The sequence below is a fragment of the Halomonas sp. GXIMD04776 genome, from assembly GCF_049808615.1.
GTDB lineage: Bacteria > Pseudomonadota > Gammaproteobacteria > Pseudomonadales > Halomonadaceae > Modicisalibacter.
The window spans coordinates 1-55,835 of sequence record NZ_JBNCAN010000017.1 but is presented as its reverse complement, the minus strand read 5'-3'; the positions used below and the strand labels follow the sequence as shown (position 1 = coordinate 55,835).

General features: G+C 59.8%; 57 protein-coding genes (1 of these 57 running past the window's edge). 33 read left to right on the top strand and 24 right to left on the bottom strand.

Annotated elements, in window-relative coordinates:
- Positions 1-80, bottom strand: the beginning of a protein-coding gene (locus ACPF7Z_RS12560; protein WP_425193592.1) for a nucleobase:cation symporter-2 family protein. It extends 1,447 nt beyond the left edge of the window; only the first 80 of its 1,527 coding nucleotides appear in the window; it begins with the start codon at positions 78-80; the stop codon falls past the left edge of the window.
- Positions 81-332: 252 nt separating this feature from the next.
- Here ACPF7Z_RS12560 and ACPF7Z_RS12555 point away from each other — a divergent pair, with 252 nt between their 5' ends.
- A complete protein-coding gene (locus tag ACPF7Z_RS12555) occupies positions 333-1,562 on the top strand; it encodes a UbiH/UbiF/VisC/COQ6 family ubiquinone biosynthesis hydroxylase (protein WP_425193591.1) in 1,230 nt (409 codons plus the stop codon).
- A 1-nt stretch (position 1,563) separates the two neighbouring features.
- Here ACPF7Z_RS12555 and ACPF7Z_RS12550 read toward each other — a convergent pair whose 3' ends face one another.
- From ACPF7Z_RS12550 to gpmI, 5 genes are all read right to left on the bottom strand, one after another.
- A complete protein-coding gene (locus ACPF7Z_RS12550; protein WP_425193590.1) occupies positions 1,564-1,899 on the bottom strand; it encodes a hypothetical protein in 336 nt (111 codons plus the stop codon).
- A gap of 11 nt (positions 1,900-1,910) precedes the next feature.
- Positions 1,911-2,243: a hypothetical protein gene (locus ACPF7Z_RS12545; protein ID WP_425193589.1), complete on the bottom strand. Its 333-nt coding sequence runs from the start codon at positions 2,241-2,243 to the stop codon at positions 1,911-1,913.
- A 281-nt stretch (positions 2,244-2,524) separates the two neighbouring features.
- A complete protein-coding gene (locus ACPF7Z_RS12540) occupies positions 2,525-3,811 on the bottom strand; it encodes a S41 family peptidase (protein WP_425193588.1) in 1,287 nt (428 codons plus the stop codon).
- 107 nt (positions 3,812-3,918) lie between these two features.
- Positions 3,919-5,070, bottom strand: coding sequence for a murein hydrolase activator EnvC family protein (locus tag ACPF7Z_RS12535; RefSeq protein WP_425193587.1), 1,152 nt, complete (start codon positions 5,068-5,070; stop codon positions 3,919-3,921).
- Between the two features lie 8 nt (positions 5,071-5,078).
- Positions 5,079-6,653: a 2,3-bisphosphoglycerate-independent phosphoglycerate mutase gene (gene gpmI, locus ACPF7Z_RS12530; RefSeq protein ID WP_425193586.1), complete on the bottom strand. Its 1,575-nt coding sequence runs from the start codon at positions 6,651-6,653 to the stop codon at positions 5,079-5,081.
- A 224-nt stretch (positions 6,654-6,877) separates the two neighbouring features.
- Between gpmI and ACPF7Z_RS12525 the strand changes: the two genes are divergently transcribed.
- From ACPF7Z_RS12525 to ACPF7Z_RS12475, 11 genes are all read left to right on the top strand, one after another.
- Positions 6,878-7,297, top strand: a complete 420-nt coding sequence (locus ACPF7Z_RS12525) for a rhodanese-like domain-containing protein (RefSeq protein WP_425193585.1) — start codon at positions 6,878-6,880, stop codon at positions 7,295-7,297.
- A 65-nt stretch (positions 7,298-7,362) separates the two neighbouring features.
- On the top strand, positions 7,363-7,851 hold the full coding sequence (gene secB, locus ACPF7Z_RS12520) for a protein-export chaperone SecB (RefSeq protein WP_425193584.1): 489 nt from the start codon (positions 7,363-7,365) through the stop codon (positions 7,849-7,851).
- A 5-nt stretch (positions 7,852-7,856) separates the two neighbouring features.
- Positions 7,857-8,582, top strand: coding sequence for a 16S rRNA (uracil(1498)-N(3))-methyltransferase (locus ACPF7Z_RS12515; protein ID WP_425193583.1), 726 nt, complete (start codon positions 7,857-7,859; stop codon positions 8,580-8,582).
- 66 nt (positions 8,583-8,648) lie between these two features.
- Positions 8,649-9,605: a glutathione synthase gene (gshB, locus tag ACPF7Z_RS12510; protein WP_425193582.1), complete on the top strand. Its 957-nt coding sequence runs from the start codon at positions 8,649-8,651 to the stop codon at positions 9,603-9,605.
- A 24-nt stretch (positions 9,606-9,629) separates the two neighbouring features.
- Positions 9,630-10,571: an energy transducer TonB family protein gene (locus ACPF7Z_RS12505; RefSeq protein ID WP_425193581.1), complete on the top strand. Its 942-nt coding sequence runs from the start codon at positions 9,630-9,632 to the stop codon at positions 10,569-10,571.
- Positions 10,572-10,585: 14 nt separating this feature from the next.
- Positions 10,586-11,143: a YqgE/AlgH family protein gene (locus ACPF7Z_RS12500; RefSeq protein ID WP_425193580.1), complete on the top strand. Its 558-nt coding sequence runs from the start codon at positions 10,586-10,588 to the stop codon at positions 11,141-11,143.
- Positions 11,143-11,598, top strand: coding sequence for a Holliday junction resolvase RuvX (gene ruvX, locus ACPF7Z_RS12495; RefSeq protein ID WP_425193579.1), 456 nt, complete (start codon positions 11,143-11,145; stop codon positions 11,596-11,598). The genes ACPF7Z_RS12500 and ruvX overlap by 1 nt, the downstream gene beginning before the upstream one ends.
- A gap of 27 nt (positions 11,599-11,625) precedes the next feature.
- Entirely contained in the window at positions 11,626-12,147 is a 522-nt protein-coding gene (pyrR, locus tag ACPF7Z_RS12490) for a bifunctional pyr operon transcriptional regulator/uracil phosphoribosyltransferase PyrR (protein ID WP_425193578.1), read from the top strand.
- The gene (locus tag ACPF7Z_RS12485; protein WP_425193636.1) at positions 12,147-13,142 is read left to right on the top strand and encodes an aspartate carbamoyltransferase catalytic subunit; all 996 of its coding nucleotides are present in this window, start codon (positions 12,147-12,149) and stop codon (positions 13,140-13,142) included. The genes pyrR and ACPF7Z_RS12485 overlap by 1 nt, the downstream gene beginning before the upstream one ends.
- Positions 13,143-13,277: 135 nt before the next feature.
- Complete coding sequence (locus ACPF7Z_RS12480; protein ID WP_425193577.1) at positions 13,278-14,132, top strand: SDR family oxidoreductase; 855 nt, start codon at positions 13,278-13,280, stop codon at positions 14,130-14,132.
- A 153-nt stretch (positions 14,133-14,285) separates the two neighbouring features.
- Complete coding sequence (locus ACPF7Z_RS12475; protein ID WP_425193576.1) at positions 14,286-14,741, top strand: N-acetyltransferase family protein; 456 nt, start codon at positions 14,286-14,288, stop codon at positions 14,739-14,741.
- 243 nt (positions 14,742-14,984) lie between these two features.
- On the opposite strand, the gene ACPF7Z_RS12470 is transcribed toward ACPF7Z_RS12475, so the two are convergent.
- Entirely contained in the window at positions 14,985-16,124 is a 1,140-nt protein-coding gene (locus tag ACPF7Z_RS12470; RefSeq protein WP_425193575.1) for a DUF3734 domain-containing protein, read from the bottom strand.
- Positions 16,125-16,421: 297 nt separating this feature from the next.
- Here ACPF7Z_RS12470 and ACPF7Z_RS12465 point away from each other — a divergent pair, with 297 nt between their 5' ends.
- On the top strand, positions 16,422-17,723 hold the full coding sequence (locus ACPF7Z_RS12465) for a dihydroorotase (RefSeq protein ID WP_425193574.1): 1,302 nt from the start codon (positions 16,422-16,424) through the stop codon (positions 17,721-17,723).
- Between the two features lie 73 nt (positions 17,724-17,796).
- Positions 17,797-18,240: a hypothetical protein gene (locus ACPF7Z_RS12460; RefSeq protein ID WP_425193573.1), complete on the top strand. Its 444-nt coding sequence runs from the start codon at positions 17,797-17,799 to the stop codon at positions 18,238-18,240.
- Between the two features lie 36 nt (positions 18,241-18,276).
- Here the strand turns inward: ACPF7Z_RS12460 and ACPF7Z_RS12455 are convergent, their stop codons facing one another.
- Together ACPF7Z_RS12455 and uraD are read right to left on the bottom strand one after the other, a co-directional pair.
- Positions 18,277-19,119 carry an IclR family transcriptional regulator domain-containing protein gene (locus tag ACPF7Z_RS12455; RefSeq protein WP_425193572.1) on the bottom strand — a complete coding sequence of 281 codons (843 nt, stop codon included), beginning with the start codon at positions 19,117-19,119 and terminating at the stop codon, positions 18,277-18,279.
- 117 nt (positions 19,120-19,236) lie between these two features.
- On the bottom strand, positions 19,237-19,764 hold the full coding sequence (gene uraD / locus ACPF7Z_RS12450; protein ID WP_425193571.1) for a 2-oxo-4-hydroxy-4-carboxy-5-ureidoimidazoline decarboxylase: 528 nt from the start codon (positions 19,762-19,764) through the stop codon (positions 19,237-19,239).
- Between the two features lie 182 nt (positions 19,765-19,946).
- Here uraD and uraH point away from each other — a divergent pair, with 182 nt between their 5' ends.
- The 3 genes from uraH (at position 19,947) to ACPF7Z_RS12435 (ending at position 22,482) form a co-directional block, all read left to right on the top strand.
- Positions 19,947-20,300, top strand: a complete 354-nt coding sequence (gene uraH / locus ACPF7Z_RS12445; protein WP_425193570.1) for a hydroxyisourate hydrolase — start codon at positions 19,947-19,949, stop codon at positions 20,298-20,300.
- 57 nt (positions 20,301-20,357) lie between these two features.
- A complete protein-coding gene (locus ACPF7Z_RS12440; protein WP_425193569.1) occupies positions 20,358-21,641 on the top strand; it encodes a urate hydroxylase PuuD in 1,284 nt (427 codons plus the stop codon).
- Between the two features lie 97 nt (positions 21,642-21,738).
- Entirely contained in the window at positions 21,739-22,482 is a 744-nt protein-coding gene (locus ACPF7Z_RS12435; RefSeq protein ID WP_425193568.1) for a GntR family transcriptional regulator, read from the top strand.
- Between the two features lie 484 nt (positions 22,483-22,966).
- Here the strand turns inward: ACPF7Z_RS12435 and ACPF7Z_RS12430 are convergent, their stop codons facing one another.
- The 6 genes from ACPF7Z_RS12430 to ACPF7Z_RS12405 form a co-directional block, all read right to left on the bottom strand.
- A complete protein-coding gene (locus ACPF7Z_RS12430; protein ID WP_425193567.1) occupies positions 22,967-23,191 on the bottom strand; it encodes an addiction module protein in 225 nt (74 codons plus the stop codon).
- Positions 23,192-23,351: 160 nt separating this feature from the next.
- Entirely contained in the window at positions 23,352-23,561 is a 210-nt protein-coding gene (locus ACPF7Z_RS12425) for a BrnA antitoxin family protein (protein WP_425193566.1), read from the bottom strand.
- Positions 23,554-23,847, bottom strand: a complete 294-nt coding sequence (locus tag ACPF7Z_RS12420; protein ID WP_425193565.1) for a BrnT family toxin — start codon at positions 23,845-23,847, stop codon at positions 23,554-23,556. The genes ACPF7Z_RS12425 and ACPF7Z_RS12420 overlap by 8 nt, the downstream gene beginning before the upstream one ends.
- A 180-nt stretch (positions 23,848-24,027) precedes the next feature.
- Positions 24,028-25,476 carry an NCS1 family nucleobase:cation symporter-1 gene (locus ACPF7Z_RS12415; RefSeq protein WP_425193564.1) on the bottom strand — a complete coding sequence of 483 codons (1,449 nt, stop codon included), beginning with the start codon at positions 25,474-25,476 and terminating at the stop codon, positions 24,028-24,030.
- Positions 25,477-25,531: 55 nt separating this feature from the next.
- Complete coding sequence (locus tag ACPF7Z_RS12410) at positions 25,532-26,896, bottom strand: NCS1 family transporter (protein WP_425193563.1); 1,365 nt, start codon at positions 26,894-26,896, stop codon at positions 25,532-25,534.
- Between the two features lie 60 nt (positions 26,897-26,956).
- Positions 26,957-27,700, bottom strand: a complete 744-nt coding sequence (locus ACPF7Z_RS12405; RefSeq protein ID WP_425193635.1) for an aspartate/glutamate racemase family protein — start codon at positions 27,698-27,700, stop codon at positions 26,957-26,959.
- A gap of 195 nt (positions 27,701-27,895) precedes the next feature.
- Here ACPF7Z_RS12405 and puuE point away from each other — a divergent pair, with 195 nt between their 5' ends.
- From puuE to pyk, 8 genes are all read left to right on the top strand, one after another.
- Complete coding sequence (puuE, locus tag ACPF7Z_RS12400; protein ID WP_425193562.1) at positions 27,896-28,837, top strand: allantoinase PuuE; 942 nt, start codon at positions 27,896-27,898, stop codon at positions 28,835-28,837.
- Between the two features lie 15 nt (positions 28,838-28,852).
- Positions 28,853-29,341 (top strand): ureidoglycolate lyase, encoded by a 489-nt coding sequence (locus tag ACPF7Z_RS12395; RefSeq protein ID WP_425193561.1) that lies wholly within the window; start codon positions 28,853-28,855, stop codon positions 29,339-29,341.
- Between the two features lie 37 nt (positions 29,342-29,378).
- A complete protein-coding gene (locus tag ACPF7Z_RS12390) occupies positions 29,379-30,224 on the top strand; it encodes a bifunctional allantoicase/(S)-ureidoglycine aminohydrolase (protein WP_425193560.1) in 846 nt (281 codons plus the stop codon).
- 283 nt (positions 30,225-30,507) lie between these two features.
- Entirely contained in the window at positions 30,508-32,295 is a 1,788-nt protein-coding gene (gene gcl, locus ACPF7Z_RS12385) for a glyoxylate carboligase (RefSeq protein WP_425193559.1), read from the top strand.
- Between the two features lie 75 nt (positions 32,296-32,370).
- Positions 32,371-33,147 carry a hydroxypyruvate isomerase gene (gene hyi / locus ACPF7Z_RS12380; RefSeq protein WP_425193558.1) on the top strand — a complete coding sequence of 259 codons (777 nt, stop codon included), beginning with the start codon at positions 32,371-32,373 and terminating at the stop codon, positions 33,145-33,147.
- 52 nt (positions 33,148-33,199) lie between these two features.
- On the top strand, positions 33,200-34,087 hold the full coding sequence (locus tag ACPF7Z_RS12375; protein WP_425193557.1) for a 2-hydroxy-3-oxopropionate reductase: 888 nt from the start codon (positions 33,200-33,202) through the stop codon (positions 34,085-34,087).
- 163 nt (positions 34,088-34,250) lie between these two features.
- Positions 34,251-35,552, top strand: a complete 1,302-nt coding sequence (locus tag ACPF7Z_RS12370; protein ID WP_425193556.1) for a glycerate kinase type-2 family protein — start codon at positions 34,251-34,253, stop codon at positions 35,550-35,552.
- Positions 35,549-37,003 (top strand): pyruvate kinase, encoded by a 1,455-nt coding sequence (gene pyk / locus ACPF7Z_RS12365; protein WP_425193555.1) that lies wholly within the window; start codon positions 35,549-35,551, stop codon positions 37,001-37,003. Before ACPF7Z_RS12370 ends, pyk begins: the two co-directional genes overlap by 4 nt.
- A gap of 47 nt (positions 37,004-37,050) precedes the next feature.
- Here pyk and ACPF7Z_RS12360 read toward each other — a convergent pair whose 3' ends face one another.
- The 6 genes from ACPF7Z_RS12360 to ACPF7Z_RS12335 all read right to left on the bottom strand — a co-directional run bounded on the left by ACPF7Z_RS12360 (position 37,051) and on the right by ACPF7Z_RS12335 (position 42,471).
- Positions 37,051-37,773, bottom strand: a complete 723-nt coding sequence (locus ACPF7Z_RS12360; RefSeq protein ID WP_425193554.1) for a GntR family transcriptional regulator — start codon at positions 37,771-37,773, stop codon at positions 37,051-37,053.
- Positions 37,774-37,855: 82 nt separating this feature from the next.
- Positions 37,856-38,608 carry an aspartate/glutamate racemase family protein gene (locus ACPF7Z_RS12355; RefSeq protein WP_425193553.1) on the bottom strand — a complete coding sequence of 251 codons (753 nt, stop codon included), beginning with the start codon at positions 38,606-38,608 and terminating at the stop codon, positions 37,856-37,858.
- Between the two features lie 98 nt (positions 38,609-38,706).
- The gene (locus tag ACPF7Z_RS12350; RefSeq protein WP_425193552.1) at positions 38,707-39,987 is read right to left on the bottom strand and encodes a TRAP transporter large permease; all 1,281 of its coding nucleotides are present in this window, start codon (positions 39,985-39,987) and stop codon (positions 38,707-38,709) included.
- A complete protein-coding gene (locus tag ACPF7Z_RS12345) occupies positions 39,984-40,541 on the bottom strand; it encodes a TRAP transporter small permease (protein WP_425193551.1) in 558 nt (185 codons plus the stop codon). Before ACPF7Z_RS12345 ends, ACPF7Z_RS12350 begins: the two co-directional genes overlap by 4 nt.
- Positions 40,538-41,533, bottom strand: coding sequence for a TRAP transporter substrate-binding protein (locus ACPF7Z_RS12340; RefSeq protein WP_425193550.1), 996 nt, complete (start codon positions 41,531-41,533; stop codon positions 40,538-40,540). Before ACPF7Z_RS12340 ends, ACPF7Z_RS12345 begins: the two co-directional genes overlap by 4 nt.
- A gap of 227 nt (positions 41,534-41,760) precedes the next feature.
- On the bottom strand, positions 41,761-42,471 hold the full coding sequence (locus ACPF7Z_RS12335; protein WP_425193549.1) for a GntR family transcriptional regulator: 711 nt from the start codon (positions 42,469-42,471) through the stop codon (positions 41,761-41,763).
- A gap of 146 nt (positions 42,472-42,617) precedes the next feature.
- Between ACPF7Z_RS12335 and ACPF7Z_RS12330 the strand changes: the two genes are divergently transcribed.
- The 8 genes from ACPF7Z_RS12330 to ACPF7Z_RS12295 all read left to right on the top strand — a co-directional run bounded on the left by ACPF7Z_RS12330 (position 42,618) and on the right by ACPF7Z_RS12295 (position 51,163).
- The gene (locus ACPF7Z_RS12330) at positions 42,618-43,355 is read left to right on the top strand and encodes a maleate cis-trans isomerase family protein (protein WP_425193548.1); all 738 of its coding nucleotides are present in this window, start codon (positions 42,618-42,620) and stop codon (positions 43,353-43,355) included.
- A 64-nt stretch (positions 43,356-43,419) separates the two neighbouring features.
- Positions 43,420-44,475 (top strand): TRAP transporter substrate-binding protein, encoded by a 1,056-nt coding sequence (locus tag ACPF7Z_RS12325; RefSeq protein WP_425193547.1) that lies wholly within the window; start codon positions 43,420-43,422, stop codon positions 44,473-44,475.
- Between the two features lie 60 nt (positions 44,476-44,535).
- Positions 44,536-45,150, top strand: coding sequence for a TRAP transporter small permease subunit (locus tag ACPF7Z_RS12320; RefSeq protein ID WP_425193546.1), 615 nt, complete (start codon positions 44,536-44,538; stop codon positions 45,148-45,150).
- Positions 45,147-46,448, top strand: a complete 1,302-nt coding sequence (locus ACPF7Z_RS12315; protein WP_425193545.1) for a TRAP transporter large permease — start codon at positions 45,147-45,149, stop codon at positions 46,446-46,448. Before ACPF7Z_RS12320 ends, ACPF7Z_RS12315 begins: the two co-directional genes overlap by 4 nt.
- Before the next feature lie 44 nt (positions 46,449-46,492).
- A complete protein-coding gene (gene hydA / locus ACPF7Z_RS12310) occupies positions 46,493-47,923 on the top strand; it encodes a dihydropyrimidinase (protein WP_425193544.1) in 1,431 nt (476 codons plus the stop codon).
- Positions 47,924-47,925: 2 nt separating this feature from the next.
- Positions 47,926-48,687, top strand: coding sequence for a 2-keto-4-pentenoate hydratase (locus ACPF7Z_RS12305; protein WP_425193543.1), 762 nt, complete (start codon positions 47,926-47,928; stop codon positions 48,685-48,687).
- 59 nt (positions 48,688-48,746) lie between these two features.
- Positions 48,747-50,018 (top strand): amino acid deaminase, encoded by a 1,272-nt coding sequence (locus ACPF7Z_RS12300; protein WP_425193542.1) that lies wholly within the window; start codon positions 48,747-48,749, stop codon positions 50,016-50,018.
- Between the two features lie 32 nt (positions 50,019-50,050).
- The gene (locus tag ACPF7Z_RS12295) at positions 50,051-51,163 is read left to right on the top strand and encodes an endonuclease/exonuclease/phosphatase family protein (protein WP_425193541.1); all 1,113 of its coding nucleotides are present in this window, start codon (positions 50,051-50,053) and stop codon (positions 51,161-51,163) included.
- A 3-nt stretch (positions 51,164-51,166) separates the two neighbouring features.
- On the opposite strand, the gene ACPF7Z_RS12290 is transcribed toward ACPF7Z_RS12295, so the two are convergent.
- The 3 genes from ACPF7Z_RS12290 to ACPF7Z_RS12280 are packed head-to-tail and all read right to left on the bottom strand — an operon-like array spanning position 51,167 to position 55,640.
- Positions 51,167-52,660: an N-6 DNA methylase gene (locus ACPF7Z_RS12290; RefSeq protein WP_425193540.1), complete on the bottom strand. Its 1,494-nt coding sequence runs from the start codon at positions 52,658-52,660 to the stop codon at positions 51,167-51,169.
- The gene (locus tag ACPF7Z_RS12285) at positions 52,657-54,609 is read right to left on the bottom strand and encodes an ATP-binding protein (protein WP_425193539.1); all 1,953 of its coding nucleotides are present in this window, start codon (positions 54,607-54,609) and stop codon (positions 52,657-52,659) included. Before ACPF7Z_RS12285 ends, ACPF7Z_RS12290 begins: the two co-directional genes overlap by 4 nt.
- Positions 54,606-55,640: a hypothetical protein gene (locus tag ACPF7Z_RS12280; protein WP_425193538.1), complete on the bottom strand. Its 1,035-nt coding sequence runs from the start codon at positions 55,638-55,640 to the stop codon at positions 54,606-54,608. The genes ACPF7Z_RS12285 and ACPF7Z_RS12280 overlap by 4 nt, the downstream gene beginning before the upstream one ends.
- Positions 55,641-55,835: the final 195 nt, after the last annotated feature.

Here is a 55,835-nt window from a genome sequence, read left to right as displayed (position 1 = left end):
TTGGCACCCAGGCCTAGATTTTCGTCTTCGGGACGTTTGGTCGAAGGCTCATGGGACTTGTCATGGGTCGTTGTGCTCATGTCAATTGCCTCGCAATTGTTTTTATATGCTTGATACACTCATTGAATACAATTTCAACACTGTCGTGTATACAATAAAGCATTCAGTGGAAATTATTTCCATAAAATATTCGTAAGGTAATGTCATCAACATGACGGTGCAGGTGCCAGGCGGTATCACGGTTACCCGTGCGCGGGAGCATGGTATGTTGTCCATCAGGCGGGAATGGCCTTTTTCGTAAGGCCTAAAAGGTTCAAGAGGAGTGACACAAGATGCAGGGAGAGCAAGAACGAGCAGAGGTCCTGATCGTCGGGGGTGGGCTGGTTGGAGCTGTATTAGCCACGTTACTTGGTGAGGCGGGTATAGCCGTCAGCGTACTCGATGCACGATCAAAGGCGCTCGAGACAAGCAGAATCGGCCAAGGTCTTCCCGCACGACGCGTCAGCGCCGTGACGCCGGTCAGCCAACGTCTATTGGAACGACTCAAGGTCTGGCCACAGCTACATCGCATAACACCTTACACGGGCATGCAGGTCTGGGAAGCCGAAGGTAGCGGCGCCATCTCGTTTGACGCAGAGCAGGCGGGAACGCCGGTACTGGGTCATATCGTCGAGAACGAGGTGATGCTGGAAGCACTCGAGGCTCGCCTGGCCGAACTGCCCGCCGTCACCCAGATATTCGATGCAAGAGTCGACGCGCTGCAGACGACCGCGATGGGGCGCCGGCTAATACTTGCCGATGGACGCCGCTTCATGGCGCCCCTGGTCGTTGCCGCGGATGGCGCACGCTCCCAGCTACGTGAACTGGCGGGCATCGACGTGCGTGCTCACGACACCGGACAGACGGCGCTGGTCACCACGGTACGCACCGAGCACTCCCACGGCGGCGTGGCGCGTCAGGTCTTCCTCCCGACCGGGCCTCTGGCGTTCCTGCCGCTGACGCTCGATGGTGATGCCCACTACTGCTCCATCGTCTGGTCGACGACCCCGCAAGAGGCCGAACGGTTAGGCGCTTTGTCTCGTGAAGATCTGGGCAGTGCGCTGGCCAGGGCGTTTGAACATCGCCTGGGCAAGGTCATGGTCATCGACGACGCGATCGGCGTTCCTCTGACCCAGCGCCATGCCCATCATTATGTGGAAGGAGGATTGGCGCTGGTAGGAGACGCAGCCCATAGTATCCATCCCTTGGCGGGTCAGGGCGTCAATCTGGGCTTCATGGATGCCGCGGTGCTTGCTGAAGAGTTGATCGAAGCGCACCGGCGTGGCGCCGAGCTGGGCGATCTACGCATTCTCTCTCGCTATGCCCGGCGGCGGCGTGGTGACAATACGGCCATGCTGGCGCTGATGGACGGCTTTAGGATGCTGTTCGGCGCCGAGCACCCGGCCTTGCGTCTGGCACGCAATGTCGGGTTGTCCGGCGTCGACCGGATGCTGCCCCTCAAGCGCCTGCTGATGCGCCAGGCCATCGGCGAGCGCGGGCGACTGCCGGCGAGCTGTCGTTGATCTACTCGCCGACCCACTCCTTGGTCAGGGTCCGTGCCTCCGGATCATAACGATAGACAGTGATGCCGCCATCGTCACGATGGCCGGTCACCAGTACCTTGGCCTGAGGTGAGGTGGCGATGCTCAGGCTGCGCAGGTAGGACGACGTCGAGGGATGCGGATCGTCGCCGAGGTCGAAGTATTTCTGCGGCCAGGGATTGCCTGCTTCGAACAGCGCAACCCAGTGGGAGCGGTAACCGAAGCGCAGGAATTCCTGGCTGTCGTTGATGAAGGCGAGTGCGGCGGTGGTGTCGGTGGTTAAGTGGCGATCTCCCCAGCGATCCGGCTTATCCGCCATGGGCACAGGTATCAAGCCGCTTTTATCAAGTTTTCTGGGTTCATCAAGATCGTATGGAGAATCCTCGAGAAAAATCCCCGTACTATATCCTGCCATTCGATGCTTTTTTCAGGTTGATTGGTATTCCAGTAAAGTCCGATGGTGTTCTCATCACCGCTTACGACCCATTGGCCATCAGGACTGATAGCCGCATCCACCTTTGAGCTATTTCCATTAAATTGAGCTATTGGCTTAAGAGTCTCCAAACTCCATAGAAACACGCCTCCATAATTACTGAACAGTTGATCTTTCACTACTGGAGGGTGTTTCTCAAAGGGCTGGAAGGGAAGGGAGACATCATTCATGAGTGTATTTCTTCTTCTGTAGCAAGGCTCGATACGCATCGAACTTCGCGTTCATTATTTAACGTAATTTTTTGTACGTGATAGTGATTTTTTGTACGTTATACGACTAGAAGCAGAGAAGAAATAGGGCGTGGGCTCATGTGGTGATTGGCTGACAGGTTTATCGTTAATGTCTTACAAAGAGAGTAAAAATGTGCAAGATGCGATAGAGGGCTGCCCCTCCATCGCAAGTACTCGTAGGTGTGTGGCTTCGAGCGGTCGAGGCGAGTCCCTTGCTTAGCCTAGCCGCCCTGATTACTCGGTCGCCGATCGAGCACGTTGAGCGCCTTGAGCAGATTGAGGGCCTCGCCCAGCTGATAATCCTTGACCGGCTCTTTGCCGGCGGATGAAGAGGGTTCCTGGCCTCCGTTGGGATTGGCCAGACGCCCGCTGAGATCCGATTCTCGAATGCCGAAGTCGTTGCCTTCGGCCACTTCCAGGCGGCCACGAACCACTTCCACGTCCGGGGCGATGCCCTTGGCCTGAATCGAGCGGCCCTCCGGAGTGAAATAGAGTGCGGTGGTCAATTTTACGCCGTCGCCGTTGCCCAGGGGCATGACCTGTTGCACCGAGCCCTTGCCGAAGCTGGTGGTGCCCATGATCACGGCGCGGCGTTGATCCTGCAGGGCGCCGGCAACGATTTCCGCCGCGGAGGCGCTGCCGCCGTTGATGAGCACCACCATCGGTACGTCCGGGGCGGCGGTGCTGGGTGTGGCGCTGAAGCGCATGTCACTGTCCGGGAGTCGGCCTTCGGTGTACACGACCAGACCGCTATCGAGGAAGGCGTCCGCCACTTCGATGGCGCTATCCAGCACACCGCCCGGGTTATTGCGCAAATCGAGGATCAAACCATCCAAAGGCGCTTTCTTTGATAGCTTCGCCAGGGCGTCGCGTACCTGCTTGCCGGTGCTGTTCTGGAACTGGCTGATGCGCAAATAGCCGTAACCGGGCTCGAGGATTTCGCTTTTCACGCTTTCGTTGCGGATGATCTCGCGGGTCAGGGTGACCGTGCGCGGCGTGTTCTCCCCATCACGCAGGATGGTGATCTCGATCTCGGAGCCCGGCTCGCCGCGCATCAGCGTCACCGCTTCTTCGAGAGAGAGACGATCGGTGATCTTGCCATCGATACGCAGTATGGCGTCCCGGGGCTGAAGGCCTGCTTCTGCTGCCGGAGTGTCGTCGATGGGGGCGATGATCGTGAGCTGACCATCCTGCAAGCCCACTTCAATACCGATGCCGCCAAACTCGCCTTCGGTGGATTCGCGCAGCGCCTCGAAATCCTTGCTGGAAAGATAGGTGGAGTGGGGATCGAGCTCGCCGAGCATGCCGCGCATGGCATTGCGCAGCAGGGTCGAGTCGTCCACCTCGTCGACATAGGCCCGCTTGATGCGTTCGAATACCTCGGCGAAGGTTTGGATATCCGCCACTGGCAAGTCGTCGTCGGCCCGCTGCTCCGGGGCGCTGAAAGCAACCGGTGAAAGTCCGATCAGCAGGGCAAAAAGTAGCCAGGTCAGGCGAGGATGGCGCATTCTTTCTCTCACATCGCAGCAAACAAAGGGGATCAGCATAGCGTCACCCCAAGGGCGGCGCTACCGTCATAACTTGGTCATCGCGTCTTGCGGTCGCCTGTCAGCCATCATCGCTGACCCACCCACTGACGCGGATTGATTGGCTTGCCCGCACGACGTACTTCGAAATAGAGCGCTGGACGCGGGCGACCACCGGTATTGCCTACGGCAGCGATGACGTCGTTTTGTTCAACGCGAGCCCCCACACCGACCTCAAAACTCTGAACATGGGCGTAAAGCGACATGATGTCATCACCATGATCGAGAATCAGCAGGTTGCCGAAGCCGCGCATCCAGTCGGCGAACACCACCCGCCCAGGGTGAATGGCCTCGATGGGCGTGCCTTCGGCGGCAGCGATCACCAGCCCATTGCGGTTGACGCCTTCACCATCGCCAAAGGCAGACAGCACCTTTCCCTGCACCGGCCAAGGCAACGTGCCCTTGGTATCGGCAATGGCGGTGGAGGGCGGCGGCTCATCGAGCCGTTTGAGTTCCTCGCGCACCTGCTCGAGCACCCGTTCAGCCTGGGTACGATCCTCGTCGAGCTGCGCCAGGCGGGATTTCTCGTCACTGTAGCGGGCGTCGAGCTTGGCGAGTAGTGCTTCTCGCTCCCGGGTACGTTTGATCAATGCCGCGCTTTGAGTCTCGAGCTCCCCCATCAGATCGTTGAGGCGTTCGCGGCGCTGGGCCAGGGAGGTTCGGTTCTCGGCTAATTGCGTGTCCAGACGTGCCAGGGCATCGATGCGTTCGCTACGCGCCTGGGAAAGGCGATTGAGATAGGTCTGTAGTCGATCGAGGCGCGCCGGTTCGTCCTGGTTGAGGAGTAATTTGAGTTGCGGCGAGCGTCCCAGCCGGTAAAGCGCCTGTATCTGAGTCGCCAGGGCCCGACGCTGTTCGTCGCGCTCGCGATGCAACGCCTTGCGGCGCTGCTCGAGCGTGTCTATTTCCTCATCGAGATCACGCCGTTCCGCCTGGAGTTGATCGAGGCGGTGGTGGGTATCAGCGAGCGCCGTTTCGACCTCTTCGAGCTGGCGGCTGGCATCACTGCGCGCCTCGCGGGTGCTATCCAGGCGCTTGGCCAGTGCCTGGATGTCACGACTGATCGCATCGACTCGTGCCTCGGCCTTGCGCTCACTGGTTTGGCCCAGGGCCAGCGGATGGCCTTGGGCAAGCAGCAGCATGCAGACGAGTGCGAAGGTGCGGTAAAGCCTGCCAGACATCACCGAGATCAGGAATAGTCGACCAGCGCGTTGCCGGTCATCTCATCGGGGATCGCTTCATCCATCATGGTCAACAAAGTCGGTGCAATATCGCACAGGCGCCCGCCTTCCTTGAGAGTGGCCTGGCGCTGCGTCACGTAGATCAGTGGCACCTCGAAGGTCGTGTGGGCGGTCTGGGGCGCACCGGTCTCGGGGTTGACCATCTGTTCGGCGTTGCCGTGATCCGCCGTGATCAGGCATTCGCCGCCCGCGCGTTCGATCGCCTCGACGACCCGGCCGACGCATTTATCGAGCGTCTCCACCGCCTTGACCGCGGCGTCGAGCTTGCCGGTGTGGCCGACCATGTCGCCGTTGGCGTAGTTGCACACGATTAAATCAAAGCTGCCTGCGTCGATGGCCGCCACGAGCCGGTCGGTCACTTCCTCCGCACTCATCTCTGGCTTCTCGTCATAGGTCTTGACGTCCTGAGGCGAAGGAATCAACTCCCGAGTTTCTCCGGGGTACTCTTCTTCACGCCCCCCGGAGAAGAAGAAGGTGACGTGGGCGTACTTCTCGGTTTCCGCGATACGTAGCTGGGTCAGGCCGCGATTGGAGACCACTTCGCCCAGGGTATTGTGCAGTTCACTAGGCGGAAACGCGCAGTCGGCGGGGATGTCCGCGGCGTACTCTGTCAGCATCACCAGTCCTCGACCGGCGAGCTTGGGTCTCGCCTGACGAGTGAAACCGTCGAAGTCGTCCTCGACGAAGGCGCGGGTCAGTTCCCGGGCGCGATCGGCACGGAAATTCATGAAAATGGCGGCATCGCCGTCTGCCATGGTAACGACGTCGCCGGTCGGGCGAATGCTGGTGGCGGTGACGAACTCGTCGGTTTCGCCGCGTTCATAGGCGGCGGAAAGGCCAGCCTCGGCGGAGTCGGCGATATGTTCGCCTTCGCCCTGGGTGATCACCCGGTAGGCCTTTTCGACCCGATCCCAGCGATTGTCGCGATCCATGGCGAAGTAACGGCCGATGATCGAGGCGACGAAGCCATTGTCCCGGCCGACCAGCTCAGCTAGCTTGTCGTTGGTGCGCTCGAGGGAGCCTTGAGCACTTTGCGGCGGTGTGTCGCGACCATCGAGAAAGGCGTGCACGTAAATCTTCTTGGCGCCGCGCTGGGCGGCCAGCTCGGCCATGGCCAGGATATGATCCTCGTGACTGTGCACGCCGCCGGGGGAGAGCAGGCCCAGCAGATGCACGGCACTGCCGGATTCGACGGCGGTATCGATCGGGCCGATCAGAGCGGGGATATCGCCCAGTTCGTTATCTTCGATAGCCTTGGTGATGCGGGTGAAATCTTGATAGACGATGCGTCCCGCCCCGAGATTCATGTGGCCGACCTCGGAGTTGCCCATCTGCCCTTGGGGCAGACCGACGAACTTGCCATCGGTATGCACCAGGCCATTGGGGTAGCGTCTTTTCAGGTCATCCATTACCGGTGTGTCGGCGGCAAGAATCGCATTGTGCTCGGGGTTTTCGCTATGGCCGTAGCCATCGAGAATGACCAATGCCACCGGGCGTGGGCGTGAAGTAGGAGTATCCGGCATGAAAAAGTGCCTCGTAATATAGCGTTGTCTGGGCTTGCCGCACGGTGTGAAAGGCGCGCATCCGTTTCGCGACTCATGTTCATTGATGTCATCATACCTTAGGGAGTGCCCGGCGTTACAACCATCTCAAAGGGGTGTGGGGGACGGACGTCCGGCGATGGCTTGTGTATACTAGGCGCGCTATTTAAACGTGCCGCCGACTTCAACAAGAGCTATACGGACCCATGATCGATCAGTTGTTCGAATTCATTCAGAACCATCCACTTCTGGTGGGTGCCTTCATTGCTGTGCTCGCGGCCTGGCTCGCCTACGAGTTCAAGCGCGGTAATCACGGTGTCGATGCCAGCCAGGCCACTACCTTGATCAATCGCGAGGATGCCGTGGTCGTCGATATTCGCGATGCCAACGACTTCAAGGCCGGCCATATTGCCGGTGCGCGCAATATCCCCCAGAGCAAGCTCGACGAGCGGATGAAAGAGCTGGACAAATTCAAGGACAAGCCGGTCATTGTGGCCTGCAAGCACGGACAGGCCTCGGGCACTGCCGTGGCCAAGCTGACCAAGGCCGGCTTTGAGCGAGTGTCCAAGCTCAAGGGCGGGATGGCACAGTGGCAGGCCGACAATCTGCCTGTGGTCAGGAAGTAAACGACTCCTGAGCGTTCACACGAGTTTATGTAAGTTCATACAAGGTTCTACAAGGGAGCTTCACCATGGCGGAAGAGAACAATCAGTCTGCACAAGGTCAGAATCAGCAGCAGTTGCAGTTCGCCCTGCAGCGTATCTATATCAAGGATATCTCGTTTGAGTCGCCGAATTCGCCCCAGGTGTTCCAGGAGGCCTTCAAGCCCAAGGTCAATGTCGATCTAGGCACTCACAGCACCCAGATCGGCGAAGATCTCTACGAGGTGGTGGTCAAGGTAACCGCTCAGATCAATCACAGCGAGACGGGTAATACCTGTTTCCTGGCCGAGATCGAGCAGGGTGGCCTATTCCGCATCACCGGGCTTCAAGGCGAGCAGTTGGATCATACCTTGGGCGCCTTCTGCCCCAACGTGCTGTTTCCCTATGCCCGGGAGTGCGTCGACAACCTGGTCAGCCGTGGCAGCTTCCCTCCGCTGATGCTGGCACCGGTGAACTTCGAGGCCATGTACGCCCAGAAGAAACAGCGTCAAGCCGAGGGCAACGAGAACACCCAGTAACGGCAATGAGCGGCCCGCGGATCCATATCGATGCGCCGCTCGAGCCGGGTGGCGAGCTGATTCTGCCCGAGGGCGCCGCCCGACATATCGTGACGGTATTGCGCCAGCGCGAGGGGGCAGCGCTTGTGTTGTTCGACGGGCGTGGCCATGAGGCCGCCGCCGAACTCGTCGAGGTGGGGCGTAAACGAGTCGTGGCATGCGTGAATACCGTCTCGCCGGGTCGGGGGGAGTCGCCACTGAAAGTGCATCTGGGACAGGCGATCTCCAAGGGCGATCGCATGGACTACGCCATCCAGAAGGCCGTCGAGCTGGGTGTCGCCGTCATTACGCCACTGTATACCGAGCATGGCGATGTACGGCTAAAAGGCGAGCGCGAGGCGAAGAAGCACACCCATTGGCGGGGTGTGGCCATCAGCGCTTGTGAGCAGTGCGGCCGTGCCACCTTGCCGACGATACACCCGCCCCGTTCTCTAGGCGATTGGCTGAGTGAGCGAGAGGAACCGCTGCGCCTGGTGCTGCATCCGGCTACCCAGTCCCCTTGGAAAGAGAGCCGCGACGTTAACGAAGCCGCCCTGTTGATAGGCCCCGAGGGCGGGCTTGCCGAAGAAGAAGTCATCCGTGCTCGGCATGCCGGCTTCACGGCGCTGTCCCTTGGTCCGCGCGTCCTGCGTACCGAAACCGCCCCGGTCGTCGCGCTGAGTTTGCTGCAGCATTATTTCGGCGACCTCTAGCGCCTTGGTCTAGCCTTGGCGCTGGGTCATACTTGTACGCATCATTCCCTTCTCAAAGAGTGAATCATGAGCCAACGCGCCCTCAAGATCGGTGTGGTGATGGATCCCATCGCGGACATTACCTACAAGAAGGACACCACCCTGGCCATGCTGTGGGCCGCCCAGGACCGAGGCTGGTCGCTGCATTACATGGAGCAGGAGGATCTTTTCCTGGACAATGGCCGCGCCATGGCGCGTCTAAGCGATCTCGAGGTCTATCGCGATCCTGAGCATTGGTACCGGCTGGGTGAATCCAAGGCGACGCCGCTGGCCGAGCTCGATGTGATCCTGATGCGCAAGGACCCGCCGGTGAACGATCATTTCGTCAATGCGGTCTATCTGCTTGGTTTCGCCGAGCGCGAAGGGGTGTTGATCGTCAACCCCACTCAGGCACTGCTCGAGTGCAATGAAAAGCTTTTTGCTCAACAGTTTCCGCAATGCAGCGTGCCCTGTGTGGTGTCCAGCAGTGACCGCGTACTGCGCAGCTTCCACGAAAAGCAGGGTGATGTGATCTTCAAGCCGCTGGATGGGATGGGCGGTAGCGGCATCTTCCATATCGGCCCGGAAGGGCGCAATATCGGTGCGGTGATCGAGCAGCTCAGCGAACGGGGTCAACGCCAGATCATGGTCCAGCGCTATATTCCCGAAATCAAGAACGGCGACACCCGTATTCTGCTGATCGACGGTGAGCCGGTACCCTACGGCCTGGCGCGAGTGCCGATGGCCGGCGAGACGCGTGGTAATCTGGCGGCAGGCGCCCAGGGCGTCAGTCGTGAGCTGACCAAGCGCGACCACTGGCTGATCGAGCAGGTCCGGCCGACGCTGATCGCCAAGGGGTTGATGTTCGTCGGCCTCGATGTGATCGGCGACTACATCACCGAAATCAACGTCACCAGCCCGACCTGCGTGCGCGAGATCGATGATCAGCGTGGTACCGATATCGCCGGTTTGCTGATGGACGCCATTCTACGCCGTCTGGGCTGATGGTATAAGACGCAAGACGCGGCTATGGCGACACCCCTCGATTTCTCGCTCAAGGCGCCGATCGGCCGGCGTCATCGCACGCTTCTGGCCTGGGTCGTGGCGATACTCTTGCATGCGATCGTCATCGGCGGACTGGCTCAGTGGCGGTTGGCTCCAACGCCCACCATGAAGGCGCCGACGAGTCTCGACGTGATGCTCGCGACCCAGGTCGCTGTCGAGCCCGGAGCGGCACAGGCGGTTGCTGAAGCTAGTGAAACAGTGACCGATAGCAAGGCAACGGAGCCCATTCCTCAAGTCGAAACGCCGCCGCTACTAGAGGCACCCACGCCGGCACCTGAACCGAGTGACTCGGAAACCGCAACCGAGCCACCGCCTGCGGCGCAGCCGGAGCCGGCATCCAAGCCGACTCCTGAACCAACCTCGGAGCCAACGGCTCCCAAGACATCGCCGACGCCTGAACCATCTCCAACACCCGAGCCTGTGTCGGAACCTCCGGTGCCCGAGACACCCACTAACTCCTCGCGCGGGAACACGGTGCCCAGCGGTCAGGCTCTACTGGCCCAGGCCAGTGAAAGCGTGCGCCAACAAGGCTTCTCCGCCCCGGCTGCCAGCAACGATAGTAGTGATTCCGACCCCAGGCGCCAGGCTGCCCAGCGGGCTGCTGAAAGGCGCTATATCGATGCCTGGACGCGTCGCGTGGAGACCTACGGCAATCGCCATTATCCGGCGCCGTCAGAGCTCGATGGTCAGCTGCGCATTCGAGCGGTAATCGGTCGTGATGGTCAGTTGCGCCAGGCAGAGGTGATACAATCCTCAGGACATGCCGAACTCGATCAGGCCGCGATGAAGACGGTAGAAGGGGCAGCACCGTATCGTCCCTTCGACCAGGGCATGGGCGGACGCGACAGTCTGACCATCACGCGGACCTGGCGCTTCGGGAAAGGCAATAGTTTTGGCGTGCATTGACGCCAGGGAGGCCCATGCAAAGCTTTCGCAATCATTTCTTACTGGCGATGCCGCATCTTGAAGACCCCCATTTTGCCGGCAGCCTGAGTTTTCTATGTGACCATGACGATAATGGCACCATGGGAGTCATCGTCAATCATCCATTGGAGCTGACCCTGGATAACCTGCTCGAGCAGCTCGATCTCGACGCCTCGGAATGTCAGTCCCGTAACATGCCGGTGCATTACGGTGGCCCGACCCATAAGGATCGTGGCTTTATTCTGCATCTTGGCAGCAGCCAACCCTGGGATTCCAGCCTGCAGGTGTCCGATGATGTCGCTCTGACCACCTCCATGGACATGCTTCAGGCGATCGCCGCAGGCAAGGGACCGGAGAAGTTCCTGGTCTGCCTGGGCTGCTGTGGCTGGGAAGCGGGACAGCTCGAGAAGGAGCTGCTGGACAATACCTGGCTGACCGTCGAAGCGCAGCCCGGCGTGCTTTTCGATCTGCCACCGGAGCAGCGCCTCAGCGCCGCGGCAGGGATTCTTGGGGTCGACCTGAATCTGATGACCAGTCAGGCGGGCCATAGCTGATGTCAGGCTCGGGTAGTCGCCAGGTGCTGGCCTTCGACTTCGGCACCCGGCGCATCGGCGTGGCGGTGGGGCATGAGCTTGTGGCCAGGGCCACGGCGCTTGCGCCGTTGCCTGCCCGAGACGGCATTCCCGACTGGAATGCCGTCTCGAAACTGATAGAGGAGTGGGGGCCGGATCTGTTCGTCGTCGGGCTACCGCTCAACATGGATGGCAGCGAGTCCGAGATGAGTACTCGGGCGCGCAAGTTCGGCAAGCGCCTTTATGGGCGCTATGGCAAGCCCTGTGAAATGGTCGACGAGCGGGGCTCGACCCGTGAGGCCAAGGCGATTGCCAGGGAAGCAGGGCATCGTGGCAATTATCGCGACGACGGCGTCGACGGACTGGCCGCCCAGTTGATTCTCGAGGGCTGGTTCGCCCAACGCGAGGGTTTGCCCGGTCGTGAAGCCTATCGCTAACCTCTTTTGAAAAAGGACTGCCCGTAGATGACACTTCCCGAGATTCCACCGCTGCTCGATGCCATGGTCGCTGAGCTCGAGGCAGCCATCAGCGAGCGGGGCCTGGATCGTCAGCGGCTCGCTCTAGTGGGTATTCACACCGGTGGCGTGTGGATCGCCGATGTCCTGCATCGACGCCTGGCCTTGTCCACCATGCCGGGCACGCTGGACATTGGTTTCTGGCGCGATGATTTCAGCCATCAGGGGTTGCCGGAGACCATTCGCACCAGCCACCTGCCCTTCGATGTCAACGAGCGTGATCTGATACTGGTCGATGATGTCGTGATGTCCGGGCGCACCATCCGAGCCGCCCTCAACGAGCTATTCGATTACGGGCGTCCGCGCTGCGTGCTATTGGCCGCGTTGATATCGCTGCCGGGCCGCGAGCTGCCGATCCAGCCGGACATCTGCGGTGCCCATCTCGAATTGGCTGCCGGTGATCGTGTCAAGCTATCTGGGCCCGAGCCGCTTTCCCTGTCTTTGGTGCCGCGTCCTCAGGAGGCCTCGTGATCGCATCCACCTCATCCAATGCCGCGGCCCGGGTCCAGCTCACCGGCGATGGCCGTTTGCGCCACTTCATCGACATCGAAGGGCTGCCCAAGGCGCTGTTGACCGAAATCCTCGATACCGCCGACAGCTTTCGTGGCGTACAGGATGCCCAGGTCAAGAAGGTGCCACTGCTGCGCGGGCGCACCGTGGCCAATCTGTTCTTCGAGAACTCCACCCGTACCCGGGCAACCTTCGAGCTGGCCGCCAAGCGCCTCTCGGCGGACGTGCTCAACTTGGACATCCAGACCTCCTCCACCGCCAAGGGCGAAACCCTGCTCGACACCCTGCAGAATCTCGAGGCGATGCAGGCGGATGCCTTCGTGGTGCGTCATTCGGATTCCGGGGCCGCCCACTTCATCGCCAGCCAGGTCACGCCCAACGTGGCGATCATCAACGCCGGCGACGGGCGCCATGCGCATCCCACCCAGGCGATGCTCGACATGCTGACCATCCGCCGGGCCAAGGGTGCTTTCGAGAACCTCAAGGTGGCGATCATCGGCGACATCCTGCACTCCCGGGTGGCCCGCTCCCAGGTGCTGGCGCTCAACACTCTGGGAGCGGCGGAAATTCGCGTCATCGCACCACGTACCCTGCTGCCGGTGGACGTCGAGGATTGGCGCTGCCGGGTCTTCACCCGCCTGGAGGAAGGCTTGCAGGACGTCGATGTGGTAATCGCCCTGCGCCTGCAAAAGGAGCGTATGGACGGCGCGCTGCTGCCCTCGGAGGGCGAGTTCTACCGCTATTACGGCCTGACTCAGGAGAGCCTGGCCTGGGCTCACCCAGAGGCCATCGTCATGCACCCGGGGCCGATCAATCGTGGGGTCGAGATCGAGTCCGCCGTGGCCGACGGATCGCGCGCGGTGATTCTTGATCAGGTCACCAACGGCATCGCCGTGCGCATGGCGGTGCTGTCCATGGCGGTCAGCGGGCAGACCCAGGCGCGGTCTCGACGCTAGAGGCAGACGACTGGCGGCCACGCTTGTCGAACCGGGCAGGGCTCTTCTATCTTGCTAATTCTATCCTCGACGGTAGCCGGCGCCGATGGATGCAGGCGCCGGCCCTCATTCAGTGCACCACAGGAGTGACCGCACATGACGGATCAGCAGCAACCCCCACAGGAACAGCACAAGCAACCCGGCGACGAGTACGCCATGCGGCCCGAGCCGGAGTTCATCCGCGCCAGCTATCGTGGCGCCGACAAGCTCAAGGACAAGGTGGCGATCATCACCGGTGGCGACAGCGGCATCGGGCGCGCCGTGGCCCTGCATTATGCCCGGGAGAGCGCCGACTGCGTGCTCGTCTACCTCGACGAGGATCGCGACGCCGAGGACACCCGGGCCCTGGTCGAGGCGGAAGGGCGTCGCTGTCTTATTCTGAAAGGCGACGTCGGTGATCCCGGCTTTTGTCGTGAAGTCGTCGATAGGGCGCTGAAAGAATTCGGCAAGCTCAACATCCTGGTGAACAATGCCGCCGAGCAGTACGACTGGGACGATGTCACCCAGATCCCCGACGAGCAGTGGCACCGCACCTTCCAGACCAACATTCATAGCCACTTCTACATGGCCAAGGCAGCCTTGCCGCACATGCGTGAGGGTGACACCATCATCGCCACCTCTTCGATCAACGCTTTCAAGGGCAACAATACCCTGATCGACTACACCACCACCAAGGGGGCCATTCAGGGATTCATGCGCTCGCTGGCGGTCTCTCTGGTGGACAAGGGCATTCGCGTCAACGCCGTCGCCCCCGGTCCGGTATGGACGCCGCTGATCCCGGCCAGCTTTGACCAGGAGAAAGTGCAGGGCTTCGGTGGTCAGGTACCCATGAACCGCGCCGGACAGCCCAGCGAGATGGGACCGGCCTACGTCTACCTGGCCTGCGAGGAATCCTCCTACATGACCGGCCAGACGCTGCATCTCAACGGCGGGGTGGTGCTGAATACATGACAGGCGACTCATCGAATCATGGCAGCCGCCATTCTCCAAGTAATGGGTCGGTTGGTGCTGTCGTACCCGATTGGCAAGGTGCGAAGCTGCCCGAGCGTCTCGTGTTGCAAGGCCGCTTCTGCCGTGTCGAACCTTTTTCCGGGGAGTTTTCGCATGCAAATCCGTCTTGCGACAAGTGATGATCTCGATACCCTGCTGCCGCTACTCGAGGATTATCGCCACTTCTACAGGCAATCTCCTGACTCGGAGCAAGCGCGGGACTTCCTCAGGGTACGTTTCGAGCGCAGGGATTCGGTGATTCTGCTGGCCGTTGATGAGCAGAATCGGCTGCTGGGGTTTACCCAGCTGTTCCCGACGCCGAATACGGTGCGCTTTGGCGAGCGCTGGATCCTCAACGATCTGTTCGTCGTTCAGAAGGCACGCCGCCAGGGAGTTGGTCGAACCTTGCTCGAGGCTGCCCGCTCCCATTGCGAAGCGAACGGTGTCGGTGAGATGCGCCTTGCCACGCAGGTGGAAAATCATGCTGCAAAAGCACTCTACGAGTCCCTGGGCTGGCAGAAGATTACCGCGTTCGAGCATTACTCGTTGGTACTGAGCCAATTCAGGTGAGTGAGGCCGCCCAAGGAGGTTGGAGCAGTCAAGCCAGATAGTCGTGCACAACCCTTCCTAGCGGCAGCGTCAGAGCCGTGAGCATGTGTTGCACCGAAACGATCTCGCGCTGTCCACGTCGGCGATGGCTACCCGTCCGCCGTCTCGACGAAACGCTCGACCACCCGATAGCCGATGCCGCCGATCCTGCCGGTGATAACCGCTACCTTTCCATCAGGTGTCATGTCGTTCTCCTTATGTTGATCAGTAAGGGTCGAAGACCCGGATTCCCTTGTCCATCTCCACAGGTGCAAGCCAGTCGGGCATCCCAATTTCGCGAGTCACGTCCTGATAACCGTCCTGCCAATGCTCCTGCATGGAAGCGCGCGAAAACTGGAAGTCCTTGGCCAGGGATTCATAGCGCTTGCGCTTGTAGATCAGATGCACGATGTCCACGCTGCGACGTTCACCCAGCGCAAGATAGTCCTGCAGCGCCGGATCCCTGCGCGTGGCCTCGGGCAAGTGCTCGGCAATCTCGGCAATGGCCCGACGCAATTCCAGTTCGCGGCGATAGGCATCGGTCACCGTTCGAGTGCGGCTCGAATAGCTGATCTCCTTTTGTCTGTCCTGGACTTCCAGCAGATTGCGCGGCACGGTGCCCCGGGCATTCCACAGATCGATCTGGAATATCAGCATGTCCCTGTCCCTGGACTGTTGCAGCACATGACTGAGCGGCGTATTCGAGACCAGGCCGCCATCCCAGTAGAACTCGCCGTCCACCTCCACCGGCGGCAACGCCGGGGGCAGAGCGCCGCTGGCCATGACGTGCTCGGGGCCGATGCGTTGGCGAGCATTGTCGAAGTAGATGAAATTGCCCGTTTCGATATTGACGGCCCCTAGAGACAAGCGGGTTTCTCCGGTGTTGATGCGGTCGAAGTCGATCAGGGCTTCCAAGGTATCGTATAGCGGCGACGTATCGTAGAAACTGGTCGCGCCTTGCGCGCCACTGAACAGCAGGAACGGCTGAGGGAAGCGCGGCTTGAAGAACGAGGAGACGCCAAGAAGCATCACGGCCCAGGCATTGTAGGCATTGAACAGCCCACGGGGAAAATCCCCGCTCGGTGCCGACAGATTCAGGGTCGCGGTAATCTTTTCCCAGAAGGCGCGTAGCTTCTCGATACGCTGATCCGGCGGATTGCCGGCGATGATGGCTGCATTGATACTGCCGATGGAGATACCCGCCACCCAGTTCGGGGTATAGCCGTTTTCCATCAATGCCTCATAGGCACCGGCCTGATAGGCGCCCAGGGCGCCGCCGCCCTGTAATACTAGAGCGGTATGACGCTCCTTGTTATCGGGGGCCTGATCGATGTCGTCCGAAAGCGCTTCTTCATTTTTTGTCATAGGATTTCTCCTCCTTTCTCAAAAGTAGCAGGCTAACTAAATGCGTCTGTATGTTTCGCGTAATGAAAGGTTGCAGACTTTATTTTCATGGCTTGATCAACCGTCAATCGGATCCAACGATCGGACAAATGCCCTGGCCATGGTGATGCTCGGTTGTCTGCGCGTGGCTGCCTGGATGCAAAGAACGCGTCGTGAATTCATGACGAGGCGGCTACGTTATACTGTTGCCGGTCTCGCCCGACGAGGCCGCATGATGTCAGCTATTGCCACCAATCATTATCGATCAAGAGAGCCGCCATGAGTGCCGATAGTTCCGTTATTCCTGCCTCCGTTCTTCTCACCGGTGCCCGTCTGATCGATCCTGCCAGTGGTGTCGATACCCGCCTCGATCTGGCGATCGAGGCGGGGCGGATCGTGACGCTCGAGCATGCCGAGAAAGCATCGCTTTTGCATCGAGATGTCAGTGGCTGCGTGATCACTCCAGGGCTTGTCGATATCGGCGCCCACTTGCGCGAGCCGGGACCACGCTACAAGGGCAGTCTCGACAGTGAATCCGCCGCCGCTCTGGCGGGCGGCTATACGCGTATCGCGCCACGTCCGGACACCAGCCCGGTACTCGATAGTGCGGCTCATGTACGCACCCTGCGCGATCGCGCCGCCGAAATCGATGGAGTGCATCTGATTCCCCTGGGGGCATTGACCCAAGGATTGGAAGGCCAATTGCTGGCCAACATGGCCGGTCTCAAGAGCGCGGGGTGCGTAGCTCTGACCAATCTGCGCCGACCACTGGCGGATACGCGGGTACTGCGCCGCTGCCTGGAATATGCCGCGACCTTCGACATTCCCGTGATCTTTCATCCCGAAGACGCGGCGCTAGCGACGGGTGGCTGCGCCCACGAGGGCAGTGTGGCTTCGCGGCTGGGGTTGCCCGGCATCCCCACTACCGCCGAGACCACGGCGTTGGCCCAGTGGCTATTGCTGATCGAGCAGACCGGCGTGCGCGCTCATGCCGCCCATCTCTCCTGTGCGCGCAGCGTCATGTTGATCGAGGACGCCAAGCAGCGTGGGTTGCCAGTGACCTGTGATGTGACCATGGCCCATTTACATTGGAGCGATGCCGCCCTGGAAGGCTTCGATACTCGCTTTCATCTGCAACCCCCGCTACGCACCGGGGCAGACCGTGACGCTTTGCGCGACGGCGTGAAGCATGGTGTGATCGATGCCATCGTCAGTGGTCATCTGCCTCACGAGCAGGCGGCCAAGATGGCCCCCTTTGCGGCCTCGGAGCCGGGCATGAGCAGCCTGGAAACTGTTTGGGCCCAAGGTCAGACTCTGATCGAGGAAGGAGCCTTCGACCTGCCCCGGTTGATCGATTGTCTTACTCTGGGGCCGGCTCGAGTACTGGGTCTGCAGCCCGGCAGCCTACAGCCAGGTGAGGTGGCAGATCTGGCCGTCTTCGATCCGACGCGTCGTTGGACGCCGGAGAGCACGACACTTCACTCGGCGGGACTGAATACGCCTCTATTGGGCCAGTCAGTGAGTGGGCGCTGTGTGTTGACCCTAGGGGGTGGGAAGATACGCTTCAGCGTGAAGGATTGACGCTACATTGATGCGAATCAATGAGTGATTTGCCAGGTCGTTGATACTCAGGGACATCAACAGGAGATGTACCATGACCACTCAACGGCATTCCCCACAAGCGCCAAACTCGGACGCCCGCGAGAGTTTCACGGAGCATGTTCAGGGGCCTGGCATCGTGCACCAAATGGCACTGCTGGAACCCGTGGCACTCAATGAGTTGATCAGCGATCTTGAAGCACCGTTGAATCCAAATTTCGAGCGTGCCGTCGAGGCCATTCTGTCCCAAGACACTTTACCCACGTTCGACGCGGCCAGAACGCTATTGCCGGCCATGCTTGCGCGTTTCGGCCTGACGGAAGAGGATTACGACACCCGCGCCGAAACGCTGGCGGCATTGCGCAAGGCCTGCCATGGATGCCCGATTAAAGGGCGTTGTTGGCAGGTGCTGCGCAGTCATGCGGATGCCGCGGCCTGTGGTGCCTTCTGCCCCAGTGCCGAGACGATCGCCCAGGATGCGGTCGATCTTCTCGAATGATGGCACGCTCCTTTGCTCTTGGAAAAGAACGCAGGCCTACTGCGTGGCCTCTTCGAGCTGAGGTAGGCGACCTCCAATCTGCAGCGTGATCTCGCGGGCAGCACGTCCTACCAGGCCGCCAAGTTCCACAAGACGCGATTCGGGAATGCGTGCTACCGGGCCCGAGACCGAAATGGCCGCCAGGGGCGCGCCATGCTCATCGTGAATCGACGCGGCCACGCAATTGAGTCCGATAGCATGCTCCTGGCGATCACAGGCATAGCCTTGGCGGCGAATTTGCGCCAGGCCCTGATGTAAGCGGGCAGGCGTATCCAGGGTATTCTCCGTCACCCGGTTGAGGCCGCGAGTCTGCAGGATGCGTTCGATCTCGCGTTCCGGTAGCCAAGCGAGTAGCGCCTTGCCGATGCCCGAGGCGTGTAGCGGGGCGCGAGACCCCAGTCGAGTGATCATGCGCATCATCTGAGGCGATTCGCTCTGGGCAAGAAACACCGCCATGCCATCGTCGCGAATGCCCATATTGGCGGTTTCACCACTTTCCTGGGTCAATTGACGCAGGAAGGGGCGCGCCGTGGCGACATAATCCCGCGCTTCAAGGAAGGTATTGCCGATCTGAAAGGTCTTGACGCCGATCTTCCATAAACCAAGATCGGCGTCCTGGGTAATAAAGCCTTGCTTGTACAACGCCTGAAGTAGCCGATGGGTCGTGGAAGGCGCCAGCCCTACGATCTGCGCAATATCGGAAAGGCCCAGCCCTGCGGGAGTGGCCGCCAGCTCCTCGAGAATCGTCAATCCACGTACCAGCGATTGACTATGGCCGCCACCCCCTTTGGTGGCGGGACCCGCTGGGCGCCCCACCGGTTTGCGTTTGCTCTCTGCCACGCTCGCTCTCCTCACTGCGAGTTTCATGACGTCTAAGCATACACGCTCCCGTAATGGCTGTCCGCCATTACGGAAAAGGTTTCCATTACGCTTTCAAGATTGACCAGGCATTGGAAATTAACCAGTTGCACGATCCTCTAAACGAAAGCGGGCGATCTGATTGATCTGCTCGATGGCGGTGCGCCGCTCCTCCTCCGGGGAGTGCTCGAGGCGCGTTTCGAAGGCGGCCAGAATCTTGTGACGATCACTGCCCTTGACTGCCATCACGAAGGGAAAGCCAAAGCGCGACTTATAGGCTTCGTTGTAGCGATGAAAGCGTTCGAATTCTTCCGGGGAGCACTGGTCAAGTCCGGCACCGGCCTGTTCGCGAGTCGAATCGTCGGTCAGTTCGCCGCTCTTGGCCGCCTTGCCGGCGAGGTCCGGGTGGGCACGAATCACCTCCAGTTGGCGCTCGGCCGGGGCGTTGGCAAGAATTGCACTCATGACGATGGCAAGCCCTAGGGGAGTGTCCTGCTCTTCCTCAAGTCCTTTGTCCCAAGCCTGTTCGGCGACCCAGGCAGAGTGCTCATAGATATCGCCATACTGAGCGACGAAGGTATCTCGATCCAGGGCGCTGGGGCGAGGCGAGAGATATGCAGTGGTCATGAGATGGCTCCTGTCATGGAAAATAAAGCGCCTTGACGTTGTTGTATGACAAAATAGAACAATAATGTATACAAAAAAACTTTGAAATGTATTTCTTTTAGCGATAAAACTGTATTCAGCCAGTGAGGATATCTATCATACTGCTCATTGCATTCTTAGCCCAACCTTAGGAGCACAACAATATGGGACGCCTGACAACACATGTGCTGGACACCGCCCAGGGCCGCCCAGGCAATGGCCTGCGGATCGAGATATTTCGTCTGGAGGGAGAGGCTCGCATCCGACTGGGGGAAGTGGTCACCAACGACGATGGTCGCTGTGATGCACCGATTCTCGAAGGCACGGATTTCATCGCTGGAGAATACGAGCTTTTGTTCCATGCCGGCGAGTATCTGGATAGGCAGCAGGTAGCCGGTGATAAACCGCGCTTCCTCGATCATATTCCGCTGCGCTTCGGTGTCGCCAATGCGGAAGAGCATTATCACGTGCCGCTACTGTTATCGCCCTATAGCTATTCGACCTATCGCGGTAGCTGACAGCATCGGCCCCTCCCCGACCGATCGACAACAATCACATACGATGAGAGTTCACTCATGGAAGCCTATCTACTGGAATTCGGCAACATGCTGCTGCGCTGGCTACATGTTATCGCGGCGATCGCCTGGATCGGCGAATCCATCTACTTTGTCATGCTGGACAATGGTCTGAAGTCGCCCCGGGCGGCGGAAGACAAGCAGAAAGGTGTATTCGGCGAGATGTGGGCCGTGCACGGCGGTGGTTTCTATCATAATCAGAAGTACGCCACCGCGCCGGCAAAACTGCCGGACGATCTGCACTGGTCGTTCTGGAAGGCCTATACCACCTGGCTTTCCGGTTTTGCCCTGTTTGCGCTCCTGTATCTGGCCAGCCCCAGCATCTATCTGGTCAATCCGTCGAGTAGTTGGGAATGGGCCGCCAACATGGCGGGCTGGCAGGCCAATGTTGCTGCTGTGCTGTTCCTGTTGTTGGGCTGGGTCATCTACAACGAATTGTGTAAGCGCATCAGTCCCAACATGGAACGTGATGGTGTATTGAGCATCGCCGTGGCGGTGATGATGGTGGTGGTGTCCTATCTCAGCGTGCATCTTTTCGCCGGACGCGCTGCGTTTCTGTTGACCGGTGCGGTAATGGCCACCGCCATGTCCGCCAATGTGTTCTTCTGGATCATTCCCGGACAGCGGCGCATGGTCAAGGCCATGAAAGCGGGTGAAACCCCCAACCCCATCGATGGCAAACGCGGCAAACAGCGTTCGGTACACAATACCTACTTTACCCTGCCGGTGGTGCTGTTGATGCTCAGCAACCACTACTCGTTCATGTATACCCATGACTACGCCTGGGTCATCATGGCGCTATTCATCTTTGCCGGTGCGCTGATTCGCCAGTTCTTCGTGCTCATGCACCAGGGCAATATCCGACCCGCCTATCCGGCTGCTGGCGTGGCGCTGATACTGCTGGCGGTATGGGTTGCCGCGCCAAGCACCCAATCTACCGCACCGGCAAGCCAGCCTACCGCATCGGCGAATGGCAACGGCGCGGCCGAAACCGGTAGTGACGGCGGAATGGCCACGGCCAGCGCCGGCGGAGACATCGGCATCGAGCAGATTCAAACCATCATGAATGAGCGCTGTGTTCAGTGTCACGCCAAGCAACCTTCCCATGCGGGTTTTGCTGCGGCCCCGGCGGGCATCATATTGGATAGCGAGCGCCACACGACGATACAAGCGCAGATGGTCAAGCAGGTGGTGGCGAGTGGCTATATGCCGCTGGGCAATATCACCAAGATCACCGACGAAGAGCGCGCCGCGATCGCTGCCTGGAAGCCGGAACCGCTATAAATTGCCGCCATCAATAGCCAAGGGGGGCGGGCGACTGCCGGCATCCTTCAAAGCGTATACAATGGGCGTTCGGGAGTTGCTCAGACGAGGAAGAGCCATGAGCCAGCAGGAGGTACTGCACGAGCATAAACCTGTCAGAGCGGGTGGGCGCAAGAAGGGTAAGGATGGTGACGGCGCCAAGCGCCACGACGCCATCTACCACACCATCAGCGATGCCATCATCGAGCACCGGCTGCGCCCCGGTGCTCGTCTGCGGGAAGATGCCCTGGCCGACGTGTTCGGAGTGAGCCGCACCGGTATCCGCAAGATACTGCAACGCCTGGCCCTCGAGCATCTGGTGACACTGACCCCGCGACGCGGGGCCAGCGTCACGCGCCCCACCGCGGAAGAAGCCCGGGACGTGTTTGCCACGCGCCAATTGGTGGAATGCGGCATCATGCAGGATATTGCCCGGCACATGACGAGCGCCGAGGCCCGTGATCTACGGGAGCTCGCCGCCCGTGAGCGAAAGGCGCTGAAAAGTGGCGAGCAAAGTGTCGCAATCAAACTCTCGGCGGAATTCCACACTCGGCTGGCGCGACTTTCTGATAATTCGGTAATCGCCGAGTTTGTCGGACATCTGTGCTCACGCTCTTCGTTGATTCTCGCCGTCTACGGCACGTCTGGTCATCTGGGGTGCGAATCCCATGACCACGACGAGCTGATCAACCTCCTGGAGGCGGGGGAGGGTGAGCGTGCCACGGCCTTCATGGGGCGCCATCTCAAGGCCATCGAAGCCTCGCTTTCCATCGTCGAGGAGGAGAACGAGGTGCCGGACCTGCACCATATTTTCTCGCCTTGACTGGCTATACGGCGCTTGGTCGGTGTTGCGTAAGCGGCTTACCCGTTTACGCTGCAGTGGTGTTGCGTTTGTTGCTTGAATTCCGTAATGGAAACTCATTGCGCTTGAACTTTCCAGAGCTTCGCGAATATCCCTTCGCTCGGGGCGATTCATACAGCCACATCCACCAAGATTACTCACTACACAGCGCTCGGTTAAAGCCTGCCAAGCCAGTAATACGGGCGTCGCCGGTCATGAGCAACAGCCAAAACCTGAAAACCTCCAGGCTTTTCTCTATAGACGATTGATAGCGGGAATCGGTGAAAGGGAGCTCTGCGAATGTCTGGCTCTAATTTGATTTGCCAAGCTTCTGGCGATTCGCCGATCAATACAGCCAGAGCTTCAAATTCCTCTATAAAGGCACTACCCAATCCTGGAACCTTCGACTCGTAGTAACCGACTGATTCCAGGAACTCGGCTTCCGCTGCCGGGTGAAAAGAATAGTTCACTTGATCAGTGCTCTAGCCTTCCTCATGACATCCTCACCCGACACGGCCTGAACTGAGCCATCATCGAGCTCTTCGCTTCTACGCCGAGCTTCAAGCAACCAATCAGACCTGAGCTCTTTATCTGACGGAGACTCCAGGCTCAATACCAGTCGCTGGATCAATTGCGCTCGCTCCTCTTTTGGTAGGTGGAGCGCCTCGTCTTCAATTTTCTGGAGATTCATGAGCCAAACCTCTCGTTCGCGCATCACTCAATTTTGACACGGTTGGGTACCGGGTGCCACGAGTTGGTTTTTTCGCTATAACGTCCGGCTCTGCGGCAGGTAAAAGTAAAGGTCGCTTTTTGGCCCGAACTTTTGCCGGTCCGTCAGAAGCCGCAACGGTTCACTGCCATTCAATCTTTAGATCCTTACGTGACTGCGCGCAGTCACGCAGGTAGAGATTTATAAGGCTCTGATACGGAATATCTTTTTTCTCTGCAAGATTCTTGAAGTATGCAACGGTATCCTCATCCAGCCGGATCGTAACCTGCTGCTTTAACTTCTTGGCGTATGGGTTCTTGACGGACTCGGAAAAGTCGTAATGATCACGCATGTCTGTACCCTTCATAAGTTTGTCTTTCTCGCCTATTCGCCTTACGGGCAGAGATGATTCGAATCATCTCACCGTCTCTAACGCAGTGGCACACCACCAACAAGCGAGAATGGATGCTCGTACCGAGGAGAATGAACCGGTCCTCCTCTTCAGAATGGTCTGGGTCAGCTATAAGACGTGCGAATTCATCCGTAAAGGCAGTTTTGGCCTCCTGGAACGAGACGTCATGCTTCTTGCGATTAGCGGCATCCTTGCGGGGATCCCAGTCAAAAGAGTAATGGCTCATAATTACAGTGTAATTATATTATAATTATTATCAAGAAACCGATCCAGATACCGCTGACAGGTATTGGGTAGTAAGCTCTGGCAGCCTGTGCAGAATTCGCATGCTGGCACGTTTTGCAAAATCAATAGCGCCGTATAAAAAAGGCCTCGCCGACACTGTCGGCGAGGCCCTTGTCGCTTCTCAGGCCTGGGCCAGGCGCTTGCGCTCCTTGCCCATCAAGCCCCAGTAGAATAGCCCGCCGAGCCCCGCGCCTATCAGCCAGGCATAGCCGTCCAGGGCCGCCAGGGTGGGTATCCACACCGACGAGACGGAAAACAGCGCGGCGAAGGCGAAGGCGGTCAATGCCTTGCGGTTCCAGCCCTTGTCATAATAGTAGGTGCTGCCGGGCTCGGATGAGAACATGTCTTGAATGTTCAGCTGTTGGCGCCGGATCAGATAGTAGTCCACCACGATGATGCCGTAGAACGGCGCCACGACGGCGCCCAGTACATTGACGAAGCCTGGAATGCCGATGCGACTGATCACCGCAAGCCACAGGGCACCGACGAAGAAGGCGATGATCGCCGTGATCAGGCCGCCGATGCGAAAGCTGATCTTGCTTGGGAAGAGGTTGGCCAGATCGTAAGCCGGGGGAATGAAGTTGGCCACCAGGTTGATGCCTACGGTGGCGGCGAAGAAGGTGATGGCGGCGATCAGGGTCAGCGGCAGGGAATCGACCCGCTCGATGATCTCCGAGGGATTGATCAGCGCGTCGCCGAACAGTGCCACGGTGCCGGCGGTGATGATCAGCGCAATGAAGGAGAAGAACGCCACGTTGAGCGGCAGGCCCAGCAGATTGCCCAGCTTCATCTCGCGCTCGCTACGCACGAAGCGGGTGAAGTCACCGAAGTTGATCACTACCGCGGCAAAGTAGGCGATCATGGTGCCGGTGATCGCCAGGAAGGCGCTCAGGTCGCTGCCTTCATAGTCGCCGCTGTTGCTGAAGATGGTATCGATTGCCGGCAACAGCTCGTCTCCGGCCTTGACCCAGACGATGATCATCAGCACTACCATGACCACATAGACCAGCGGGCCGGCCCAGTTGAGGAAGTGCTTGATGCGCTCGATACCGGCCCAGAAGATCGCCAACTGAAACAGCCAGACGATCACGAAGGCCAGCCAGCCGATGGCGGAGAGCCCCAGGAACTGACCGCCGGGATCGCCGAACAGCGCGGTCAACAGCAGTGCCACCGCGGTCGAGGCAAAATAGGTCTGAACGCCATACCAGAAGATGCCCACGATGGCACGCAGCAACGCCGGCAGGTTGGCACCACGTACCCCCATGCTGGCGCGCACCATCACGGGAAACGGAATGCCGTACTTGACACTGGGCTTGCCGCTCAAGTTGACCAGCACCATCACTATGAAGCCGGCCAGAATGATCGCCGCCATCACCGCCCAGCCGTTCAGGCCGTAGATGATGAACAGCGATGCTGCCAGGGAGTAGCCGAACAGGCTTTGAATATCGTTCGACCAAACATTGAAGATCTCGAACCAGCCCCAGCTACGCTTGCCATGGGGGATCGGTGCCAGGTCCTCGTTATAGAGCGAGGGGTCGAGTCGTGTAATCTTCAGTTCGTCGTCGTGCATGAAAAGCACCTGTCTTGTTGGTTATTGATCTCGTTCTTGCTTTGAATGGCCTTGTTCACTCACGAAAACGCTGGCAGGCCGACCAATGACGCATCAATAGATAGTAGATCACCCCGGCAGGAATCAGGCTGGCGTACCAGGAGACGGCGGAGAATGTCAGCGCCACCGCAGCACCTATTAGCGAGGCGATGATGGCGCCGTAGTTGACGCCACGATAAGGCCCATTGACGTCGTAAAGCTTGTCCACATCCAGGGTGCGACGGCGGATCAGATAGTAATCCACCACCAGCACCGCGAAGATCGGGCCGAGGAAGGCGGAGTAGGTCTGCACGAAGAGTTGCAGGCCGGCGGCGGACTCATCCTTGACCAGTTCCCAGGGGAAGGTGGCGAAGGCCAGGAAGCCGACGATGACTGTTGCGGTACGATATTTGAGTTTGAAGGCGTCCATCAGCACGTAGGTCGGCGGCACCACGTTGTTGAGCACGTTGGTGGTGACCTGGGCGAAGGCGATGAAGAGCAGGGTCGTCATCAACAGCGGCGTGTTGTCCACTGCGTTGGAAAACACCTTGATCGGGTCCGCGACCCCGGTGGCCTCGGACACCATGAAGCCGATCAGCCCCATGAACAGGGTGCAGGGCAAAATCGACATGGAATACAGCGTGGTCAGAAAGCCCGGCCCGGCGCCGTGCTTGAGTTCCCGGGAATAGTCGCTGACGTTGAGCATCATGGTGCTGTAGATGCCCAGAAACAGCATGGTCGCGCCCCAGAAGGGCATGCCCCAGGTGCCTTCGCTATTGACCAGATTGGCTGAGATCTCCGCGCCGTAGCGATCCACCGTGCTGTAGAACATGTAGGTCAAGGAGACCAGGATGAAGCCGCTGCCGATGTTCTCCAGCCACTTGATGCCCTGGAAGCCCAGTACCGACAGGGCGATCTGCAGAAGCTGAAAGACAATGAAGTAAAGCACCAGGTTATCGAAGCCGAACAGGGTGGCGGATACCGCGTTCAAGGCGCCGGCGCCGATCCAGCTTTGAAAGCCGTACCAGACGATGGCCGGCACCGCTCGCACCAGTCCCGGAAAGCGGGTGCCACTGAAACCGAAGGCACTGCGCGCCTGAACCATGAAGGGGATGCCGTACTTGTAACCCGCGGCGCCGTTTAACGTCAGCGCCACACCGATCACGAAACAACCGATAGCGATGGCCAGCGTTGCCTGCACCAGATTGAGGGTGCCGACCACGCTCGAGCCCATGGCGAAGGTGCCGATGGATACGCAACCGCCGAACCAGGCCAGCAGATAGGAGAAGCGCCCCATGATTCGGGTCTTCTGGGGCGCCAGGGATTCCTGTCCAGGCGCTTTGGTCGCGGTTGTATGTGTTGCGCCGGAGTGCGCTCCTGAAGAGGAGGTTGGGGTGGTCATGTTGGTTGCCTCGCAGTGTTGATTGTCTTTATAAGCTTCCTGCAATGCTTGGCTCGAAACTCAGTCGAAGCGCTGCTGGCTCAGGTGCTCGAATTGCCCTGTAAACCGCTTGGACCGTGGGAAGGCCAGATCGCCGTATTTGCTTGTGCCCAGACCTAGTCCGACCAGCGCTTCGGAGAGCTTTACCGCGGCGGTCACGCCTTCCACCACCGGCAGGCCGACCGCATCGCTGATCTGGGCGGTGAGATCCGCCATGCCCCCGCAACCCAGCACGATGGCGCCGATGTTGTCTTCGTCCCGAGCTCGTTTGCACTCGTCGATGATGCGGATCAGGGCCGCGTCGCTGTCGTCTTCCAGGTCGAGCACCGGGATCTCCGCGGCCCGCACCCGGCGGCAGTGATGGCTGAAGCCATACATGTCCAGCAGATGCTCGGCGATGATGCCGGTGCGCCCAAGGGTGGTGACGATGGAAAAGCGTGTGCTGATCAGCATGGCCATGTGAAAGGCCGCCTCGGCGATGCCAATGACCGGTGCCCGGGTCAGTTCCCGGGCAGCAAGCAATCCCGGATCGCCGAAGCAGGCGATGATGTAGGCATCGACTTTTTCCTGCTCTCCCCTCATCACCTCTTCGATGACTCCGACGGCACTGAGGGCCTCATCGAAATGGCTCTCGATGGAAACCGGGCCGCTGGCCGGGTTCGTGGAGCTCACCTGGGTGCTCGGTGCCGCGATGCGCTTGGCCGCGGCGTCGATAGTGGCGGTCATCGTGGCGGTCGTATTAGGGTTGATCACGCGGATATGCATTAAAACGTCCTCATCAGACAGCCAGGGCCGATCAAATTTGTTCACGAAAAAACAGTCTCTTTGTACACAAAATAGTTGGCTGGAAAGAGATGCGCAAGTAAGTTTTGGATGGATGAAGCCTGGATTGGCTTGAAACATAAGTGAATACAGACTAGCGTTATATTGTATACATTAAATAAAAAAGGAGCCCGTTCGATGACGCCAACACATGACGCCGATTATCCTCGTGATCTCATCGGTTATGGCCGCAACCCGCCGCATGCCAATTGGCCCGGCAACGCCCGAATCGCCGTGCAGTTCGTCCTCAACTATGAGGAAGGCGGCGAAAACAGCGTACTCCACGGCGACAGCGGCTCGGAGCAGTTCCTCTCCGAAATCATCGGCGCCGAGGCCTACCCCGATCGTCATCTGAGCATGGAGTCGATCTACGAATACGGCTCCCGGGCCGGCGTCTGGCGCATCCTCAAGGAGTTCGAGCGACGTGGCCTGCCGCTGACGGTGTTTGGCGTGGCCATGGCGCTGGAGCGCAATCCCGACGTGGCCCAGGCCTTCAAGGAATTAGGCCACGAAATCGCCTGCCACGGCTATCGCTGGATTCATTATCAAAACACGCCGGAAGATATCGAGCGCGAGCACATGCAAAAGGCCATCGACATCTTCCAGAGGCTTTATGGCGAGAAGCCGTTGGGCTGGTACACCGGTCGCGACAGCCCCAATACCCGGCGGCTGGTGCTCGATGAGGGATCGTTCCTTTACGACAGCGACTACTACGGTGACGACCTGCCGTTCTGGACCAGTGAAAAGAACAGCAAGGGCGAAGCGCAGACTCATCTGGTAGTGCCCTACACCCTGGACAGCAACGATATGCGCTTCGCTTCACCTCAGGGCTTCAACACCGGGGAGCACTTCTTCACCTACCTGCGGGACGCCTTCGATGTGCTCTACGCCGAGGGCGAGGAAGCACCGAAGATGCTCTCCATCGGTCTGCACTGCCGTCTGATCGGCCGTCCCGGACGCTTTCGGGGATTGCAGCGCTTCCTCGATCATATCGAGGCCCATGATCGGGTCTGGGTGACGCGGCGAGTCGACATTGCGCGGCACTGGGCCGAACATCATCCTGCGGGAACTGCTTCCTGAATAAAGGAGAACAGCATGCTGGAACTCAAGGCTGAGCCGCTTACGCCCAAGGCCTTCATGCCCTTCGGTGACGTCATTGATTCACGCACGTCGGACTCGTTTGCCATCAATTCGGGGCTGACCCAGCGCCATCACGATCTGGCCACCGTCGAGACCCTGGGCGAGAACGCCCGAGCGCTGATCAGCATCTTCGTCAGTCAGCCGATCAAGACGCCCCTGGAACTCAGCTTTCTGGAGCGCCACCCCCAGGGCAGTCAGGCGTTCATGCCGCTGCACGAGGAGCGCTTCATCGTCGTGGTGGCCCCGCGGGGTGAGGAGATCGATCCGGCCGAGGTGCGCGCCTTCGTCACCGACGGCCGCCAGGGGGTGAATTATCATGCTGGTACCTGGCACGCCATTCAGTCCGTGCTGGAGCGGGAAGGCGAATTCCTGGTGGTGGATCGCGGTGGCGACGGCAACAATTGCGACGAATATCCCATCGACTTGCGCATCACGCTCGAATGATCCCGGGTCGTGAACAGGCTTTATATGAGGAAACACAATGAACACTCGTAGTTACTACGCCCCCACAGGGGGCTTGCCACCCCAGACCCAAATGACCGCGGATCGTGCAGTATTCACCGAGGCCTATGCGGTGATTCCCAAGGGCGTGATGCGGGACATCGTCACCAGCTTCCTGCCGTTCTGGGACAAGACCCGCTTGTGGGTGCTAGCGCGCCCGCTGTCCGGGTTTGCCGAGACCTTTTCCCAGTACATCATGGAAGTTCAGCCTGGCGGAGGTAGCGACAAGCCGGAACCGGATAGCGGCGCCGAGGCCGTGCTGTTCGTGGTGGAAGGCGAGCTGACCCTGGTACTGGCGGGTGAAAAACATATCATGCATCCTGGCGGCTACGCCTTCATTCCGCCGGCCAGCGACTGGCGGGTGAGTAACGATGGCGACGCGCCGGTGCGTTTTCACTGGATTCGCAAGGCCTATGAGTACGTCGACGGCATCGAGCCGCCGGAGGCCTTCGTCACCAATGAGCAGGACATTGCGCCGACGCCGATGCCGGATACCAATGGCGCCTGGGCCACTACCCGATTCGTCGATCCGACGGATCTGCGCCACGACATGCACGTGACCATCGTCACCTTCCAGCCCGGCGGCGTCATTCCCTTCGACGAAACCCACATCATGGAACATGGCCTTTACGTGCTCGAAGGCAAGGCGGTCTATCACTTGAACCAGGATTGGGTCGAGGTGGAAGCCGGCGACTTCATGTGGCTGCGCGCCTTCTGCCCCCAGGCCTGCTATGCCGGTGGCCCGGGGCCGTTCCGCTACCTGCTGTACAAGGACGTCAACCGTCATCCCAAGCTCAATGCGTCCTCCGACTATCGTGGGCGTTAAATGTATTGATGGATAATTTTTCCACTAAGCAAAGCCGGCGATAATTTCGCCGGCTTTTTTGTGAGTAGCAGTAAAAGCTTTAAAAAAGAGCATTTAAGAGCCATTTTTCGGCGAAAATCGTTCATTTCACAGCTGTATAAGCCTAGCTGGCTGATTCACAACATGGTCTCAGAGAGTATGAAATATTTTATGGAAATGCTTTCCATAAAATATTGACAGATGGCTTGGCGGCGCTTAACTTGAAGACAAGAACAATTTCCATGGCTCTTCAGGAGAAGTTATCGTGGCCAAAATGACCGCAGCAGAAGCCGCCGTTCACGTCCTCAAGAAAGAAGGCGTCGATGTCACCTTCGGTGTGCCCGGCGCCGCCATCAACCCTTTCTACGCCGCGATGCGCAAGGTCGGTGGTGTCGATCATGTGTTGGCGCGACACGTGGAAGGCGCTTCTCACATGGCGGAAGGCTATACCCGTACCAAGGCCGGCAATATTGGTGTGTGTTTAGGCACCTCCGGCCCGGCGGGCACCGACATGGTGACTGGCCTTTACTCCGCCACCGGCGACTCCATTCCGATCCTATGTGTCACCGGTCAGGCCCCCCGAGCGCGCATGCACAAGGAGGACTTCCAGGCGGTGGATATTCAGGCTATCGCCGGGCCGGTCACCAAGTGGGCGATCACCGTGATGGAGCCGGCCCAGGTACCGCGCGCCTTCCAGCAGGCCTTTCATTTGATGCGCAGCGCACGCCCGGGTCCGGTACTGCTAGACCTGCCTATCGACGTACAAATGAGCGAGATCGAGTTCGATCCGGACACCTACGAGCCGCTGGCGGTCTACAAGCCCTCCGCATCTCGTGCCCAGGTCGAGAAGGCGCTGGCCATGCTCAACGACGCGGACAAACCGTTGTTGGTGGCCGGGGGCGGCATCGTCAATGCGGATGCCAGCGACCTGCTGACGGAGTTTGCCGAGATCACCGGGGTGCCGGTCATCCCGACCCTGATGGGCTGGGGCGTGATTCCTGATGATCACCGGCTGATGGCGGGCATGGTGGGCCTGCAGACCTCTCACCGTTACGGGAACGCGACGCTGCTCGCCTCGGATTTCGTGCTGGGCATCGGTAATCGCTGGGCCAACCGGCACACCGGCGAGCTCGCCAGTTACACCGAGGGTCGCAAGTTTGTCCATGTGGATATCGAGCCGACCCAGATCGGGCGCGTGTTCTGCCCGGATTACGGCATCGTCTCGGACGCCGGCGCAGCCCTTGAACTGTTCGTCGAGGTGGCGCGGGAGTGGCAGGCGGCGGGCAAGCTCAAGGATCGCTCTGACTGGGCCGAGTCCTGTCAGGAGCGGCGGCGCACCATGATGCGCAAGACTCATTTCGACAACGTGCCGATCAAGCCCCAGCGCGTCTACGAAGAGATGAACAAGGCCTTCGGCAAGAATACCCGCTACGTCAGCACCATCGGGCTTTCCCAGATCGCCGGCGCCCAGTTCCTGCACACCTACCAGCCGCGTCACTGGATCAACTGTGGTCAGGCCGGGCCGCTGGGTTGGACGATTCCGGCGGCGCTCGGGGTACGCCGGGCCGATCCGGAGGCCAACATCGTGGCACTGTCCGGCGACTACGACTTCCAGTTCATGGTCGAGGAGTTGGCGGTGGGCGCCCAGTTCAAGCTGCCGTACCTGCACGTGCTGGTGAACAACTCCTACCTGGGGTTGATTCGCCAGGCCCAGCGCGGCTTCGACATGGATTATTGCGTGCAGCTCTCGTTCAAGAACATCAACTACACCGATGAACAGGCGGAGCTTGCGGAATACGGCGTGGATCACGTCTCTGTCGTGGAAGGTCTGGGCTGCAAGGCGCTGCGTGTCACCAAGCCCGACGAGATCGCCGGCGCCTTCGAGCAGGCCCAGCAGTTGATGAAGGAGCATCAGGTGCCGGTAGTGGTCGAGATCATTCTTGAGCGGGTGACCAATATTTCCATGGGCACCGATCTGGCCGGCGTCACCGAGTTCGAGGAGCTGGCGGAAAACGTGACCGATGCCCCGACCTGTATCGGCTCGCTGATCTGACCCGAGCGCTCTGGCGCTGGTCAAGCCAGTGCCGGACTACGATACTCGATAACCAAACCGTTGAAGGAGACCAAGATGCCCAAGTTTGCTGCCAACCTCAGTATGCTGTTCACCGAGGAGGACTTCCTCGATCGTTTCGATGCTGCCGCCAAGGCCGGATTCAAAGGGGTCGAATACCTCTTTCCCTATGATTACACCGCCGACGAGATCAAGAAGCGTCTCGACGACAACGGCTTGACCCAGGTGCTGTTCAATCTGCCCGCCGGGGATTGGGGGGCCGGCGAGCGTGGTATCGGCTGTCACCCCGATCGCGTCGAGGAGTTCCGCCGTGGTGTCGACACCGCCATCGAGTATGCCAAGGCGTTGGGCTGCCAGCAGGTCAACTGCCTGGCCGGCATCAAGCCCGACAACGTCAGTGACGCGGATGCGCACAACACCCTGGCGGATAACCTGCGCTTCGCCGCGGACAAGCTCGAGCAGGCGGGCATCCTGCTGATCGCCGAGCCGATCAACACCCGGGATATTCCCGGTTTCTTCCTCAACTATACCGAGCAGGCCCTGGCCCTGTTCGACGAGGTGGGATCGAACAATCTGAAGCTGCAATACGATATCTATCACATGCAGATCATGGAAGGCGATCTCGCCCCCACCATCGAAAAGCACTTCGATCGTATTGCCCATATCCAGATTGCTGACAATCCGGGCCGCCACGAACCCGGCACCGGCGAGATCAACTACCCGTTCCTGTTCGGCCATCTCGATCGGCTGGGCTACGACGGTTGGATCGGCTGCGAATACAAGCCTGCCGCGGGTACCAAGGAAGGCCTGGGCTGGCTGGATAGCGTTCGTTGAGTATTCAGCAATTCATGAATTCTGTGGAATAACAATTCAGTAGGAGAACGACATGAGCAAGATCGGATTCATTGGCCTGGGTATCATGGGCCGCCCCATGGCGGGGCATCTGCTGGACGCCGGCCACGAGCTGGTCACCGTCAAGCGCGACAAGCCCCTGGCCAGCGAACTGGCGGACAAGGGCATGCGGGAGCTGGACGATCCCAAGGCGGTCGCCGAGCACTCCGAGATCATCATCACCATGGTGCCGGACACCCCGGACGTGGAGCAGGTGCTGTTCGCCGAGGATGGCGTCATCCATGGCCTTCAGAAGGGTGCGCTGGTCATCGACATGAGTTCCATCGCGCCGATTCCCACCCAGGAATTCGCCAAGCGCATCAAGGATGCCGGCGGTGACTACGTCGACGCCCCGGTTTCCGGCGGTGAAGGCGGCGCCATCAACGCCGCCCTGACCATCATGGTTGGCGCCAGCCAGGATGCTTTCGAGCGTGCCAAGCCGGTGCTCGAGGTGATGGGCAAGACCATTACATTGATTGGTGAAAACGGGGCGGGCCAGACCTGCAAGGTCGCCAACCAGATCGTCGTGGCCCTGACCATCGAAGCCGTTGCCGAAGGTCTGTTGTTCGCCTCCAAGGCCGGTGCCGACGTCAACAAGGTGCGCGAATCCCTGCTCGGCGGCCTGGCCCAGTCGAAGATTCTCGACGTGCACGGTGAACGCATGATAAGCCGCAACTTCGAGCCAGGCTTCAAGGTCAAGCTGCATCAGAAAGACCTGAATCTGGCCCTGGAAGGCGCACGCACCCTGGATCTGGCACTCCCTGGAACCGCCAACGCCCAGCAACTGCTACAGGCCTGCGTGGCCAACGGCGGCGCCGAGTGGGATCATTCCGGTATTCTGCGGGCGCTGGAGAAGTTGGCCGATCACGAGGTCGGTAAGTAAGCATCGGTCAACGATCTGCTGCGCTCGCGGCGATCGTGGGCCAGATGGTCCTGGCATCTTCGTGCCATGAACACCGGCGGCCGCGATTGCGCGTCCGCCGGTTTTTTGTAGGCTGTTCGTTATTTACATGCTCCATGAGCATGTCTTGTTGAGGAGTCGCGACATGAGTGCCAACGTTTCCTTTGCCGATCGTGATACCGTGCGGGATTGGCTCACGCGTCTCGCCTACACGGCGATTGCCGCCGTGCATCCTGCCAATCTGCTACCCGATCAACTCCCCGAGCCGCCCAGGGGGCGCACCGTGGTAGTGGGCGCTGGCAAGGCCGCCGCTGCCATGGCCAAGGCATTGGAGGATGCCTGGAGGATGAAGAACCCTCAGGCTGAACTCTCGGGGCTGGTGGTGACCCGCTATGGACATGGCGAGGCCTGCCAGCGCATCGAGGTGTTGGAAGCCTCGCATCCCATGCCGGACGAACTCGGCGAGCGGGCGGCCAAGCGTATGCTTGAGGCAGTACGCGAGCTTACCGAGGATGATTTGGTCATTTCGTTGATCTCCGGTGGCGGCTCGGCGCTGATGACATTGCCGGCCCAAGGGCTGACCCTGGCGCAGAAGCAAGCACTCTCGAAGGAGTTGTTGCGCTGTGGCGCCCCCATCAGCGAGATCAACACCGTGCGTCGGCATCTCTCGGCGATCAAGGGCGGTCGTCTGGCCGCCTCGGCGCACCCGGCCCGGGTCGTGACCTATCTCATCTCCGACGTACCCGGCGACGAGCCCACCCTCATCGCCTCGGGCCCGACACTGCCGGACGATTCCACACCCAGCGACGCCCTGGCCATCCTCGAAGCCCGCGGTATCGAAATACCCGAGGAGGTGCGCCGGCATCTGGAGAATGATGATTCCGCCCCGCATCGTGACGATGCCGGTTTCGCTCGGGACGAGGCGGTGGTGCTGGCGCGAGCGGCAGACGCCTTGGAAGCCGCACGGCATGAGGCAGAAGCCGCCGGGATGGAGGTGCGCCTGCTGGGCGACGACCTGGAAGGCGAGGCCCGAGAGCTGGGAGGTGAACATGCGGCAATGGCATTGGCGGCACGAGACGAATTTAGGCGTCCGCTCTTGATTCTGTCCGGCGGCGAGACCAGTGTTACCGTACGCGGTAACGGCCGGGGCGGTCGCAACGTCGAATACCTGCTAGGTGTGTTCGCTGCACTCGAAGGCGTCGCAGGTATTCATGCGCTGGCCATCGACACCGATGGCATCGACGGCTCCGAGGATAATGCGGGGGCTTTGATCGGCCCCGATACCTGGCAACGCGCCCAGGAGTCTCAGCTGTCGGCAACGGATTATCTGGCGCGCAACGACGCCTACAGCTTCTTCGAGGCGCTCGATGAGCTGATCGTGACCGGCCCCACCCGTACCAACGTCAATGATTTTCGCGCCATTCTGGTGCTACCGAGGACTTCATGAACCCAATGCCCCATGCTCCCATCCGCCGCACCAAGATCGTCGCTACCCTGGGCCCCGCCAGCGACCGCGAGGGTGTACTCGACGCTCTGATCAAAGCTGGGGTCGATGTGGTGCGTCTGAACTTTTCCCATGGTAGCCCCGAGGATCATCGCAAGCGCTTGTTGGCAGTGCGCGAGGCAGCGGAGCGGCACGGCCGTACCGTCGCTGCCTTGGGCGATCTGCAAGGCCCCAAGATTCGTATCGCACGTTTTGCCGAAGGCGCGGTGGAGCTCGAGGAAGGCCAGTCGTTCATCATCGACATGTCCCTGGAGCGAGACGCCGGCAATGCCGAGCAGGTGGGCTGCGATTACAAGACCCTGGCGGAAGATGTCGCTTCCGGCGACGTCTTGTTGCTTGATGATGGACGCTTGGAGCTGGTGGTCGACAAGGTCGAACCACCCCGGGTGCACACCACCGTGCGGGTCGGCGGCAAGCTCTCCAACAACAAGGGCATCAACAAGCAGGGCGGGGGGCTCTCCGCTGCGGCCCTGACCGACAAGGATCGGGAAGACCTCAAGACCGCCATCGAGATCGGTGTCGACTACCTGGCGGTCTCCTTTCCACGTAACGCGGCAGACATGCAATTGGCCAGGGATTTACTCGGTGAAGCCGGTAAAGAGATCAGCCTGGTGGCCAAGATCGAGCGCGCCGAAGCGGTGGGTGACGAACAAACCCTGGACGATATCATCCGTGCTTCCGAGGCGGTGATGGTCGCTCGCGGTGATCTCGGTGTGGAGATCGGCGACGCTCAGTTGATCGGTATCCAGAAGCGCATCATCCAGCGTGCTCGCACCCTCAACCGGGCGGTCATCACGGCCACCCAGATGATGGAGTCGATGATCTCCTCGCCGCTGCCGACTCGGGCGGAAGTCTTCGATGTCGCCAACGCGGTGCTCGACGGTACCGATGCGGTGATGCTGTCCGCAGAGACCGCCGCCGGCGACTACCCGGTGGAAACCATCGAGGCCATGAACCGACTCTGCCTGGGGGCTGAACGCGAGCGCGCCGCCCAGGAGTCCAAGCACCGCATTCACGAAGGCTTCTCGCGCATCGACGAGACCGTGGCGCTGTCGGCCATGTATGCCGCCAACCACCTGACCGGGGTCGCCGCCATCGCCTGCATGACCTCCAGCGGTTACACCCCGCTGATCGCGTCACGGATTCGCTCCGGGTTACCCATCGTCGGCCTGGCCCATAATCCCGTCGCCCAGCGACGCATGGCCTTGTATCGCGGCGTGGTGTCGCTGCCCTTCGATACCAGCGACATGGCCGCGGACGAACTGGATGCTCGGGCGCTGGAACTGCTCGAGAAGCATGGGCTGGTCAGCCAGGGCGACGAGGTGATCCTGACCCGGGGCGATCACATGAACGCCCACGGCGGCACCAATACCATGAAGATCCTGCAGGGCTGATGGCAGGGTCAGACCATGGTTTCAAAGACGAGAAAGGCGCCCTACTTTCACTGATCGTCACAAATTGCGGCGATCACCTTGCCGGTATGCTGTACGTGTTCGGTAAGCAGCCGTCGGGCGAGTTCGGTGTCCCGGATCTTGAGTGCCTCGAGTATCTCGCGGTGCTCATTGGCCGATTCATGCCAGCGCCCGAACCTTCCTAGTGCCAGGTAGCGCGCTCTTTCCAGGCGACCCAGGAGCCGCTGATGGGTTTCGGCAAGTACCGGATTCTTGGCCCCGGCCACCAGTAGCGAGTGGATGCGCTGATTCACCTCGAAGTAACGATCCAGATCGCCCTTGTCGACGAGTCGCTCGAGGCGCTCTTGCAGTGCCTCGAGACGATTGATCTCGGTATTGGTCATGCGCTGCGCCGCCAGGCCGATGGCCATGCTCTCCAGGCCGGCCTCCACTTCGAACAGATGCTCCAGTTCCTGTGCGTCTATCGGAGCGACCACGGCGTTCCGATGTCGCCTCAGGATCACCAGGCCCTCGGCGGCCAATTTCTTTATGGCCTCACGCAGCGGCGTGCGCGAAATGTCCAGCAATTCGCAGAGTTCCGGTTCCGCCAAGCGCTCGTTGGGCTTGAGTTCACCCCGCACGATCATGAGATGCAGGGCTTGATGAGCCTGCTCCGCCAGCGATGTGGTGCGGATGCGCTGGCGTGTCGGGACGCCGGGAGGAACCTTGGTTTTTTCCTCTTGCGCTGCAGATGGCGGGCCATCAGCCGTCATGTCGGTACTCCCCGGTCATTAGTCAACCTCCTTCCATAGGCCAGATCCCGACCATGGGTCAGCCCGGCAACATCCACGCTATTCAATCCTGGGGCTGGCGTCCAACCAACGCAGCGAGAGCGGTACCAAGTCCCTTGCAGAGCTTGCTTGGCGGTTGGGTATAGCTGCCGGCCGCTGGCGTGTTGCAGGCGATATCCACCATGGCTTGGGCCTGGATCAAGGCACAGGTCACGCCATCGATGGCGGGGACCGGCATTCGGTCGGCCACGGAACGGGCCAGACCCGCCAGGGGCGCACCGGCCAGGATCAGCACATCGGCACCGTCCTCTTCCACGGCGCGGCGACCCAGTTCGACCAGACGCTCGCCCTGATTCTCCTGCACCCGGCCGATATGCTGCAACGGCTCGTCCAGGGCGCGAATGCTCGCCAGACGCCCTTCGAGACCGTAGGAGGCAATGCATTCGCGATACCAGGCCTGGATGCGCTGGGAGATGGCAATCACCGAAAAGCGTCCGCCCTGCTGGCAGGCCGTCATCACTGCCGCTTCGGTCATGCCCACTACGGGAATCGGCAGGATCTCGCGCAGGGCGGTGAGGCCGGGATCGCCAAAGGCGGCGACCACCACGGCATCGTGCTGTGCGTAGTGTTCGGCGGCGATCTGCAAGGCGGCATAGCCGCCGATCAAGGCCTCGGCGCGGGTTTCGATATAGGCCACACCGAAGGGCGCGGTGGCCATGGTCAGCTCATTGCCCGGGCGAAGGCCTCGTGAGGCCTCCGCCTTGATCAGACGGGTCACGTCCGAGGAAATATTGGGATTGATCACCAGCAGTTTCATGGCATGTTCCTTGAAGCAAGAATCAGGTATCCGTGGGTATCGCGAATAAGCGATACCCACGGAGCAGCATATTGAAGAGGCGGTTCAGGAATACTTTCCTAGTAACCGAGAAGGCGGGGAAGCCAGGTCACGATGCCCGGAAAGAGCATGCACAGCCCGAGCACCACATACTGAAAGGCGATGAACGGCCAGGCGCTCTTCATCAGTTCGTTGAGGCTGATCTTCGAGATGCCGCACATCACGAACAGCAGTACGCCGACCGGCGGCGTCATCATGCCTACCACCAGGTTCATGACGAACAGGAAGCCGAACAGCAAGGGGTCGATGCCATAGGCCAGCGCAATCGGCGCGAGCAAGGGCACCAGCATGATGTAGGCGGCGTTGGACTCGATGAACATCCCTACCAGAATCAACAGACCCATTACCAGCAGCAGGAAGATCGTGGGGTCTGAGGTCATGTCCTGCAGCCAGCTGCTCAGCAGGATGGGCACCAGATCGATGGTGAAGGCAAACGTCATGGTCGAGGCGAAGGCGATCAGCGCGCCGACCATGGCCGCGGTGACCGCGGCATTGAACATCGCCTTGGGCAGATCAGAGAGGCGCAACTGACGAGTGACGAAGAACCCCATCAACAGCGCATAGATCACGGCGATCGCCGCACCCTCGGTGGCGGTGAAAGCGCCACCGACGATTCCCCCCACCACGATGATCGGCATCAGCAGGATAGGCAGGGCGCGCCAGGTTTGCAGCAGCACATGCTTCAGCCCCAGATTGCCTCCACTCAACGGGTAGCCCCGGCGCATGGATATGAATGATGCCAGGCCCATGAAACCGACCGCCAGAATGATGCCCGGCACGACACCGGCCATGAAGAGTCCGCCGACGGAGACGCTCGAGCCCGCCATCAGTGCATAGACGATCATCGCGTTGCTGGGGGGAATGATGGCACCCAGGTTGGCGGCGGAGGCCACCACGGCACTGCTATAGCCGGTACCGTACTGTTCCCGCATCGAAGGAACCAGGGAACTGCCCAGGGCGCTGGCGCTGGCCACGGCGGCGCCGCTGACGGCGGCAAGCACCATCCCGGCGACGATGGCGACATGCGCCAGGCCGCCGTGTACACGACCGATCAACGAATTGGCGAAATCCACCAGGCGCTGAAGAATACCGGCGGCGACCATCAGTTCGCCGGCCAGCATGAACAAGGGAATGGCCATCAACGGGAAGTTGTCGATGGAGTGCATCATGCGCTGGGGCATGACCGCAAAATCCATACCGCCGACATAGAGTCCTGCCAACGACGCCAGACCGAGGGCGAAGGCCAATGGCATGCGCAGCAGCGCAAAGGCCAGGAAGGTGATGACGATGGCCAGTGTCATGAAGTCTCTCCTTCTACGCTCGCCCCTGGTGCGCTTGGCAGTGGTTCGACCTGCAAGGCCTGTGCGATCAAATGCAGCAGGCTATGTCCGGCGCAGATCAGCACGGCGATATAGAACACGGCGGCGGCCACTGGCACCGTGGGCATCAGTTGCTGCCACTTGTCGGCGACGGCGCCTATGGCTAGCCAGAACAGTATTGCCATGAGTAGGGCACTGACCAATGCCATCAGGCGAGCAAGCTGCTTTTGAAAATTCTCGGGAAACACGCCAACCAGCGCATCGATGCCCACGTGGATGCCTATTTTTATACCGTGGGGAATGGCCAGGAAAATCGTCCAGACGAAGAACAGGCGTGCAAGCTCGGTGGCGGAGTCGATCGACGACGACAGCACGTAGCGGGCGAACACCTGAACCGAGACCAGCAGTGTCATCAAGCCCATGGACAGGATGACGGCGTAATAAGAGGTCCGATCGATCGCCAGCAGCGCCATGAGGAAGCGACGTCTTGTGGGGCCAGGGGCACTGGCCCCCGGTCCCGTTGCTGCGGATCTCATGAATCGAGTTCCGCCAGTACGTTATCGACGACGTCCGAACCAATCTTGCCCTTGAGGTTCTCGACCACGCCCTGGGTTTCCTTGCGCAGCTCAGCGCGGGTCTCGGAAGAGATCGGCGTGAACTCCATGCCGCGCTCAATCAGTGTCTCGCGCGCGGCTTCGTCTTCTTCGGCGGCCTTCTTGCGCTGCCACTCGACGGCTTTGGCCATCGATTCCTTCATCGCTTTTTGTTGCTCGGCAGTCAGGTTGTTGAACGCGTCACGATTAGCGGCAACGACGATAAAGTCATAGAAGTGGCCGGTATCGGAAAGGTATTTCTGTACTTCATCCATGCGACGGGTCGCGATGACGCTATAGGGGTTTTCCTGGCCGTCGAGTACCCCCTGCTGCAAGGCGCCATAGACTTCCTTGATATCCATGGAGACCGGGTTGGCGCCCAGTGCACGGAAGGAGTCGAGGTGCGTCTGATTGGGTTGCAGGCGAATCTTGAGGCCCTTGAAATCTTCTGGAGTCTCGATCGGCCGCTCGTTGTTGGTCACGTTACGAAAGCCTAGCTCCATGTAGCCCAGCGCGATAAAGCCCTTTTCAGCCAATTTTTCGTCGAGCATTTCGCCTACCTTGCCATCGACGACCTTGAAGGCTTTCTCGCGGCTATCGAAGGCAAAGGGCAAACTCAGGGCTTCAAGTTCCGGCACGATGCGCGAAAGATAAGCGATGCCCACCCAGGTCCCCATGATGACACCGGATCTTACCTGGTCGACGTTTTCACTGGCCCCACCGAGTTGCATGCCGGGGAAGAGTTGTGCGGTAAGTTCGCCGTTAGTGCGGCTATCGAGTTCCTCTTCGAATATCTTCATGGCCTTGCTGCTGGAGTGATCGTCCGGGAAGTTGCCGCCGAAGCGCAGACTCTCGGCGTTAGCCAGCAGGGGGGTACCAAGGCCCAGGGCCATCAGTAGGGTAAAGCAGTGTCGAGTAAGGCGGGTTGTTGTCATGACAATTTCCTTCGCTGCGTCGTTATTGGCTAAGCCGATTGAGCATGCTCGCGACTTATAGAAACCATAATTCAGAATGTCAAAAAACACAAAATACAGAATACCTTTTTTTATAAATTACTTATAATTCAGTAATTTGATTTTTTAAAAATGGAAAAGTATTTGCGTTTTCCTGTTTTGCAGGATGTTTTCCTACTTGGACACTATCGGCGCGAAGGAATAGAACTTCAGTCTCGTGTCAGTGCTTTAACCACCGCATCGCCGGTCCGGCGCATATGCAGGCGCATGGCGATTGACAGCATATCGCCGTCACGAGATTCGAGTGCCGCAAGGATATGTTCGTGTTCTCGGGCAGACTCCTCCCAGCGGCCCAGCTGCATATTGGCGGCATAGCGGGCGCGGGCGATCTTCAGGCTCAGCGAAGCCTCGAGTTCAAGCAGTACGCTATTGCCCGCGATCTCGGTAAGACGTTGATGGATCTGCTGATTGAGCTTGAAGTATTGTACGCGTTCATGACGCTGGTAATGCCCCATCATGCGTTGGTGGAGAGAGCGAATCTCATCGATATCGGTCTCCTTGGCGCGGGACGCTAGGAGGCTGCCCGAAAGCCCCTCGAGCACCACCATGACCTCGAAGAGGTCGATGACTTCCTGCGGGTCTATCTCGGTGACTCTGGCACCGCGGTTGGGTAGAAGCTCAACCAATCCTTCCCTGGCCAGCACCTTGAGCGCCTCGCGCAGAGGTGTGCGTGACACCTCGAATGTGTCGCAAAGCTGTTTTTCCGAGATACGGCTGCCCGGGGACAGTTCGCCTTCCAATATCATCTCGCGCAGATGCTGCGTGACGATTTCAAAAAGCGAGAGCCGTTCCATGGGCGGCGTACGCATTGCGCTATCGTCGAGCATGTTTGGCGTTGTCCTGTTGGGAACGTCGTCCATAGTGGCGGCTCCTCACTGAATACGGTCCATCCTGCGCCGCATTTTTAAATAAAAGTGACTTGCAAAATTTCGCGAGTGTGCAAGTCTTAGGTTAGCGTATTTTGAATACAAAATACGGGATGCGATAAAAACAAGGATTCGATCCCATGGAACGTACCCTCATCGGCATGCTCACGCCGTCTTCCAATACCGTGCTGGAGCCTTATACCAGCGCACTCTTGCATAGCCTCTTGCCGGAAGTAACCGCTCATTTCCAGCGTTTCACGGTCACCGAGATCTCCATGCGTGACGCGTCCCTGAACCAATTCGATCCGGCACCGCTATTGGATGCCGCCCGATTGCTCAACGAGGCGCGCATGAACGTGATCGCCTGGAACGGCACATCGTCAAGTTGGCTGGGCTTCGAGACCGACCACAAGCTGTGTGCGGCCATTCAGGACGCTACCGGGGTGCCGGCGACCTCCAGCGTACTGGCGCTGAACGAGGTGCTCGAACGCACCAACGTGTCGCGGCTGGGACTGGTCACGCCCTATCTCGACGATATCCAGACGGCCATCGTCGCCAACTACAACGCAGTAGGACACGAGGTGGTGGGGGAGCGCCACCTGAACGACAAGGGCAATTTCTCCTTCTCCGAATATGACGAAGCCACCCTGGCCGATATGGTGCGTGAGGTCGCACGGGAGCGGCCCGACGCGATCACCGTCCTGTGCACCAATCTGCGCGGGGCAGGCATCGTCGCCGAACTGGAACGCGAACTGGGTATTCCCATCTACGACTCCGTTAGTGTGACGGTGTGGAAAACCCTGCAGATGGCCGGCATCGATCCGGCGCGGGTCACCGGCTGGGGTCATCTCTTCCAAGATCAACGCCTGAAGGCGTGATTCATGGCAGTGAAGCAGTGAAACCTTACGATCGACAATAACAAGCAAGCCGTAGGAGAGAACAATGAAAGCAACGATCTTCAAGAAAGTCGCTATCGCCGTAACGGTGGCTGCTGGCCTGGCTACGGGAGGCAGTACCTTTGCGGCGGAAACCCAGCTACGGGTAGTGGGCAACTTCTCGGGCAACAAGCTGCATGTCGAGGAGGTCGAGCGTCCCTTCTTCACCAAGCTGGGGGAGCGTGACGATCTGAACGTCGTCTACAATACCATGGATGCCATCGGCGTGGAGGCCGCGGATGCCTTGCGCATGATCCGCTCCGGCGCCTTCGATGTCATGTCGGTACAGATCGGCATGGCCTCTCGCGACGAGCCTTTCTTTGAAGGCATCGATCTGGCCGGGGTGACGGCAGGGCTGGACGAACAGCGCGAGGCCATCGAGGCCTTTCGTCCCAAGTTCGACCAGCGTCTGCAAGAGCGCTTCAATGCCAAGCTGATGACGCTGTGGCCCTTCGGCCCGCAGATGATGTTCTGTAACGGCGACATCAACGGCGTCGATGATCTGAAGGGCAAGAAGGTGCGGGTCTTCACGCCCTCCATGTCGCGATTGGTGGAAGGCTTGGGCGCGACGCCGGTCACGCTGCAGTTCAGCGAGGTTTATCTGGCCCTCCAGCGCGGTGTAGCGGATTGCGGCGTGACGGCCCCTTCCGCGGGTAACAACGGCAAATGGCCGGAGGTGACCGATCACTTCGTGCCACTGCCGCTGGCCTACTCGGTGCAGGGACATTTCATGAACCTGAATACCTGGAACAAACTCGATGAGCAACAGCAACAAGAGCTGACAGAGGCCTTCGCCGAGCTGGAAAAACAGATGTGGGACCTGGCCTACAACGTCAACGACGATGCCATTGCCTGCAACACCGGGCAAGAAAGCTGTCAGGACCATCAAGCCTATGACATGACGCTGGTGGAGATCGACGAGAGCTCCCGGGAACTGGTCGAGGAAATTACCTCCGAGGCCGTCCTGCCGGTATGGGGAGAAAACTGCAATCAGCAGTATCCCGAGTGCGCCCAGGTATGGAACGAGACCGTCGGTGATGTGACCGGCTTCCAGATCCAGTAGCCGCAACCCCCGCCCTGGGTGGCAAGCCGTCATCCAGGGTAGGGCGAGAGGATCATTGTCATGCAATCACCGCATTTTTATCTCGCCGCCCGCAAGCTGGCCCATGGCGCGGCTATCGCCGCGGGCTATGCAGCCTTGGGGCTGTCGTTACTCATCGCCTTCGAAGTGGTCGCACGCAAGCTGTTCAATTTCTCCCTGCAGGGCGTCGATGAGATCGGCGGTTATGTATTGGCGATCGGGGTTGCCTTCAGCTTCGCCTACGCCTTGCTGCATCGGGCCCATACTCGCGTCGACATGCTGTTGGTCAAGTTGCCCGCCTTGATGCGCGCCTTCCTGAATGCCTTGGCCATGCTGCTGCTGGCAGCTTTTGCTGCCTTCATGCTGTGGCGCGCCATCGAGACGCTAGGTGAAACCCTGGAGTTCGGCAGTCGCGCCAGCACGCCGCTGCAGACACCCCTTTGGATTCCTCAGACTCTGTGGATCCTGGGGCTTGGCGTTTTTGCTGTGCTGGCGGTGTTTCTCGCCCTGCGCGCCTGGGGGCTGCTGTTACGTGGTCGGATTGGTGTGGTCAATGACGAGTTCGGTCCCCGTTCCGCGGATGACGAGCTCAACGAGGCGCGGAAGGATTATGGTGCCAGCGTGTCCGAATCTCAGCAGAGGAGAAGCCCCTCATGATTGGCGCCTTCGAGGTCATGATCGGATTTTTCATCATGCTGGGCATGATGGCTCTGGGAATTCACGTCGCGGTAGCCATCATGTTCGTGGCGGTGCTGGGCACGCTGATGTTCCTCGGCCTGCCGCTGCTGTACTCCTTCGGCGATACCCTGTGGGGCACGCTCAACGACTTCATCCTCACGGCGATTCCGCTGTTCATCCTGCTTGGAGAGCTGCTATTGCGTAGCGGGGTCACCGAACGCATGTACAGCGCCCTGTCGGTATGGCTCAACCGCCTGCCCGGTGGTCTGCTGCACACCAATATCGGTGCCTCCGCGGTATTCGCTGCCATGTCCGGCTCCTCGGTGGCCACCGCCGCCACCATCGGCACCGTGGCCTTGCCGGCCTTTGCCGAGCGCGGCTACAGCGAGCGTTTGGCGTTGGGTACCCTGGCCGCCGGGGCGACCCTGGGCATTCTGATACCGCCGAGTATCAACATGATCATCTACGGGGCCATCACCAATACCTCCATCGGCAAGCTGTTCATCGCTGGGATTTTGCCTGGGTTGGCTTTAGCTGGGGCCTTTATGTTGGCGATCATGGCTTTCAGCCTGCTGCGTCCCGGCGTGGCAGGCGATCGCGAACCGCGGGTGCCGCTGCGTAAGCGGCTGGCGTCGCTGGTGGACCTGCTGCCCCCGACCTTCGTCTTCGCCATCGTCATGGGCAGCATCTACAGTGGCTGGGCTACCCCCACCGAGGCAGCGGCCCTGGGGGCAGTGGCCGCACTGGTGGTGGCGGCCTTCAACCGCAAGCTGACCCTGAAGATGCTGCACGAATGCTTCCTGTCGATGGCCCGCACCACGGCGATGATCATGCTGATCATTGTCGCCGCCTTCTTCCTCAACTACATCGTCGGCATTCTCGGCATCCCGAACACCCTGACGCGCTGGGTCGCGGATCTGGGCCTTTCGCCCATGGGGCTGATTCTGGCGCTGGTGGTTTTTTACCTGGTGCTGGGCTGCTTTCTCGAGACGCTTTCGATGATGATCGCCACCGTACCCATTGTGGTACCGATGGTCGTACAGTTCGGTTTCGACCCGATATGGTTCGGCATCTTTCTGGTCATCATGATGGAGATTTCGCTGATCACCCCACCCATCGGCATGAATCTCTATGTTGTTCAGGGGGTACGGGGAAAGGGCTCGATTGCCGATGTGATGATCGGCAGCCTGCCATTTCTCGCCATCATGCTGGCCTTCGTGGCGCTGATCATTCTCTGGCCCGGGCTGGTGCTGTGGCTGCCCAATGCCATGGGATGAGTAGGCTCCAGGCATCGGGTGATCTTTAATCAAGGACAAATTTCATGAAACGTTTCGACACCCTTATCAAGAACGGCCTGATCATCACCGCCGTCGATCGTTACAAGGCCGATATCGGCATCAGGGCTGGGCACATCGCAGCACTCGGTCATGACATGGGTGAGGCCGAGGAGATCATCGACGCCGAAGGGTTGTGGGTACTGCCCGGCGGTATCGATGCCCATTGCCATCTGGATCAGCCCCTCGGCGATGGCGCGGTGATGGCGGACGATTTCCACAGCGGCACGCGCTCGGCGGCCTGCGGCGGCACCACCACGGTGATTCCCTTTGCCGCTCAGCACAAAGGTCAGCCACTGCGTGCCGCGGTGGAGGACTATCATCGGCGCAGCGAGGGCAAAGCCTTTATCGATTATGCCTTTCACATGATCGTCACCGACCCCACCGAATCGGTGTTGAAGGAAGAATTGCCGGCGCTGATCGAGGAGGGTTACAGCTCCTTCAAGATCTACATGACCTACGACGATCTCAAGCTCAACGATCGCGAAATCCTCAACGTGCTGGCTCTGGCTCGGCGCGAAGGAGGCATGGTCATGGTGCACGCGGAGAACGCCGACTGCATCGCTTACCTGACCGAGCTGCTTACCGAAAGCGGCCAGACCGGACCCTATTATCACGGCGTGGCGCATTCCAGCATTGGCGAGCGCGAGGCCTCCCACCGGGCGATTTCACTGGCGGAGCTAGTCGACGTGCCGATGCTGATCGTCCACGTTTCCGGCCCCGAGGCCATCGAACAGATTCGCTGGGCCCAGAATCGGGGCTTACGGGTCTATGGTGAGACCTGCCCGCAGTATCTGATGCTCACCGCTGACGATCTGGATCGCGATGGCTTCGACGGTGCCAAGTATGTGTGCAGCCCGCCGCCCCGTGACCCGGCGGCCCAGGAGGCGGTCTGGCAGGGGTTGGAATCCGGCGTCTTCCAGGTGTTCTCCTCGGATCATGCGCCCTTTCGCTTTGAAGATGCCAAAGGCAAGAAGCTGCACGGCGAACACGCTCACTTCGAGCACATTCCCAACGGCATTCCCGGCCTCGAGACACGTCTGCCGATTCTGTTTTCCGAGGGCGTGGTCAAGGAGCGCATCGACGTCACTCGCTTCGTCGCGCTGACCGCGACCAATCCGGCCAAGATCTACGGCCTCTATCCGCGCAAGGGCACCATCGCCATCGGCAGCGATGCCGACCTGACTCTGTGGGATGCTACGGCGAGGAGCACCATACGCAACGCCGACTTGCACCATGCTGTCGATTACACACCCTACGAGGGGCTCGAACTGACCGGACGCCCGGTGCTTACGCTGTGTCGTGGTCGAGTAGTGGCCCGGGACGGTCAGCCCGAGAGCGAGGCCGGGTACGGCGAATTTCTCGAGTGCGACAAGCCGCAGCCCGCCCGCCCACGTGGCAACGCCAAGGGATTCTGATCATGACTCACGATGAGATCGTTACCGCTGGCGCCCAGCGCTTGATCGAGGCCCACGAGCGGCATACACAGATTGCGGTGCCTGAGTGTATCCCGCTTGCCGATGCCACTGACGCCTATGTCATTCAGGAGCGAGTTTCCGAACGCTTGGGAACACCGTCGGGATGGAAACTAGGCGGCATCATCAAGGGTGAGGTGCCGCGCTTCTCACGCTTGTTCAGCGAGCTGAGCCAGCGCTCACCGGGGCACATCGCTCGAGAGGATTATCATCTTGTCTTTCTCGAGCCGGAGCTTGCCGTAGTGCTGGGCGACGATCTGCCGGCGCGGGATGAACCCTATCGCCTGGAAGAGATCGCCGAGCGGGTTGCCAGCCTTCACGCGGCAATCGAGGTGGTGGATAGCCGTTTCCAAAGCTGGCCCGAGGTGCCACCGCTATGGCAGCTCGCGGATGGCTTGAGTCACGGCAGCTTCGTGCTGGGCAGCGGCATCGATGGCGCTGATCTAAAGCAAATGAAGGATGCCGTCTATCGACTGACCCTGGATGGCGAGGTCGCCTTGTCAGGGCGCGGCAATCATCCCGGCGGCGATCCCGCACTGCTGTTGATGCAGATGATCAATACTCGCGTTGCCACCAGTGGCGAAGGATTTCGAGCCGGAGAAGTGATCACCACCGGCACCTTCGATGGCGTGGTGGAGATGCGGCGTGGTCATCGTGCGTGGCTGGTGTTCGAAGGCATCGGCGAGGTGGAGTTGAATCTCGACTGACTTTCATTGCCCCTACCTTCACACTGGGCATAGCTGTTCGTAACAAAAGGAACCTGGCAATGGCTCAGAGTGATCCCTTACTTTCCATGCATGATATCGATGGCGAGGATATGAACATCCACAAAGGCATGCCCCAGACCGGCACGTCGCTGCTGTCGGGGGTCAGCCTGCCGGCGGCGGCGATTTTCGAGGTGCCACTGGCCCACAATCTGGCCTGGATGCAGCGCTTCGCCGACGCTCATCACGCTCGTTTCGCTCCGCATGGAAAAACCACCATGGCCCCGGCGCTGTTCAAACGCCAGCTCGAGGCCGGCGCCTGGGGCATCACCCTGGCCACCGCACCACAGTGCCGGGCGGCCTTCGCTCATGGCGTCAAGCGACTGCTATTGGCCAATCAGCTCATCGGTGCGGCCAACATGGCCATCATCGCCGAGCTGATCGAGGCGGGCGCGGACTTCTACTGTGTGGTCGATAGCGCTGCCAATGTGCAGGCGTTGGGGCATTTCTTTGCCGAACGCAATCTGCAACTGAACGTACTGATCGAGCTAGGCGTTGCGGGTGGGCGTTGCGGTTGCCGGACTCAAGAGCAAGCCACCGATCTGGCGCAAATGATCGATGCCGAACCGGCGCTGAGGCTGGCTGGTATCGAGGGCTACGAGGGCGTGGTTCATGGAGAAACGCAGGGTGACGACCCCGTTGTGGCCATTCGTGACTATGCCGGGAGTTTAGTAGAAATTGCGCAAGCGCTGCACCGCGACGGTCTTATTTCGGTGAGCGATCCGATCATCACCGCCTCCGGTTCGGCCTGGTACGATCTGATCGCCGAGGCGTTCGATGAAGTGCAACTGCGCGAAGTATTCACCCCGGTGCTACGCCCGGGCTGTTATGTGGTCCACGATCACGGTCTTTATCACGAGGCGCAACAGGGCGTGCTTTCGCGCCGGTCGGACTTGCAGGAAGGCTTGCTCCCCGCGCTGGAGGTCTTTGCCCAGGTGCAGTCGCTGCCGGAACCGGGACTCGCCATCGTCGCCCTGGGTAAGCGCGATATCGGCGGTGATCGATTGCCGATACCGCTGCGGCGCTATCGAGAAGGGAATAGGCGCGAGGCTGGGCTCGTCGATGAAACGCTAGCGGTATCCGGCTGGGAGGTGTTCAAGCTGATGGATCAGCACGCCTTCATTCGCCTGCCGGAGGATGTGGAGGATGTGCAGGTGGGCGATATCGTCGCCTTCGGCGCTTCTCATCCGTGTCTGACCTTTGATAAGTGGCGGCGGCTGTGTCTAGTGGACGAGGCATTGAATGTAAAAGAGGTAATAGAGACCGTCTTCTAGCCCAGCTTCAACCGATGGATAGGGAGATCCATATGGCAGATAAGGAGAATAAAATTCCACTCAGGCATCGGCTCGACCGCTGGCTGATTGTGCCGCTATTGCTTGTCTTTACCGCCGCCTCGCTGATTCCGCTCATCGAGAGCGATACCTGGTGGATTCGCTATCTTGATTATCCACGGTTGCAGTTTGCCATTGTGCTGGCGGTGCTCATCGTCTTGCATCTAATGCTGGGTGGCTTGCGCCGCGTGATGAGTTGGACTGTGACGACGCTGGCCGGCGCGGCATTGGCCTCTCACGTCTATTATCTCTATCCCTATGTGTTACCGGTAGAAGCCCCGATCAAGAATGTAACGTCCTGCCCCGAGGAGTCACGGCTAAAGCTGCTCATCGCCAACGTGAAGAAAGCCAACGAGCATGCCGAGGCACTATTCGGGATCGTGCAAGACACCGACCCAGACCTGTTCCTGGTGATGGAAACCGATGCCTGGTGGGACCGCCAGATCGACAGCCTGAACGATCGCCTTCCTCATCGCGTACAATACATCCCCCAGCAAGCCAAAGCCTACGGCATGCACCTGTTGTCGCGTTACCCCCTGCTCGATACTCAGATCCGCTTTCGTTTCGATGAGCATACCCCCGCCATCAATACCCGGATACGCTTGCCCAGCGGTGAATCGATCGACTTCCACGGCTTGCATCCGCGCCCACCGCTGTACTGGTCCCAATCGACGCTCCCCAGGGATGCTCAGCTATTGGCCACGGCCCTCGATGTCCGGGATGACGATGCCCCAGCCATCATTGCCGGGGACTTCAACGCCGTTGCCTGGGAGAGCGTTTTCCGCCATACCCTGCGCATCGGCCATCTGCTCGATCCGCGGGTGGGGCGAGGACTCTACCCCACCTACGATGCCCACAATCCGATCATCGCCTGGCCGCTCGATCACGTGATCTATCAGGACGAGCTCGGCCTCGTGACCTTCGAGCGCCAGCCGGATTTCGGCTCGGATCACTACCCGGTGTTCGTCGAGCTTTGCCACCGCCCCGAACTTGCCGAACGGCAGGCGCCGCCGGCACTCGATGAAGACGATCTCGACGAGGCTCACCGGACCATCGAACGGGCGCAGGCGAAAAGTGAAGAAGAATGAGCGTTAGGCAGAAGCCGAGGAATGCAGCTCCTGCGCAACACCGCGAAACGATTCCAGCCCCGCCTCCAGGTTCTCGATGATGTCGTCGATCAACACGTCCGGTTCGGGCAGGTTGTCCAGATCGCCGAGCGACTTGTCCTTGAGCCAGAAGATATCCAGGCTGACCTTGTCGCGCTTGAGCACTTCGTACAGGGAATACTTGCGCCAGCGGCCTTCGGGATTGGTCTCACTCCAGGTTTCCCAACGCTGGTCGCGCTGTCCCGGCTGGTAGCAGTCGATGAATTCTTGAAGGTGCTCCAGACGCAGCGGCTTCTTCTTGAGGGTGTGATGGACGTTGGTGCGGTAGTCGTAGATCCAGATATCCTTTGTCCAGGGCTCCGCTCGCCCCGGCTTGTTGTCGAAGAACAGTACGTTGGCCTTGACGCCGTTGGCGTAGAAGATACCGGTGGGTAGGCGCAGGATGGTATGCAGCTCGGTGGTGGTCAGCAGCTTGCGGCGCACGGTCTCGCCGGCGCCGCCTTCGAACAGCACGTTGTCCGGCACCACCACGGCGGCTTGGCCGTTTTCCTTCAGCATGGTGCGAATATGCTGGACGAAGTTGAGCTGCTTGTTCGAGGTGGTCGCCCAGAAATCCTGGCGGTTGTAGACGAAATCCTCCTTTTCCTGCTCGCCGTCCTCGTTGGTGACGGTCATCGAACTCTTGCGGCCGAAGGGCGGATTGGCCAGCACATAGTCGTAGCGCGCCGGGGCGGGGCCGATCAGCGCATCGGTGGAGGCAATATTGGGCTGGTCGTCGATCTCGCCGATGTTATGCAGAAATAGATTCATCAGGCATAGCCGCCGGGTGTTGGCGACGATCTCGTTGCCGTGAAAGGCGTCGTGCTTGAGAAATTGTTTCTGTTCGCGGCTCATCCGGGCGCCGTGGTGCTCGGTGATCCAGTCGTAGGCGGCCAGGAAGAAGCCGCCGGTACCCGCGGAGGGATCGGCGATGGTCTTGCCTGGCTGGGGCTGCACACAGGCGACCATGGCCTTGATCAAGGCTCTCGGCGTGAAGTACTGGCCGGCCCCGGACTTGGTGTCCTCGGCGTTCTTCTCCAGCAGGCTCTCGTAGATATCGCCCTTGACGTCCGCGTCCAGCATGGCCCACTTCTCCGCGTCGATCATATTGATCACGCGGGCCAGCTTGGCCGGGTCCTGGATCTTGTTCTGCGCCTTGGTGAATATCTGCCCCAGGGTACCGGCCTGCTGGCCCAGGGTGCGCAGCAGGTCGATATAGTGAGCCTCGAGCTCGGCACCCTTGCGCTTGACCAGCGAGGGCCAGTCGTAGCCTGCGGGAATACCGGCTTCGCGACGGTAGGGCGGCTGGCTGTATTCGTGCGCCATCTTGAGGAAGATCAGGTAGGTGAGCTGTTCCAGATAGTCGCCGTAGCTCACCCCGTCGTCTCGCAGGGTATGGCAGAAGTTCCAGACTTTATTGGCCAGGGTTTGTGCGTTCATTCGGTCTCTCGCTGGGGTTTCACGGTCAGATAGGCTTGCTGGGGATGATTGGGCTCATCGGGATAACGGTGTGCCAGCAAGCCTTGCTGTTTCATCGGGATCAAATACTGCTCTTGGAGATATCGTTGGTTGCGCCTCAGCAATTTGGCTAGCTCGAGCGGGCGATAGGGGCGATGGGCGCAAAGTTGCAGGAGTAAATCACGTAGGCGCTGAGGTTGCCTGGAACGTTGCCCCAGCGATTTCACCTGTTCCTTTAGCGGTTGTGGCAGTTCATTCAGTAGCGCCTCGAAAGAGGCTGCGAGGTTGTCAGGTAAGCCATCGAAGTTGCCAGATAAGCTCTCGGGGTTGTCAGGTAAGCCGCTTAGGTTGGTAGATAAGCCCTCGAGGTTGTCAGATAAGCCGTCGCATTCCAGCGGCAAATCTGCTTGTTCGGTACCGCTGGTGCCCATGTCGCCGGATACCGCCATCGTGCGGGGGAAGTTCTCGCCGGGCAGGTAGTAGGTCGCCGCGCCTTTCGGCACTTGCCTCAGCAAGCCAAGACCCCGCAGTCGCGTCAGCTGCTGGCTGGCGGTCAGGGTATCGACACGATTCTGGTCGCGGTAGTCCGCATTGGTGATGCGCCCGGTCTCGCGCACGAACAGCAGGGCACGGCACTCTTCCTCGGAAAGCTGCCAGTGGCGGAAGTGTTTTAGCCATTCCACCGCTTCTTCATCGAGGAAGTGCACGAACAGAAGAGTCGCCATGAAGCGATCCTCATGACGCACCGACTCGAATACTGGCGGCGTAAGCCCTGCCTGCTGCATCTGGCGGCGCATCACGCGAATGCCGCTGCCCTTGGTTTCGGCATAACCGATCTCGTGCAGCACCGTGGCCAGGGTCGGGTTGCGCCAGGCGCTACCCGGCTGACCCAGCTCTTCCTCGGGTTTGAGAGAATAGCCCGGGTTGCGCACCTCGATGCGGTTGCTGAAGCGGATGATCTGTATCGGCTGATGAGCGCGGTAGTTACGGTGCATCAGGGCATTGACGATGGCCTCGCGCACCACCTTGGCGGGAATCAGCGGGCGATCCTCGCGCCGCTGGCTGCCGTTCGGCAGATGGAAGGCCATGGGCAGGTCGTCCATCACCGCCGCCGTGGCGCGGTTGATCAAGCGCGGCAAGGTATCGCGCATGTCGATGGTGGTGAAGCGCTCGTCCGGGTCCTCGATCCATTCCTTGCCGGTCACTCGGATGTAATCGACCCGCTGGGCCGGCACCAGGCGGCGAATCGCCATGCGTCGCCCGAACAGCAGAATACCAGACAGCGTCGGCTTGAGCTCGCCCTGCTGCCAGACGGCGGCGCCCAGGGCTTCGAGCAACTCGTTATCGTCGTAGCCGAGTTCTTCCGCCTGGGCGTTCATCGCCTTGCGGTCGCGGCGATAGTCGTCGATGGCGTCCGGGTCGATATCGTCAACAGTGGCGCCTGGTGGCACCGAGCGGTCGAACTCGAGTTGCGAACGCTGCTGATAGAGCGCCTCGAGATCATGCTCGTTGCAGCGGTAGTCGCCGTTGGGGCCGCGTCGCCAGGCGGCCCTGGGCAGCGACGATTTCTGGAAGTAGATCGGCTTGTCCGTGGCCCGCGCCTCGGGCACATAGATGGCGATGACGCGCCGGCCCTCGAGCATTTCCGTCGTTGCCTGGAAACGCAGCGGCACGTTGAAGGTGGTGGCGCAGGCGGAGTGCAGGTCGTTGAGCAGGCGGTCCGGATCCTCGATGCCCTTGACGCGATACTCGCCGGGCCTGTCGGAACCCACGCCCAGCAGCAGATAGCCGCCATCCAGCCCGGGCTCGTTGGCGAAGGCGCAGAGGGTTTCCAGCATCGACTTGCCCACCTCGCGGCCGCGCTTGGCCTCGATGCGCTCGGATTCATCCAGCAAGCGCAGCCGTTCGAGCAGTTCCGCCGCCGTCATCATTGTGTTGATGCTCCGCTTTTACGGCGCCGGCTTTTGGGCCGGCTTTCCCGTTCGGCACGAATACGCGCCAGCAGTTCGCTGGCCGGCTCGTCGCTAGGATCCTGCGGCACCAGCTTGCCGGCAAAGGCGCGCTTCAAGATGGATTGTTTAAGCGCCTCGGCTTGTTTCAGGGAGGCGGCCAGGGTTTGTTCCAACTGGTCGAGTTGGGAAAGGCGGGATTCGAGTTTTTTGCTGATGGCTTTTTGTTCGGCGATTGAGCTAGGGAGAGGAAGAATAAAATGAGAAACTTGCTGCTGATTAATCTTGTATATACCGGCAGTTGTTCTAGCAGATCTTTCAATTTGGCGTCTAAGTATAATAGAGCGCCACGCTAGGTTTAGATACTTTGGATCAAGCCTTTCTTTTGCTGGCCGTAAACGTATCATTGTATCCGGATACGCGATCTCTCTATCGATTCCCTTGGCTAGGCATCCCGCACCCACGAGCGCTTTACTACCGTTGCCGCGGGCAATAAAGAAGTCTTCCTCTTTGACTAAGTAGGGAAAAGCTTCATCACGCGACCAAGCTCCCTCCTTCTTTGCGTCAAGGTTTAGTGAGTCTCCACGTAGCGCCGTTAATCGGAGAACAGGAAAGCCATTTATAGCGTCCTTTACAGACTTTCCGTTTCTTGGTTCTTCTTCTAGTAAATCTGCAGTGCGAATCCAGTCCCACCCCTCCGGCAATTCCGGTAGCTCCGCCAATTCTTCCTGGGTCAGTGGCGGCAAGGCTTTTGGCGCCTTGGGCTTGCGGGGTTTCTTGCCTTCCTGGCCGGCGGTTTCCCAATCCTTGAACTGCCGTTGCCAGTCCGCGAGTTGCCGTTGGTAGTGCGCCTCGCGCTCGGCCTGGATGCGCTCCAGTAGCGTTTCCGGGCTTTCCAGCTGATCGGCATTCTCTTTTCGCCACTGCTCGGTCAGCTTGCCTTCGAAGGCGGCCTTTAGCAGTGACTGGCGGGCGGACTTTAGCTTGGCCTGGGCGGTTTTCAGACTTTCCACGCCGCTATCGATCTCGGAGAAAAGCTCTTCGATCTTGGCGACAATACGGTGTTGTTCTTTTGTTGGTGCAATATTTATCCTGAATCCGTGAGACCGGCCCCCAGGAATGCTTCTAACCTACTGAACTGCATGGCAATATAGCGAATATCGCCATTCACCCAGACAGTGCCATGCCCAACGTCAAGTTCCGCGCCA

Excerpts from the sequence above, each read along its gene's own strand:
- ACPF7Z_RS12555 (WP_425193591.1), top strand. The coding sequence starts at position 333 with ATGCAGGGAGAGCAAGAACGAGCAGAGGTCCTGATCGTCGGGGGTGGG.
- ACPF7Z_RS12550 (WP_425193590.1), bottom strand. The coding sequence starts at position 1,899 with ATGGCGGATAAGCCGGATCGCTGGGGAGATCGCCACTTAACCACCGAC.
- ACPF7Z_RS12545 (WP_425193589.1), bottom strand. The coding sequence starts at position 2,243 with ATGAATGATGTCTCCCTTCCCTTCCAGCCCTTTGAGAAACACCCTCCA.
- ACPF7Z_RS12540 (WP_425193588.1), bottom strand. The coding sequence starts at position 3,811 with ATGCGCCATCCTCGCCTGACCTGGCTACTTTTTGCCCTGCTGATCGGA.
- ACPF7Z_RS12535 (WP_425193587.1), bottom strand. The coding sequence starts at position 5,070 with ATGTCTGGCAGGCTTTACCGCACCTTCGCACTCGTCTGCATGCTGCTG.
- gpmI (WP_425193586.1), bottom strand. The coding sequence starts at position 6,653 with ATGCCGGATACTCCTACTTCACGCCCACGCCCGGTGGCATTGGTCATT.
- ACPF7Z_RS12525 (WP_425193585.1), top strand. The coding sequence starts at position 6,878 with ATGATCGATCAGTTGTTCGAATTCATTCAGAACCATCCACTTCTGGTG.
- secB (WP_425193584.1), top strand. The coding sequence starts at position 7,363 with ATGGCGGAAGAGAACAATCAGTCTGCACAAGGTCAGAATCAGCAGCAG.
- ACPF7Z_RS12515 (WP_425193583.1), top strand. The coding sequence starts at position 7,857 with ATGAGCGGCCCGCGGATCCATATCGATGCGCCGCTCGAGCCGGGTGGC.
- gshB (WP_425193582.1), top strand. The coding sequence starts at position 8,649 with ATGAGCCAACGCGCCCTCAAGATCGGTGTGGTGATGGATCCCATCGCG.
- ACPF7Z_RS12505 (WP_425193581.1), top strand. The coding sequence starts at position 9,630 with ATGGCGACACCCCTCGATTTCTCGCTCAAGGCGCCGATCGGCCGGCGT.
- ACPF7Z_RS12500 (WP_425193580.1), top strand. The coding sequence starts at position 10,586 with ATGCAAAGCTTTCGCAATCATTTCTTACTGGCGATGCCGCATCTTGAA.
- ruvX (WP_425193579.1), top strand. The coding sequence starts at position 11,143 with ATGTCAGGCTCGGGTAGTCGCCAGGTGCTGGCCTTCGACTTCGGCACC.
- pyrR (WP_425193578.1), top strand. The coding sequence starts at position 11,626 with ATGACACTTCCCGAGATTCCACCGCTGCTCGATGCCATGGTCGCTGAG.
- ACPF7Z_RS12480 (WP_425193577.1), top strand. The coding sequence starts at position 13,278 with ATGACGGATCAGCAGCAACCCCCACAGGAACAGCACAAGCAACCCGGC.
- ACPF7Z_RS12475 (WP_425193576.1), top strand. The coding sequence starts at position 14,286 with ATGCAAATCCGTCTTGCGACAAGTGATGATCTCGATACCCTGCTGCCG.
- ACPF7Z_RS12470 (WP_425193575.1), bottom strand. The coding sequence starts at position 16,124 with ATGACAAAAAATGAAGAAGCGCTTTCGGACGACATCGATCAGGCCCCC.
- ACPF7Z_RS12465 (WP_425193574.1), top strand. The coding sequence starts at position 16,422 with ATGAGTGCCGATAGTTCCGTTATTCCTGCCTCCGTTCTTCTCACCGGT.
- ACPF7Z_RS12460 (WP_425193573.1), top strand. The coding sequence starts at position 17,797 with ATGACCACTCAACGGCATTCCCCACAAGCGCCAAACTCGGACGCCCGC.
- uraD (WP_425193571.1), bottom strand. The coding sequence starts at position 19,764 with ATGACCACTGCATATCTCTCGCCTCGCCCCAGCGCCCTGGATCGAGAT.
- uraH (WP_425193570.1), top strand. The coding sequence starts at position 19,947 with ATGGGACGCCTGACAACACATGTGCTGGACACCGCCCAGGGCCGCCCA.
- ACPF7Z_RS12440 (WP_425193569.1), top strand. The coding sequence starts at position 20,358 with ATGGAAGCCTATCTACTGGAATTCGGCAACATGCTGCTGCGCTGGCTA.
- ACPF7Z_RS12435 (WP_425193568.1), top strand. The coding sequence starts at position 21,739 with ATGAGCCAGCAGGAGGTACTGCACGAGCATAAACCTGTCAGAGCGGGT.
- ACPF7Z_RS12430 (WP_425193567.1), bottom strand. The coding sequence starts at position 23,191 with ATGAATCTCCAGAAAATTGAAGACGAGGCGCTCCACCTACCAAAAGAG.
- ACPF7Z_RS12425 (WP_425193566.1), bottom strand. The coding sequence starts at position 23,561 with ATGCGTGATCATTACGACTTTTCCGAGTCCGTCAAGAACCCATACGCC.
- ACPF7Z_RS12420 (WP_425193565.1), bottom strand. The coding sequence starts at position 23,847 with ATGAGCCATTACTCTTTTGACTGGGATCCCCGCAAGGATGCCGCTAAT.
- ACPF7Z_RS12415 (WP_425193564.1), bottom strand. The coding sequence starts at position 25,476 with ATGCACGACGACGAACTGAAGATTACACGACTCGACCCCTCGCTCTAT.
- ACPF7Z_RS12410 (WP_425193563.1), bottom strand. The coding sequence starts at position 26,896 with ATGACCACCCCAACCTCCTCTTCAGGAGCGCACTCCGGCGCAACACAT.
- ACPF7Z_RS12405 (WP_425193635.1), bottom strand. The coding sequence starts at position 27,700 with ATGCATATCCGCGTGATCAACCCTAATACGACCGCCACGATGACCGCC.
- puuE (WP_425193562.1), top strand. The coding sequence starts at position 27,896 with ATGACGCCAACACATGACGCCGATTATCCTCGTGATCTCATCGGTTAT.
- ACPF7Z_RS12395 (WP_425193561.1), top strand. The coding sequence starts at position 28,853 with ATGCTGGAACTCAAGGCTGAGCCGCTTACGCCCAAGGCCTTCATGCCC.
- ACPF7Z_RS12390 (WP_425193560.1), top strand. The coding sequence starts at position 29,379 with ATGAACACTCGTAGTTACTACGCCCCCACAGGGGGCTTGCCACCCCAG.
- hyi (WP_425193558.1), top strand. The coding sequence starts at position 32,371 with ATGCCCAAGTTTGCTGCCAACCTCAGTATGCTGTTCACCGAGGAGGAC.
- ACPF7Z_RS12375 (WP_425193557.1), top strand. The coding sequence starts at position 33,200 with ATGAGCAAGATCGGATTCATTGGCCTGGGTATCATGGGCCGCCCCATG.
- ACPF7Z_RS12370 (WP_425193556.1), top strand. The coding sequence starts at position 34,251 with ATGAGTGCCAACGTTTCCTTTGCCGATCGTGATACCGTGCGGGATTGG.
- pyk (WP_425193555.1), top strand. The coding sequence starts at position 35,549 with ATGAACCCAATGCCCCATGCTCCCATCCGCCGCACCAAGATCGTCGCT.
- ACPF7Z_RS12360 (WP_425193554.1), bottom strand. The coding sequence starts at position 37,773 with ATGACGGCTGATGGCCCGCCATCTGCAGCGCAAGAGGAAAAAACCAAG.
- ACPF7Z_RS12355 (WP_425193553.1), bottom strand. The coding sequence starts at position 38,608 with ATGAAACTGCTGGTGATCAATCCCAATATTTCCTCGGACGTGACCCGT.
- ACPF7Z_RS12350 (WP_425193552.1), bottom strand. The coding sequence starts at position 39,987 with ATGACACTGGCCATCGTCATCACCTTCCTGGCCTTTGCGCTGCTGCGC.
- ACPF7Z_RS12345 (WP_425193551.1), bottom strand. The coding sequence starts at position 40,541 with ATGAGATCCGCAGCAACGGGACCGGGGGCCAGTGCCCCTGGCCCCACA.
- ACPF7Z_RS12340 (WP_425193550.1), bottom strand. The coding sequence starts at position 41,533 with ATGACAACAACCCGCCTTACTCGACACTGCTTTACCCTACTGATGGCC.
- ACPF7Z_RS12335 (WP_425193549.1), bottom strand. The coding sequence starts at position 42,471 with ATGGACGACGTTCCCAACAGGACAACGCCAAACATGCTCGACGATAGC.
- ACPF7Z_RS12330 (WP_425193548.1), top strand. The coding sequence starts at position 42,618 with ATGGAACGTACCCTCATCGGCATGCTCACGCCGTCTTCCAATACCGTG.
- ACPF7Z_RS12325 (WP_425193547.1), top strand. The coding sequence starts at position 43,420 with ATGAAAGCAACGATCTTCAAGAAAGTCGCTATCGCCGTAACGGTGGCT.
- ACPF7Z_RS12320 (WP_425193546.1), top strand. The coding sequence starts at position 44,536 with ATGCAATCACCGCATTTTTATCTCGCCGCCCGCAAGCTGGCCCATGGC.
- ACPF7Z_RS12315 (WP_425193545.1), top strand. The coding sequence starts at position 45,147 with ATGATTGGCGCCTTCGAGGTCATGATCGGATTTTTCATCATGCTGGGC.
- hydA (WP_425193544.1), top strand. The coding sequence starts at position 46,493 with ATGAAACGTTTCGACACCCTTATCAAGAACGGCCTGATCATCACCGCC.
- ACPF7Z_RS12305 (WP_425193543.1), top strand. The coding sequence starts at position 47,926 with ATGACTCACGATGAGATCGTTACCGCTGGCGCCCAGCGCTTGATCGAG.
- ACPF7Z_RS12300 (WP_425193542.1), top strand. The coding sequence starts at position 48,747 with ATGGCTCAGAGTGATCCCTTACTTTCCATGCATGATATCGATGGCGAG.
- ACPF7Z_RS12295 (WP_425193541.1), top strand. The coding sequence starts at position 50,051 with ATGGCAGATAAGGAGAATAAAATTCCACTCAGGCATCGGCTCGACCGC.
- ACPF7Z_RS12290 (WP_425193540.1), bottom strand. The coding sequence starts at position 52,660 with ATGAACGCACAAACCCTGGCCAATAAAGTCTGGAACTTCTGCCATACC.
- ACPF7Z_RS12285 (WP_425193539.1), bottom strand. The coding sequence starts at position 54,609 with ATGATGACGGCGGCGGAACTGCTCGAACGGCTGCGCTTGCTGGATGAA.